This window comes from Pseudomonas sp. B19(2017), from assembly GCF_002113165.1.
GTDB lineage: Bacteria > Pseudomonadota > Gammaproteobacteria > Pseudomonadales > Pseudomonadaceae > Aquipseudomonas.
In genome coordinates this window covers 57272-113316 of sequence record NZ_NEJR01000017.1, presented here as the reverse complement: position 1 = coordinate 113316, position 56045 = coordinate 57272, and the positions used below count along the sequence as shown (strand labels likewise).

Annotated in this window: 52 protein-coding genes, 1 other RNA gene and 2 pseudogenes (2 of these 55 running past the window's edge); 31 read left to right on the top strand and 24 right to left on the bottom strand. The window is 63.1% G+C overall.

The window, feature by feature from the left end; all coding sequences use genetic code 11:
- The 3 genes from CAF70_RS20795 to CAF70_RS20785 all read left to right on the top strand — a co-directional run.
- A protein-coding gene (locus CAF70_RS20795; RefSeq protein WP_085625740.1) for an acyl-CoA dehydrogenase family protein crosses the window boundary here: on the top strand, positions 1 to 778 show its end. The gene continues 875 nt to the left of window position 1, outside the view; the window shows 778 of its 1653 coding nt (coding positions 876-1653); the start codon falls outside the window, past its left edge; the stop codon is at positions 776 to 778.
- A 177-nt stretch (positions 779 to 955) separates the two neighbouring features.
- Positions 956 to 2419, top strand: a complete 1464-nt coding sequence (gene amn / locus CAF70_RS20790; protein WP_085625739.1) for an AMP nucleosidase — start codon at positions 956 to 958, stop codon at positions 2417 to 2419.
- Positions 2420 to 2425: 6 nt separating this feature from the next.
- Positions 2426 to 3058 (top strand): pseudouridine synthase, encoded by a 633-nt coding sequence (locus CAF70_RS20785; RefSeq protein WP_085591636.1) that lies wholly within the window; start codon positions 2426 to 2428, stop codon positions 3056 to 3058.
- Between the two features lie 113 nt (positions 3059 to 3171).
- Here CAF70_RS20785 and CAF70_RS20780 read toward each other — a convergent pair whose 3' ends face one another.
- Positions 3172 to 3375, bottom strand: a complete 204-nt coding sequence (locus CAF70_RS20780) for a DUF2788 domain-containing protein (protein ID WP_003249787.1) — start codon at positions 3373 to 3375, stop codon at positions 3172 to 3174.
- A 54-nt stretch (positions 3376 to 3429) separates the two neighbouring features.
- Entirely contained in the window at positions 3430 to 3906 is a 477-nt protein-coding gene (locus CAF70_RS20775; protein WP_003249795.1) for an Lrp/AsnC family transcriptional regulator, read from the bottom strand.
- A 395-nt stretch (positions 3907 to 4301) separates the two neighbouring features.
- On the opposite strand from CAF70_RS20775, the gene CAF70_RS20770 reads away from it, so the two are divergent.
- Positions 4302 to 5087: a DUF6515 family protein gene (locus CAF70_RS20770; protein WP_085625738.1), complete on the top strand. Its 786-nt coding sequence runs from the start codon at positions 4302 to 4304 to the stop codon at positions 5085 to 5087.
- 124 nt (positions 5088 to 5211) lie between these two features.
- Here the strand turns inward: CAF70_RS20770 and CAF70_RS20765 are convergent, their stop codons facing one another.
- Positions 5212 to 6084, bottom strand: a complete 873-nt coding sequence (locus tag CAF70_RS20765) for a cation diffusion facilitator family transporter (RefSeq protein WP_085625737.1) — start codon at positions 6082 to 6084, stop codon at positions 5212 to 5214.
- Between the two features lie 22 nt (positions 6085 to 6106).
- Entirely contained in the window at positions 6107 to 6526 is a 420-nt protein-coding gene (locus tag CAF70_RS20760) for a polyribonucleotide nucleotidyltransferase (protein WP_085625736.1), read from the bottom strand.
- 115 nt (positions 6527 to 6641) lie between these two features.
- Between CAF70_RS20760 and hrpB the strand changes: the two genes are divergently transcribed.
- On the top strand, positions 6642 to 9170 hold the full coding sequence (hrpB, locus tag CAF70_RS20755; RefSeq protein WP_085625735.1) for an ATP-dependent helicase HrpB: 2529 nt from the start codon (positions 6642 to 6644) through the stop codon (positions 9168 to 9170).
- A gap of 14 nt (positions 9171 to 9184) precedes the next feature.
- On the opposite strand, the gene CAF70_RS20750 is transcribed toward hrpB, so the two are convergent.
- The 3 genes from CAF70_RS20750 to CAF70_RS20745 all read right to left on the bottom strand — a co-directional run bounded on the left by CAF70_RS20750 (position 9185) and on the right by CAF70_RS20745 (position 10750).
- On the bottom strand, positions 9185 to 9841 hold the full coding sequence (locus CAF70_RS20750) for a C39 family peptidase (RefSeq protein ID WP_256573298.1): 657 nt from the start codon (positions 9839 to 9841) through the stop codon (positions 9185 to 9187).
- A complete protein-coding gene (locus CAF70_RS27585; protein WP_158090320.1) occupies positions 9838 to 10014 on the bottom strand; it encodes a hypothetical protein in 177 nt (58 codons plus the stop codon). The genes CAF70_RS20750 and CAF70_RS27585 overlap by 4 nt, the downstream gene beginning before the upstream one ends.
- A gap of 166 nt (positions 10015 to 10180) precedes the next feature.
- Positions 10181 to 10750, bottom strand: a complete 570-nt coding sequence (locus CAF70_RS20745; protein WP_085625734.1) for a hypothetical protein — start codon at positions 10748 to 10750, stop codon at positions 10181 to 10183.
- A gap of 590 nt (positions 10751 to 11340) precedes the next feature.
- Between CAF70_RS20745 and CAF70_RS28225 the strand changes: the two are divergent.
- A pseudogene (locus tag CAF70_RS28225) lies at positions 11341 to 11463 on the top strand (hypothetical protein); the annotation flags it as partial.
- Positions 11464 to 11590: 127 nt separating this feature from the next.
- Here the strand turns inward: CAF70_RS28225 and CAF70_RS20740 are convergent.
- Together CAF70_RS20740 and CAF70_RS20735 are read right to left on the bottom strand one after the other, a co-directional pair.
- Entirely contained in the window at positions 11591 to 12082 is a 492-nt protein-coding gene (locus tag CAF70_RS20740) for a hypothetical protein (protein ID WP_085625733.1), read from the bottom strand.
- Positions 12083 to 12169: 87 nt separating this feature from the next.
- Positions 12170 to 12826, bottom strand: a complete 657-nt coding sequence (locus CAF70_RS20735) for a YciC family protein (protein WP_085625732.1) — start codon at positions 12824 to 12826, stop codon at positions 12170 to 12172.
- Positions 12827 to 12993: 167 nt separating this feature from the next.
- On the opposite strand from CAF70_RS20735, the gene CAF70_RS20730 reads away from it, so the two are divergent.
- The 3 genes from CAF70_RS20730 to CAF70_RS20715 all read left to right on the top strand — a co-directional run bounded on the left by CAF70_RS20730 (position 12994) and on the right by CAF70_RS20715 (position 15002).
- Positions 12994 to 13746: a DUF2076 domain-containing protein gene (locus CAF70_RS20730; RefSeq protein WP_085625731.1), complete on the top strand. Its 753-nt coding sequence runs from the start codon at positions 12994 to 12996 to the stop codon at positions 13744 to 13746.
- A gap of 162 nt (positions 13747 to 13908) precedes the next feature.
- Entirely contained in the window at positions 13909 to 14388 is a 480-nt protein-coding gene (locus tag CAF70_RS20720; RefSeq protein WP_085625729.1) for an NYN domain-containing protein, read from the top strand.
- Positions 14389 to 14396: 8 nt separating this feature from the next.
- Positions 14397 to 15002 (top strand): PolC-type DNA polymerase III, encoded by a 606-nt coding sequence (locus CAF70_RS20715; RefSeq protein ID WP_085625728.1) that lies wholly within the window; start codon positions 14397 to 14399, stop codon positions 15000 to 15002.
- Here the strand turns inward: CAF70_RS20715 and CAF70_RS20710 are convergent.
- A complete protein-coding gene (locus CAF70_RS20710) occupies positions 14999 to 15448 on the bottom strand; it encodes an Lrp/AsnC family transcriptional regulator (protein ID WP_085625727.1) in 450 nt (149 codons plus the stop codon). The two genes, CAF70_RS20715 and CAF70_RS20710, sit on opposite strands and share 4 nt — an antisense overlap.
- A gap of 154 nt (positions 15449 to 15602) precedes the next feature.
- On the opposite strand from CAF70_RS20710, the gene yedA reads away from it, so the two are divergent.
- Together yedA and CAF70_RS20700 are read left to right on the top strand one after the other, a co-directional pair.
- Complete coding sequence (gene yedA, locus CAF70_RS20705; RefSeq protein ID WP_085625726.1) at positions 15603 to 16523, top strand: drug/metabolite exporter YedA; 921 nt, start codon at positions 15603 to 15605, stop codon at positions 16521 to 16523.
- A gap of 55 nt (positions 16524 to 16578) precedes the next feature.
- On the top strand, positions 16579 to 17910 hold the full coding sequence (locus tag CAF70_RS20700) for a DEAD/DEAH box helicase (RefSeq protein ID WP_085625725.1): 1332 nt from the start codon (positions 16579 to 16581) through the stop codon (positions 17908 to 17910).
- Between the two features lie 120 nt (positions 17911 to 18030).
- Here CAF70_RS20700 and CAF70_RS20695 read toward each other — a convergent pair whose 3' ends face one another.
- From CAF70_RS20695 to CAF70_RS20685, 3 genes are all read right to left on the bottom strand, one after another.
- Positions 18031 to 19266, bottom strand: coding sequence for a TIGR03862 family flavoprotein (locus tag CAF70_RS20695; protein WP_085625724.1), 1236 nt, complete (start codon positions 19264 to 19266; stop codon positions 18031 to 18033).
- A gap of 148 nt (positions 19267 to 19414) precedes the next feature.
- Positions 19415 to 20329 (bottom strand): histone deacetylase, encoded by a 915-nt coding sequence (locus CAF70_RS20690; protein WP_085625723.1) that lies wholly within the window; start codon positions 20327 to 20329, stop codon positions 19415 to 19417.
- Between the two features lie 196 nt (positions 20330 to 20525).
- A complete protein-coding gene (locus CAF70_RS20685; protein WP_085625722.1) occupies positions 20526 to 21212 on the bottom strand; it encodes a histidine phosphatase family protein in 687 nt (228 codons plus the stop codon).
- Positions 21213 to 21391: 179 nt separating this feature from the next.
- Here CAF70_RS20685 and CAF70_RS20680 point away from each other — a divergent pair, with 179 nt between their 5' ends.
- From CAF70_RS20680 to CAF70_RS20665, 4 genes are all read left to right on the top strand, one after another.
- Positions 21392 to 21961 carry a GNAT family N-acetyltransferase gene (locus tag CAF70_RS20680; RefSeq protein WP_085625721.1) on the top strand — a complete coding sequence of 190 codons (570 nt, stop codon included), beginning with the start codon at positions 21392 to 21394 and terminating at the stop codon, positions 21959 to 21961.
- Between the two features lie 95 nt (positions 21962 to 22056).
- Positions 22057 to 22926 (top strand): acyl-CoA thioesterase II, encoded by an 870-nt coding sequence (gene tesB, locus CAF70_RS20675; RefSeq protein ID WP_085625720.1) that lies wholly within the window; start codon positions 22057 to 22059, stop codon positions 22924 to 22926.
- On the top strand, positions 22923 to 23513 hold the full coding sequence (locus CAF70_RS20670; protein WP_085625719.1) for an HAD family hydrolase: 591 nt from the start codon (positions 22923 to 22925) through the stop codon (positions 23511 to 23513). The genes tesB and CAF70_RS20670 overlap by 4 nt, the downstream gene beginning before the upstream one ends.
- A 164-nt stretch (positions 23514 to 23677) precedes the next feature.
- The gene (locus CAF70_RS20665) at positions 23678 to 24688 is read left to right on the top strand and encodes an NAD(P)-dependent alcohol dehydrogenase (RefSeq protein ID WP_085625718.1); all 1011 of its coding nucleotides are present in this window, start codon (positions 23678 to 23680) and stop codon (positions 24686 to 24688) included.
- A 26-nt stretch (positions 24689 to 24714) separates the two neighbouring features.
- Here CAF70_RS20665 and CAF70_RS20660 read toward each other — a convergent pair whose 3' ends face one another.
- The gene (locus tag CAF70_RS20660; protein WP_085625717.1) at positions 24715 to 25422 is read right to left on the bottom strand and encodes a FadR/GntR family transcriptional regulator; all 708 of its coding nucleotides are present in this window, start codon (positions 25420 to 25422) and stop codon (positions 24715 to 24717) included.
- 261 nt (positions 25423 to 25683) lie between these two features.
- Here CAF70_RS20660 and CAF70_RS20655 point away from each other — a divergent pair, with 261 nt between their 5' ends.
- The 3 genes from CAF70_RS20655 to gabP all read left to right on the top strand — a co-directional run bounded on the left by CAF70_RS20655 (position 25684) and on the right by gabP (position 30202).
- Positions 25684 to 27036, top strand: a complete 1353-nt coding sequence (locus CAF70_RS20655) for an MFS transporter (RefSeq protein ID WP_085625716.1) — start codon at positions 25684 to 25686, stop codon at positions 27034 to 27036.
- 25 nt (positions 27037 to 27061) lie between these two features.
- Positions 27062 to 28402: a glucarate dehydratase gene (gene gudD / locus CAF70_RS20650; RefSeq protein WP_143491621.1), complete on the top strand. Its 1341-nt coding sequence runs from the start codon at positions 27062 to 27064 to the stop codon at positions 28400 to 28402.
- A 408-nt stretch (positions 28403 to 28810) separates the two neighbouring features.
- Positions 28811 to 30202 carry a GABA permease gene (gene gabP / locus CAF70_RS20645; protein WP_085625715.1) on the top strand — a complete coding sequence of 464 codons (1392 nt, stop codon included), beginning with the start codon at positions 28811 to 28813 and terminating at the stop codon, positions 30200 to 30202.
- A 57-nt stretch (positions 30203 to 30259) separates the two neighbouring features.
- Here gabP and CAF70_RS20640 read toward each other — a convergent pair whose 3' ends face one another.
- Entirely contained in the window at positions 30260 to 31123 is an 864-nt protein-coding gene (locus CAF70_RS20640) for a LysR family transcriptional regulator (RefSeq protein ID WP_085625714.1), read from the bottom strand.
- A gap of 176 nt (positions 31124 to 31299) precedes the next feature.
- Between CAF70_RS20640 and CAF70_RS20635 the strand changes: the two genes are divergently transcribed.
- Positions 31300 to 32826, top strand: a complete 1527-nt coding sequence (locus CAF70_RS20635; protein WP_085625713.1) for an MFS transporter — start codon at positions 31300 to 31302, stop codon at positions 32824 to 32826.
- A gap of 163 nt (positions 32827 to 32989) precedes the next feature.
- The gene (locus CAF70_RS20630; protein ID WP_085625712.1) at positions 32990 to 33469 is read left to right on the top strand and encodes a hypothetical protein; all 480 of its coding nucleotides are present in this window, start codon (positions 32990 to 32992) and stop codon (positions 33467 to 33469) included.
- A 105-nt stretch (positions 33470 to 33574) separates the two neighbouring features.
- Here the strand turns inward: CAF70_RS20630 and CAF70_RS20625 are convergent, their stop codons facing one another.
- Positions 33575 to 33820 (bottom strand): hypothetical protein, encoded by a 246-nt coding sequence (locus CAF70_RS20625; RefSeq protein ID WP_085625711.1) that lies wholly within the window; start codon positions 33818 to 33820, stop codon positions 33575 to 33577.
- 349 nt (positions 33821 to 34169) lie between these two features.
- Between CAF70_RS20625 and CAF70_RS20620 the strand changes: the two genes are divergently transcribed.
- Positions 34170 to 35048 (top strand): YafY family protein, encoded by an 879-nt coding sequence (locus CAF70_RS20620; RefSeq protein WP_085625710.1) that lies wholly within the window; start codon positions 34170 to 34172, stop codon positions 35046 to 35048.
- A gap of 29 nt (positions 35049 to 35077) precedes the next feature.
- Positions 35078 to 35194 (top strand): annotated as a pseudogene (locus CAF70_RS27965) (integrase); the annotation flags it as partial.
- Positions 35195 to 35453: 259 nt separating this feature from the next.
- On the opposite strand, the gene ssrA reads toward CAF70_RS27965, so the two are convergent.
- The 5 genes from ssrA to CAF70_RS20590 form a co-directional block, all read right to left on the bottom strand.
- Positions 35454 to 35852, bottom strand: a transfer-messenger RNA (tmRNA) gene (gene ssrA, locus CAF70_RS20615).
- A 100-nt stretch (positions 35853 to 35952) separates the two neighbouring features.
- The gene (locus tag CAF70_RS20610; protein ID WP_085625709.1) at positions 35953 to 36249 is read right to left on the bottom strand and encodes a hypothetical protein; all 297 of its coding nucleotides are present in this window, start codon (positions 36247 to 36249) and stop codon (positions 35953 to 35955) included.
- Between the two features lie 269 nt (positions 36250 to 36518).
- On the bottom strand, positions 36519 to 39329 hold the full coding sequence (locus CAF70_RS20600) for an FAD-binding and (Fe-S)-binding domain-containing protein (protein ID WP_085625708.1): 2811 nt from the start codon (positions 39327 to 39329) through the stop codon (positions 36519 to 36521).
- 75 nt (positions 39330 to 39404) lie between these two features.
- Positions 39405 to 40550 carry an FMN-dependent L-lactate dehydrogenase LldD gene (lldD, locus tag CAF70_RS20595; RefSeq protein WP_085625707.1) on the bottom strand — a complete coding sequence of 382 codons (1146 nt, stop codon included), beginning with the start codon at positions 40548 to 40550 and terminating at the stop codon, positions 39405 to 39407.
- A 63-nt stretch (positions 40551 to 40613) separates the two neighbouring features.
- Positions 40614 to 42284, bottom strand: coding sequence for a lactate permease LctP family transporter (locus CAF70_RS20590; RefSeq protein ID WP_085625706.1), 1671 nt, complete (start codon positions 42282 to 42284; stop codon positions 40614 to 40616).
- A 255-nt stretch (positions 42285 to 42539) separates the two neighbouring features.
- On the opposite strand from CAF70_RS20590, the gene CAF70_RS20585 reads away from it, so the two are divergent.
- Positions 42540 to 43307, top strand: a complete 768-nt coding sequence (locus CAF70_RS20585; RefSeq protein WP_085625705.1) for an FCD domain-containing protein — start codon at positions 42540 to 42542, stop codon at positions 43305 to 43307.
- Between the two features lie 123 nt (positions 43308 to 43430).
- On the opposite strand, the gene smpB is transcribed toward CAF70_RS20585, so the two are convergent.
- Positions 43431 to 43913, bottom strand: coding sequence for an SsrA-binding protein SmpB (smpB, locus tag CAF70_RS20580; protein ID WP_013974300.1), 483 nt, complete (start codon positions 43911 to 43913; stop codon positions 43431 to 43433).
- Positions 43914 to 44076: 163 nt separating this feature from the next.
- On the opposite strand from smpB, the gene CAF70_RS20575 reads away from it, so the two are divergent.
- Positions 44077 to 44511 (top strand): type II toxin-antitoxin system RatA family toxin, encoded by a 435-nt coding sequence (locus CAF70_RS20575; protein ID WP_085625704.1) that lies wholly within the window; start codon positions 44077 to 44079, stop codon positions 44509 to 44511.
- A gap of 62 nt (positions 44512 to 44573) precedes the next feature.
- Here the strand turns inward: CAF70_RS20575 and CAF70_RS20570 are convergent, their stop codons facing one another.
- Positions 44574 to 45107 (bottom strand): outer membrane protein assembly factor BamE, encoded by a 534-nt coding sequence (locus CAF70_RS20570; RefSeq protein WP_085625703.1) that lies wholly within the window; start codon positions 45105 to 45107, stop codon positions 44574 to 44576.
- A gap of 97 nt (positions 45108 to 45204) precedes the next feature.
- Here CAF70_RS20570 and fur point away from each other — a divergent pair, with 97 nt between their 5' ends.
- Positions 45205 to 45609 (top strand): ferric iron uptake transcriptional regulator, encoded by a 405-nt coding sequence (fur, locus tag CAF70_RS20565; RefSeq protein ID WP_015271870.1) that lies wholly within the window; start codon positions 45205 to 45207, stop codon positions 45607 to 45609.
- Positions 45610 to 45800: 191 nt separating this feature from the next.
- Here the strand turns inward: fur and recN are convergent, their stop codons facing one another.
- A complete protein-coding gene (recN, locus tag CAF70_RS20560) occupies positions 45801 to 47474 on the bottom strand; it encodes a DNA repair protein RecN (RefSeq protein ID WP_085625702.1) in 1674 nt (557 codons plus the stop codon).
- Between the two features lie 192 nt (positions 47475 to 47666).
- Here recN and grpE point away from each other — a divergent pair, with 192 nt between their 5' ends.
- The 6 genes from grpE to carB all read left to right on the top strand — a co-directional run.
- Positions 47667 to 48224, top strand: a complete 558-nt coding sequence (grpE, locus tag CAF70_RS20555; RefSeq protein ID WP_085625701.1) for a nucleotide exchange factor GrpE — start codon at positions 47667 to 47669, stop codon at positions 48222 to 48224.
- A gap of 103 nt (positions 48225 to 48327) precedes the next feature.
- Positions 48328 to 50253: a molecular chaperone DnaK gene (gene dnaK / locus CAF70_RS20550; RefSeq protein ID WP_085625700.1), complete on the top strand. Its 1926-nt coding sequence runs from the start codon at positions 48328 to 48330 to the stop codon at positions 50251 to 50253.
- Between the two features lie 195 nt (positions 50254 to 50448).
- Complete coding sequence (dnaJ, locus tag CAF70_RS20545; RefSeq protein WP_085625699.1) at positions 50449 to 51573, top strand: molecular chaperone DnaJ; 1125 nt, start codon at positions 50449 to 50451, stop codon at positions 51571 to 51573.
- Between the two features lie 13 nt (positions 51574 to 51586).
- Positions 51587 to 52393: a 4-hydroxy-tetrahydrodipicolinate reductase gene (gene dapB, locus CAF70_RS20540; RefSeq protein ID WP_063911796.1), complete on the top strand. Its 807-nt coding sequence runs from the start codon at positions 51587 to 51589 to the stop codon at positions 52391 to 52393.
- 310 nt (positions 52394 to 52703) lie between these two features.
- Positions 52704 to 53840 carry a glutamine-hydrolyzing carbamoyl-phosphate synthase small subunit gene (gene carA / locus CAF70_RS20535; RefSeq protein WP_025340706.1) on the top strand — a complete coding sequence of 379 codons (1137 nt, stop codon included), beginning with the start codon at positions 52704 to 52706 and terminating at the stop codon, positions 53838 to 53840.
- A gap of 105 nt (positions 53841 to 53945) precedes the next feature.
- Positions 53946 to 56045 carry the 5' portion of a carbamoyl-phosphate synthase large subunit gene (gene carB, locus CAF70_RS20530; RefSeq protein ID WP_085625698.1) on the top strand. Its footprint extends 1122 nt past the window's final position, so 2100 of the gene's 3222 nt are visible here — the first part of the coding sequence; it begins with the start codon at positions 53946 to 53948; its stop codon lies beyond the right edge, outside the window.

The window sequence follows — 56045 nt, the reverse complement described above, 5'->3', positions numbered from 1 at the left end:
CGTGCCGACCATCATCGAAATGGTGGCCATGACCCGCTTCGACTGCATGGTCGGCTCCAGCGCCCTGATGCGCCAGGCGCTGACCCAGGCGACACACCACTGCGCGCACCGCAAGGTCGGTGGGCGGCTGCTGAACGAACAGCCGTTGATGCAGAACGTACTGGCCGACCTGGCACTGGAAAGCGAGGCAGCGCTGGCCCTGAGCCTGCGCATGGGGCAGGCGCTGGAACAGCTGGAAGACCCGCAACAGGCGCATTTCGCCCGGCTGATCACTGCGGTGGGCAAGTACTGGATCTGCAAGCGTGCGCCGGCCATGATCAACGAGGCCGCCGAGTGCCTGGGCGGGGCGGGTTACGTGGAAGACAGCATTCTGCCACGGCTTTATCGCGAAGCGCCGGTGAACTCGACCTGGGAAGGTTCGGGCAATGTGCAGTGCCTGGATGTGCTGCGCTCCCTGTCCAAGGAGCCGGGGGTGCTCGATGCGCTGTTCGCCGAGCTGGGCGATGGCCACGGCGACCCGCGCCTGGCGGCGCACATCGGTAATCTCAAAGGCGCGTTCGCCGACACCGGCGACATGCAGTACCGCGCGCGGCAGCTGACCGAGGATATTGCCTTGGCGCTGCAGGCCAAACTATTGCTGGAGGCGGGCAATGCGGTGGTCAGTGATGCGTTTATCGACAGCCGCTTGACGGGCGGCGGGCGTGTGTATGGGGCGTTGCCGCGGGGTGTGGATGTGGAGGCATTGGTTGCCAGGGCGACGCCAGCCTGGGCGGACTGAGCTGGCTTCTTCGCGGGCACGCCCGCTCCCACAGGTACTGCGTCGTACTTTAGGGCAGTGAAGATCCTGTGGGAGCGGGCGTGCCCGCGAATGAATCCAAGACCGATCAATGGGGATGTATTTAGCCAAGAAGGCAGGCAAGATGGTTCACATGCATGTCCAGACAGGAAGCACAGTGTGAGCCAAGCTTTTGTAGTCGTTGATACCCCCGAACAGGCCGTCGACCGTCTGGCGGCCCTGCATGAACAGGCCACCGGGGCCCTTAGCCAGGCCCTCAAGCGTTACCTGAAGGACCGTACCGAGCCGGGCGTCGAAGAGCGCGACCTGTTCCGCTACCCGGCGTTGCGCCTGACCTACTATAGCCACGGTGAAGTCGCCGCCACCACGCGGGCCTACGCCAAGGTCCAGGTGGCCGGTACCTACAGCGTCACCATCACCCAGCCGGCTGCTTTTCGTGGCTACCTGCTGGAGCAACTGCGCCCGCTGATGCATGACTACACCGTCACGGTAGAGGTTGGCGTCAGCGAACAGAACATCCCTTACCCCTACGTGGTTGACCAGGGTGACGAACTGGCCGGCAGCGGCATCACCGCCGCGCAACTGGCTCGGGTATTCCCAAGCACCGACCTGTCGGCTGCCACCGACAACATTGCCGACGGCCTGTACGACTGGGGTGGCGCCGAAACCTTGCCGCTGGCGCTGTTCGATGCCGCGCGGGTCGACTTCTCGCTGCGCCGCCTGGTGCACTACACCGGTAGCGACTGGCGCCATGTGCAGCCGTGGATCCTGCTGACCAACTACCACCGCTATGTCGACCAGTTCATCAGCCACGGCCTCGACCAGTTGCGGGACGACCCGCGCTTTGTGCGCATGGTGCTGCCTGGCAACGTGGTGATCGAAAAGGGTATGGACCACGGTGAAACCCAGGCCCTGGTGGCCAGCGTGGTCTGGCACCGCTACCAGATGCCGGCGTACCACCTGATCGCCGCCGACGGCGATGGCGTCACGCTGGTCAACATCGGCGTCGGCCCGTCCAATGCCAAGAACATCACCGACCACCTGGCCGTGCTGCGCCCTCACTGCTGGCTGATGATCGGCCACTGCGGTGGCCTGCGCCAGTCGCAGACCATTGGCGACTATGTGCTGGCACACGCTTACATGCGGCGTGACGGTATTCTCGACCGGGTGGTGCCGCCGAACATCCCGATTCCGGCCCTGGCCGAAGTGCAGCTGGCCTTGCAGGAAGCCGCCGCGCAGGTCACCGGCGAGCGTGGCGAGCAGCTGAAGAAGCGCTTGCGCACCGGTACCGTGCTGACCTACGACGACCGCAACTGGGAGCTGCGCTGGGCCCAGGAGCGGCCGCTGATCAACCTGTCGCGTGCCGTGGCGGTGGACATGGAAAGCGGAACCATTGCCGCCCAGGGTTACCGCTTGCGCGTGCCATACGGCACGTTGCTGTGTGTGTCCGACAAGCCGCTGCACAGCGAGATCAAGCTGCCGGGTTCGGCTAACGCCTTCTATAACCGGGCGGTCAGCCAGCATCTGAAGATCGGCATTGCCGCCCTCGACCTGCTGCGCACCGAGCTCAACTCGCTGCACTCGCGTAAACTGCGCAGTTTCGATGAGCCGCCGTTCCGCTGAGGATCCATGTCACTGCCACCCCGTTCCAAGCCGCGCCGCCCCCAGGCGCGGCCTGCCACCGGCCCGCGCCGCCAGCCCAAGGCGCCACCGGCCGAGCCGCGTCTGATCCTGTTCAACAAACCATTCGACGTGTTGACCCAGTTCAGCGACGGCGACGGGCGCGCGACGCTCAAGGACTACATCGACATCCCGGGCGTTTACCCGGCCGGGCGGCTGGACCGCGACAGTGAAGGCCTGTTGCTGCTGACCAACGATGGCGGCTTGCAGGCGCGCATTGCCGACCCGAAGCACAAGCTGGCCAAGACTTACTGGGTTCAGGTGGAGGGGGAGCCGAGCGAGGAGCAGTTGCAGCGCTTGCGCGACGGCGTGGAACTGAACGACGGGCCGACCTTGCCGGCCGAGGCGCGGCGCCTGGACGAGCCCGAACTGTGGCCGCGCAACCCGCCGGTACGTTTTCGCAAGAGCGTGCCGACCAGTTGGCTGGAGCTGGTGATTCGCGAAGGGCGTAACCGCCAGGTGCGGCGGATGACGGCGGCGGTGGGGTTGCCGACCTTGCGCCTGGTGCGGGTGCGGATTGGTGACTGGGCGCTGGATGGGTTGGAGCAGGGCTGCTGGCGCGAAGTGGCCGCCAAGCTTTAGTTCAGTTCAAGGGCCTGTTCGCGGGCACGCCCGCTCCCACAGGTAGGGTGCAGCCCTCAAGTGCAGCGCCGGCCCTGTGGGAGCGGGCGTGCCCGCGAATGGCCTGGAATTTTCTACACCCCTTCGAGAAACCCCACCACCACGCTCTTGATGATGAACGCCAGCACCCCCAGCCCCAGCACGAAGAACAGGATCAGCGTGCCGAACTTGCCCGCCTTTGACTTTTTCGCCAGGTCCCAGACGATGAAGCCCATGAAACCGATCAACACGGTGACCAGGATGATCATCATCCACTCTTCGAATACGGCGGGATCCATCGGTGTTCTCCTGGCGGGTTGAGCGGCTGATTATACGCCTGCTGGCGCAGGCAATTAACGCAGGTGGGTCAATGGCAGCTCGGTGCTGGCCAGCACCTGGTTCAGCACGAAGCTCGAACGCACGCTGGTGACGCCTTCAATACGGGTCAGGCTGCCTAGCAGCAGTTTCTGGTAGTGGTCCATGTCGGGCACCACTACTTTCAGCTGGTAGTCGGCATCCATGCCGGTGACCAGGCTGCATTCGAGCACCTGGGGCAGGTTGCGGATGGCCGCCTCGAAGGTTTCGAAACGCTCCGGGGTGTGGCGGTCCATGCCGATCAGCACGTAGGCCGTCAGGCTCAGGCCGAGCTTCTTGCGGTCGAGCAGGGCCACCTGGCGCGAGATATAGCCATCGTCCTCCAGTTGCTTGACCCGACGCGAGCATGGCGAAGGCGACAGGCCGATGCGTTCGGCCAGTTCCTGGTTGGAAATGCGCGCATCGCGCTGCAATTCGGCGAGGATGCTCAGGTCGTAGCGGTCAAGTTTGCTCATGGTGGATGCCTTTTCTGTTCCGATTGCGGTGAATTATCAATCCAGGGTGAAAAATTGCGCAAGTGCTATTTGTCTGAGCAATCTTCGCAATCCTCTGCTGCAACTGCTTCGGTATCTTTATCCACAGAATCACTGCCCGGACATCAGTCCACGGCGACGCGCCCTAGGCGGGCGGTCGCGGCCAGCCATCCAACAGGATCTGCAGGCCCCCGGGCTACACACTTTCCAGAAGACGGTGTGAGGTGAGCCGGCGCCACAAGTGCCGAGCACGGACGACAATTCCTGAAGGGAGGCCCTGCGGCCTCCCTTTTTTCATGTCCGGATTTTTAATTGGCCTGCGCGACGGGCGCGGTAGACTGGCGCTGGTTGCCGTATTTTCTACCGAGAGGAACAACATGAAGTCGCGCATCTGGCAGTTGGCAGGTGTTGGTGTGCTGGGGTTGAGCATCAGCCTCGGGACCATGGCCGAAGGGCAGGGTGAGGGGGCGCCGGGGCGCTCGCTCAACTCGCGTGACGAAGTACAGCAGACCCAGCCGCCACGCCAGGGTTACTACCAGGACATTCCCCGCCGTCATGGTGAGAATCGCCACTGGGAAGCCGGTGGCCAGGGGCAACGGCCTGGCGGTGACTGGCAAGGGCGTCCGGATGGTCATGGCGATGGCTGGGGGCCTGGGCCGCAGTATCGCCCGGGGCACACCATCGATCATTTCCCGGACCGCTACTGGAAAGTGCCCTACCGTGGCGACGACTACTTCTACTCCGGTGGTTACTGGTATCGCCCCCATGGTGGCCGTTATGTCGTGGTGACCCCGCCCCATGGCGTGCGGGTCGACTACTTGCCGCCCTATGCGCGGGAAGTCTGGCTGGGCGGGGCGCTGTTTTTCCTGGTGGCCGATACCTATTACCAGTACCTGGCCGACAGCCGCGAGTACGTGGTGGTCAACCCACCAGTGGCCGTGCCGGCACCCGTAGGCGGTGGGTATGACGTGGTGGCCTACCCGATGTATGGGCAAGGGCAGGAGCAGCAGGACCAGGATCGTTACCAGTGCCATCGCTGGGCGGTGGGCCAGTCAGGGTTCGACCCGGCAACGGCGACGTACGCGCCGCCGGCCAATGTGGCGGACAACTACCGACGGGCGCTGGGTGCCTGTTTCAGCGGCCGGGGTTACAGCATCAACTGAGCCAGATGTGCTGCCTGTTCTGGCCCTATCGCCGGCAAGCCAGCTCCCACAGGTATTGCGCATGCCTTCAGGCCGGTGCGGTTCCTGTGGGAGCTGGCTTGCCGGCGATAGCGCCCTTGCAGGTTCACACCGGATCCGCATGCACCATCACATCCGCCTGTGGATAACGCTGGCGGATCACCCTCGAGGCCTCCACGCACAAGGCGTGCGCTTCATGCAGCGGCAATTGCCCCGGCATATCCAGATGCAGCTGGACGAACCACTGGTTACCCGAGACCCGGGTACGAAGGTCGTGCACGCCTTCAACCCCGGGGATGGCCAGCACCAGCGCAGCCATGTCTTCGCCGACCTCGCCGGGCAGTTCCTGGTCCATCAGGATGGCCGTACTCTCCCGGGCGATCTGCAGCGCGCTCCAGAGGATGTAGACGGCGATACCCAGGCCGAACAGCGCATCCAGCTGCGGCCAGCCAAAGCGTGCCAGCAGCAGGGCCAGCAGGATGCTGCCGTTGAGCAGCAGGTCCGAGCGGTAGTGCAGGGAGTCGGCCCGCACCGCCGTGGAGCCGGTCAGGCGGATGACCTTGCGTTGCAGTGCCAGCAGGGCAAGTGTCAGCACCAGCGACAGCAGCATTACCGCGATACCGACGGCAGTATCGCCGAGCGGTTGCGGGGTATGCAGGCGTTCCACTGCCTGTACACCAATCAGCACTGCACTGACCCCGATGAACAGCGCCTGCGCCATGCCGGCCAGGGCTTCGGCCTTGCCATGACCGAAACGGTGGTCGTCGTCGGCCGGGCGCAAGGCATAGTGCACGGCGAGCAGGTTGAGGAACGAGGCAACGGCATCCAGTGCCGAATCGGTCAGCCCTGCCAGCAGGCTCACCGAGCCGCTCAGCCACCAGGCCAGCGCCTTGCTCAGGACCAGGATGCTGGCCACCGCCAGTGATGCGCGGGTGGCCAGGCGTAGCAGGCGCTGGTGTTCAGCCGGGGTGGTCGTCATCCGTGGTCAGAATCCTTGTGGTTCAGGCTGCCGGCACCAGGCCCAGGCTGGCCAACTGCTCGATGCTGCCGCGCTGCTGGATCAGCCGCGGGTCGTTCAGCGGCAGACGTTGGCCCAGCTCGCTCTCCAGAATGGCCTGCAACTTGGTGTTGTCGACCTTGCCATCTGGGCTGACGGCTTCGCGCAGTTTTACCGGGTCGACCTGAGCGGACCGCCCGCCTGAGTAATAGATGGCGCCGGTGGCGAAGTCGATACCGAAGGCGATCAGCCCCGGGATCACGTAGAACAGGATGCCGATGGCATCCATTGCGGCAACCACAGGGTCGATCTTGCCGCCAATCTGGCCGCGACGCTCCGGGTAGAGAATGGTGCCGCAGGCGGTCAGTTGGGTCAGCAAGGTGACGATGAGGGCGCCACCGATGACGCGGGTTGGGATGCGCATGTAAATCTCCGAAAGGTATTCAGCAGGGCAAGCGAAGCGCCTGCACCTGAAGCTAAGACCATGATAGAGCAGGCTGGGTTCGCCGTTATACTCGCGGGACTGTTCGAGGACCACCATGATTTCATTACCGATCGATGCTGTCTTGCCTGCCTTGCGCCAGGCGCTGGAAAACCGTGACGAAGCGGTGCTCGAAGCCCCTCCCGGTGCCGGCAAGACCACGCGCGTACCGCTGGCGCTGCTCAACGAGCCATGGCTGGCCGGGCAGCGCATTCTCATGCTCGAGCCCCGGCGCCTTGCGGCGCGGGCGGCGGCGGAACGGCTGGCCAGCGAGCTGGGCGAGCAGGTTGGCGAAACGGTGGGCTACCGCATTCGCCTGGACAGCAAGGTCGGGCCGAAAACCCGTATCGAGGTGGTGACAGAGGGTATCCTCACCCGCCGCCTGCAGGCCGACCCGGCGCTGGAGGGGGTGGGCTTGCTGATCTTCGACGAATTCCATGAGCGCAGCCTCGACGCCGATCTGGCCCTGGCCTTGAGCCTGAATGGCCGCGAATTGCTGCGTGATGACCCGCCACTGAAGATTCTGCTGATGTCCGCGACCCTGGAGGGCGAGCGCCTGTCGCGGTTGCTGGATGATGCTCCGGTAGTCAGCAGCGAAGGCCGCATGCACCCCGTCGACATCCGCTGGGGGCGCCCTTTCCAGCCGGGTGAGTTCATCGAGCCACGGGTGGTGGACAGCGTGTTGCAGGCGCTGGCCGACCAGGCCGGCAGTGTGCTGGTGTTCCTGCCGGGCCAGGCCGAGATCCGCCGGGTGCACCACAGCCTGCAGGAAGCGTTGGGTGAGCGGCCCGAAATCCTGCTGTGTCCGCTGCATGGCGAACTCGACCTCAATGCACAGCGTGCAGCCATCGACCCGGCGCCCAAGGGCCTGCGCAAGGTGGTGCTGGCCACCAACATCGCCGAGACCAGCCTGACCATCGACGGCGTGCGGGTGGTGATCGACGCCGGCCTGGCCCGGGTACCGCGCTTCGACCCCGGCAGCGGCATGACCCGCCTGGATACCCAGCGCATTTCCCGCGCCAGTGCTACCCAGCGCGCCGGCCGTGCCGGCCGCCTGGAGCCCGGCGTGTGCTACCGCTTATGGTCCGAAGCCCAGCATGACCAGCTGGCCGCCCACGGCAGCGCCGAAATCCTGCAGGCCGACCTGGCCGGCCTGGCCCTGCAACTGGCACGCTGGGGCGTTGCGCCCGAGCAGTTGCGCTGGCTTGACCAGCCGCCCACTGCCGCTTTCGCCCAGGCCCAGGACCTGTTGGCGCGGCTCGGTGCCTTCAAGCCTGGCAGCCGTGACAACCTTAGCGAACACGGCCAGGCCATGGCCGAACTGCCGGCCCATCCACGTATCGCGCATCTGCTGCTGCGCGGGCAGGACCTGGGCCTGGCACAGATGGCCTGCGATGTGGCGGCACTGCTGGGCGAGAGGGATATCCAGCGCGGCGGCGGTGCCGACCTGCATAGCCGGCTGGCGCTGGTCAGCGGCGAGAGCAAGGCTACGCGGGGCGGCCAGGGTGGTGTGCAACGTGCCCGGCAACTGTCTCGCCAGTACCGCGGCCTGCTGCGTGGCAAGGCCGGTGCACCGGTTGCCGACCCGGATCACCCACGCTGGCTGGGTGCACTGCTGGCGCTGGCCTACCCCGACCGCGTCGCCCAGCAGCGCCGCGAGGGTGGTGCGGAATATCGGCTGGCCAACGGCCGTGCGGCGCTGTTTGCCGAAGCCGATGCGCTGATGAAGTGCCCGTGGCTGGTGATTGCCGACCTGGGTAGTCGCCAGGGCCAGCGCGAAGAGCGCATCTATCTGGCCGCCGAGTTCGATCCGGCGCTGCTCGAGGGCGTGCTGGCTGAACAGGTCGAGCGGGTCGATATCCTCGATTGGGACGAGCGCGAGCAGGTGTTGCGCGCCGAACGCCAGGTCAAGGTCGGCGAGCTGGTGCTCAGCCGCGAACCGCTGCCCGGCCTGGATGACGAAGCGCGGGCTCACGCGCTGCTTGGCCTGGTCCGGCGCAAAGGCCTGAACCTTCTGACCTGGACCCCCGAGCTGCGGCAATGGCAGGCGCGCGTGGCCTTGCTGCGGCAGCTGGACCTGGCCAAGGACGGCCACAGCGAATGGCCCGACCTGGCTGACGAGGCCTTGCTCGCCAGCCTGGAAGACTGGTTGCAGCCCTACCTGGGCAAGGTGTCGCGCCTCAGCCATTTCGCTGCGCTGGACCTGCCGTCGATGCTGCGCAACCTGTTGCCCTGGCCGCTGCCGCAGCGCCTGGAAGAACAGGCCCCCGCGCATCTGGCGGTACCGTCCGGCTCGAACATCCGCCTGGACTACAGCGAAAACCCGCCGATTCTCGCTGTGCGTTTGCAAGAGCTGTTCGGCCTGGCCGATACCCCACGCATCGCCAACGGCCGCCAGCAGGTCAAGCTGCACCTGCTGTCCCCGGCACGCCGCCCGGTGCAGGTGACACAGGACCTGGCCAACTTCTGGCGTACGACCTATGCCGAGGTGAAGAAGGACCTGAAAGGGCGCTACCCGAAGCATTACTGGCCGGACGACCCGCTGGTGGCGGAGGCCACGGCGCGGGCCAAGCCCAGGGGGACCTGAAGGGGCGGCTGCGCTCAAGGCGCCGGCACTTGCTGCAAGGTACGGGTCACGTGCTGCTCAGGGGCCACCGCGTTGCCGTGGGGCGGGGTAAGTGCATGGTGCCGGGGAAGGCCGAAACCCTCTCGGCCAATTATCAGGGTTTCGCCGTGCCACTGCTCAGCCAGTTCGAAAAGTGGCATGCGCAAGTGACCTCGGGCTGGGTCCGCAAGGAAGGCGTGCCCCCCGGAAATTCCCTTGAGTACCACGAAGTGGTGAAGCTTCAGGTTGTTTGGCCGCAGCAGGATGATGACCGGCCCTTCCAACCGCGTAGCGGCCTCAATGGGCAGCATGATGCCGGCTGCGTGGTAGCCAAGGCGTTCCGCCGACTGTTTCAGGTCGAGCATGGAAAAACCTTCATGCATGCGTTCGGCTTCTTCCTCCTTGCTCAGGCGATACACGATATCCGCCAGAATCTGCGCCTCGTCCAGCGCCTCGCCAAAGTACCTGCCCAGCAGTATGGCAAGGGCTGCCGCACCACAGGAGTAGTCCAGCGTTTGCCGGTGGATGCCATTCATCTTCAGGGCTTTCAGGGAGGTCAGTTGACGTGGCTGGAACACCTCCGTCGCCAGCGCGGGGCAGGCCATGAGCAAGGGGATGGCCAGGTAGGCAATCCGCAAATGCCAGGCGCTCACAGAAAACGCCGTTTCAGATTCACCGAGAGGGCGGCGGGGCCTGCGTCGTCGTTCAAGCTGTAGCTGAGCCTGGGGCTGACCACCCAATTGGCGTCGAGGTTGTAGGAGGCGGAGAACGAGAGGTCCACTGGTTCGCTGTCCGAGCCGTAGATGGTCTGGCCCTCGGCTTTCATCCTGGCGTTGTAGGCATAGCCGAGGCGAGTGCCCAGGGACAGTTTTTCATTGAGCGCAAAGCCCAGGCCGGCATAGGTTTCGAGGCTCCAGCCCGGCTTTTTTGCTGCAGACCATTGATTAGGGTTGCCCGAGAGATCGGCTAGCCATGTATCAGTGGTGTGCTCCCTATGAAAGCGTTATGCCAATTTTTTGCATGAGTTCTACAGTGCGAGGGTCGGATAATAGGATTTCATTGAATTGTCGACGAAGCTCTTCGCTACGAACAGGGTCGGCGATCATCTGGTTGTAGTGTTGCTCTGGGGTTTCAATTCCATTTTTTTCTTGAAGCGTTCGATAGTGTTCAAGTATAAGTTGTGTGTATTCCGCTACCACGTCAGCGCCGGCGCTCGCTAGTTTCCCAGAGTTGCCGGTTCTGTTTCGCCATTCATCGGTCATGAGTGTGAAGTTCATATCAATGAAGTGCTCGCCCAGCCAGCTGGGTATCGCATGCTGCTTGGTACTTATGTCCGGGTCGGGGTTGTTGATGATGTCTTGATAGGCGCTCCGGCTTTTTTGTAGGGCAGCTTTCCCCTCGTCACTGATTGTGAGCTTTTCACCTTGCAAGGAACCAGTGGCATTGGCGACTGCATGTTGAAAGCTGGCAGTGGCGGTGGGCATCCCGGTGCTTGGAGGGCGTTGGGTGGTGGCTGTAACGGGAGCGTCCATATGCGCCCGCATTGAAGTAGGGTTTATCATTGCAGAACTTCCTTTACTAAGTAAAACTACCAACGGAAGGTGGTTATAGGGCGGTTCCAAGAGGTTTTGCGGAGTGCTTGATTGGTAGGCCGAAAACTTGCTTCGCCCAGGATTTGTAATTGATATTCAATGGCCACCGAGTTAACGAGTGACCACTGATTGGGGTTTTCGGATAGATCCGCCATCCAGATGTCTCCTGCTACCGTATATGTCGTTCCTCCATAGTTGATTTTCAGGTTTTCATGCGGTGAATAACTGCCGCCAACGTATCGAAATTGACGATAGTCTGTCTTGCTGCCAAACCCCTTCCATGAAACTAAGAATGGCATTCTTGGCTTGGAAAGAGGGAGGCAGAAAGCGTGCCAGCGCTGATTGAATCGGAGCTGTCACGGCTGCGGAGAAGTAGAAGTGCGGCTATTCGTCAAGAAACTATTAATTTGTATGTAACTTACGAAGTCTGTAAGTTTTGCCTGTAGGAGAAGTCGCGCTATAACGTCGACTAATTGTCGCGCGCGTCTGTGTTCTTTTCCCACGGAAAGGTTAGGGCGGCAATGGTTTGCCGATGTGGCAAGAGATTGCCGCCCTGGGAATTCTTGCGTACGACCTGTGCGGAGGTGAAGAAGGACCTGAAAGGGCACTAGCTGAAGCATTACTGGCTGGAAGACCCCTTGGGGGCCGAGGCGACCGCACGGGCGAAGCCGTGCGGTACCTGAAAGTGAGCGGTAATTCAGTTCTGCGGGCTACGTTCGATCACACTCGTGTAGTCGGTCCTTTGAAATTGTGCTCAGGCCAGGACGTGTAATGAAAGTGTCTTTCACCATATTGTCCCACCTGTGACGTTCAGTTTGCCTGTCTCAGCAGGAAGGTCACGATTTCACCCTCTTCGACGTTCAACAGGTACACCTTGTCTCCGCTATGGTGTGGTGTATCGGGGATGACACCCACCCTGTATCCGCGGTGGTCGCGCAGATGACAGACCAGCCCTTCATCGCTCGGATGCAGCGGTTCGATCTTCCAGTAATCGGTGACTTCGGCATACCGGTAGAAGCCCAGGTAGCCATTGCGACTGATGCCCAGTTTCATGACTGTCGGGTGCTCGGGAATGCTGATGTGGTGGTGCAGGCGATCTTCGGCGTGCGAGTGGTAATGAAAGTCCATCACCGGCGAGTCCTGTCGCCCACCCGCCTGCAACCAGTCATCCTCGGGGGGGAAGCCCCAGTTGAATTTGTCTGCGCTGCGGCTCAGGCGCAGGGGAATGTCGTAGTCGACGGCGCGCATGTACAGCTTGCCGCGAAACGACCTTGCGTATCGCGCCTGAATGTCTGCGTCCATGGTGCTCTCCCTGAATGGCATTGAAGGTTGTGCACCCTAATGCCAGGGCTCGGCAGCCAGGCAGATCGAAGACCTTCCCCGGCAACCTCAGGCGCTGGGCTCGCCTTCCAGCAACATGAACAGGCGGTACAGCACCACGGTGCTGAACAGTTGCAGGAAGCCGCTGAGGCTGTCCATGGCCAGCTCCATGCCTGGCGATGGCTCGGGGAAGGCCATCAGCAGCAGCCCGTCGATCAGCCAGATCGGTGCCAGCACGCCGACCACGCAGATCATGATGCGCATGAAGTGCCCGGTGGTCATGCTGGCGCTGTCACGCATCGCCTGCACCACCGGCCGGCCGCGCAGTACCAGCAGGTACTCGGCGAACACCAGGTTGATCATGATCCATACGCCCGGGAAGATGAACAGCGCAAGGCCCGCCATGATCAGCAGCGAGCTGATCAGGATCAGCAGGGCCAGTTGCGGCCACAGCTGCACGGCACGGGCGAACAGGTCGCGCTTGGCGATTTCCTGGCCGTTGCTGCGGGTGTCGAGGTACAGGATCAGCGCGGCGCTGTACAGCGGGTAGAACAGCAGGCTGACCAGCATGCCGTAGGCCGGCGATGCCTGGTCACCCATCTGCCGGTACAGCAGCTGGGTGAGCAAGGCTTCCAGCACCACCAGCGGCAGGCACAGCTGGAGGATGTTCGGCAGGTGGCGGCGGAAGAAGTACAAGGAGTCGCGCAGGACGCTCAGCGGATTCATCAGTCAAGATCGCATGGCAGTAAAAACAGGGGCCTAACTTTAGCCCAAAGCAAGCTTGAGGCTGTCATTTGCTGAAAAAAGTTTCACGCCGCCGGTGATTGAATCCCACGTCTGTACGCCCCATCTTTGACGCTGTCCGTTGTCCCGCTACCCCACGAGGTCGCCCCATGAATACTGAAGAACAAACCCTGATCGATGGCCTGTTCGGCCGCCTCAAGCAAGCCGAAGACCCGAGCCAGCCGCGTGATGCGCAGGCCCAGGCATGCATCGAGGAACACGTGCGTCAGCAGCCGGCGGCGCCTTATTACATGGCCCAGGCGATTCTGGTACAGGAGGCGGCCATCAAGCGCCTCGACGAGCAGAACAAGCAGCTGGAAGCCGAACTGAAGCAGGCCCGCGCCCAGGCCGAGGCCGCCCGTGTCGGCAGCGCGCCGAACAACGGCGGTGGTGGTTTCCTGTCCAGCATCTTTGGTTCGGGGCGCAGTGCTGCCCCGGCCGTGCAACCGCAGCGTCCCGCTGCCGCCCCGGTGGCAACCGGTGGTGGCTGGCGTGAGCCGTCGGCGCCGGGCTTTTCCCAGCCACAAGCGCAGCAGCCTGGCTTTGGCGCCGCACCGGCACGCAGTGGTGCCAGCAGCTTCCTCGGTGGTGCGATGCAGACCGCGGCCGGTGTGGCGGGTGGTGTGTTGCTGGCGCAGGGCATCAGCAGCCTGTTCAACCACAACTCGCAGCCGGAGGAGGTGGTCGAAGTGATCAAGGAAGAGCCGGCGCCGGCCAGTGACAACGGTGGCTGGAACGACTCGGGGGCGCAGCAGCAGGTGGCTGACAACGGTGGTTGGGGCAGTGACCAGGGTGGTTATGCCGACAGCGATTATGGCAGCGATGATGGCGGGTTCTTCTCCGACGACGATTCGTACGTCTGACAGGTCTGGCATACTGCTGGCAATTTTGGGGGCGCTTTGCGCCCCTTTCGCGACGCAAGGCCGCTCCCACAAGGGTACGCGAACCCCTGTAGGAGCGGCCTTGTGTCGCGAAAGGGCTGCAAGGCAGCCCCCAGCAATCCCGGCCTGACAAGAGATGCCCAGGTGAAAAAGATCGCGCTGTTCGCCGATGTGCAGAACCTCTACTACACCGTGCGCCAGGCCCACGGTTGCCATTTCAACTACGCCGCGCTGTGGGCCGATGTCAGCCGCGAAGGCCAGATCGTCGAGGCCGTGGCCTATGCCATCGACCGTGGCGACAGCAAGCAGCAGCAGTTCCAGCAGATCTTGCGCAACCTCGGTTTCGATGTGCGGCTCAAGCCCTTCATCCAACGCAGCGATGGCTCGGCCAAAGGTGACTGGGACGTGGGCATTACCCTGGATGTGATCGATGCCGCCAGCCGCGTCGACCAAGTGGTACTGGCCTCCGGCGATGGCGATTTCGACCTGCTGCTGGAGCGGGTGATCCAGCGCCATGGCACCGAGGCAGTGGTGTATGGTGTGCCCGGGCTTACTGCACTGTCGCTGATCCGTGCCGCCACCCGTTATGTACCCATCGAGGGTGCGCTGTTGCTCAAACACTGAGATTTTGCATGGAACGTATCGCTGTCATCGACTTTGAAACCACCGGCATCAGCCCCGGCGCCGGCTGCCGAGCCACCGAGGTGGCGGTGGTGATGCTGGAGGGGGGGCGCATCGTCGAGCGTTACCAGAGCCTGATGAACGCCGGCGTGCCGGTACCCGCCTTTGTCGCCGGGCTCACCGGCATCACCACTGCCATGCTGCGCAGTGCGCCGCCGGTGGACAAGGTGATGAACGAAGTGGCCGAATTCGTCGGTGGCACCCCGCTGCTGGCACATAATGCCGCTTTCGACCAGAAGTTCTGGGACTACGAATTGAGCCGCATCGGCCGTAGCCGCAGCCAGGCCTTCGCCTGTTCCTTGCTGTTGTCACGGCGCTTGCTGCCGGCAGCCCCGAACCACAAGCTGGGCACCCTGACCCGCTGGGCCGGGCTGCCGGATACCGGTACCGCGCACCGGGCCATGGCCGATGCCGAAATGGCCGCCAACCTGCTGCAACACCTGGCTGGTGTGTTGCGCCAGAGCCACGGTGTCCAGCAACTTTCGCACGACTTGCTCTGTCGCCTGCAGAAAACCCCTGCCGCAAAGGTTCGTGAAACCCTGGCCAGGTACTGTTAGGGCTTCCTCTCCAGTTGCGCCAGTGGCACCCGCCGTTCCACCGCGCTGGAGAGAATGATCGAGGTCTTGCTGAAGCCGAACTGGGCTACCCGGTTGATCAGTTCCTCCAGCTCGGGCATCGAACCCACTGCTGCCTGCATGATGACGCAGGGGTCGCCGGTAACCCGGTGGCATTCGGTCAACTGGGGAATCTGGGTCAACGCTTCGTAGGCCTGCTGATTGCCGTGACTGGCCAGGCGCAGTTCGATCACGCACTGTATTGGCAGGCCGATCTTGCTCATGTCGACCTTGGCCTGGTAGCCGGTGATGACCCCGCTGGCCTCGAGCTTGGCCACCCGCTCGGCCACCGCAGGCGCCGACAGGTTCACCTGCCGCGCCAGTTGCGCGAAGGTGGCGCGGCCGTTGTCGAGCAGTGCGGCGAGCAGCATGCGGTCGTACTTGTCCATGGAATTTTCCTGCCTGGTTTCGATTCGATTGAAAAGCCTCCGAATAACCATGCAATGCAAAGTGTTCGGGTCATTTAAAGCTGTTTTGTAACTTAAGTTTACACGTTGGCCTTTCTAAACTAAGCCACCCGTAAACGGATTTCGAGTGTTTCCCATGCCTGCCTCACGTCGCTTCCCTTTGTTGCTCGTTGGCGCTTTCCTGGCCTTGTACCTGGTCTGGGGCTCCACCTACCTGTTCATTCGCATTGGCGTCGAGAGCTGGCCACCGATGCTCATGGCTGGGGTGCGCTTCCTGATTGCCGGTGGGCTGCTGTATGGGTTCCTGCGCTGGCGCGGTGTGCCGGCGCCGACCTGGCCGCAGTGGCGCGCGGCGGGAGCGATCGGTTTTCTGCTGCTCAGTTGCGGCAACGGTGGCGTGACCGTGGCCGAGCATGCTGGCGTAGCCTCGGGCGTGGCAGCACTGGCGGTGGCGACGGTGCCGCTGTTCACCTTGCTGTTCGGCCTGTTGTTCGGGCACCGCAATTCGAAGCTGGAGTGGGCGGGGATCGCCCTTGGGCTGGTGGGCATCGGCCTGCTGAACCTGGGCTCCAACCTGCAGGCAAGCCCGATTGGCGCGGCGCTGATCATTTTTGCGGCGGCCTCCTGGGCATTCGGCTCGGTGTGGAGCAAGACCTTGCCGCTGCCCCAGGGGCCCATGGCCAGCGCTGCCGAAATGCTGGTCGGTGGTGGCGTGTTGTTGCTTGGCAGCGTGCTGTCTGGCGAGCGCATGACGCACATGCCGACGGCTGCCGGCTGGGGCGCGCTGGCCTACCTGGTGTTCTTCGGTTCGATCCTGGCGTTCAGCGCCTACATGTACTTGCTCAAGCACGTGCGCCCGGCAGCTGCCACCAGCTACGCATACGTCAACCCGGCCGTGGCTGTGCTGCTGGGCATCATCTTTGCCGGTGAGCAGATTGGTGCCGAAGAGTGTGTGGCCATGGCGGTGATCATCGGCGCTGTGGTGCTGATAGGCCTGCCGCAGTGGCGCAAGGCACCTGAGCCGGCGCAGCCGTTGAAAGGCGAAATCTGCAAGTAGACAGGGGCGATGCGGTAAACTTGCCGCCTTCGCTGAACCCCCTGACGGTATTGCCATGAATTTCGCCAAACTCGGCCTGATCGAACCGCTGCTGCGCACCCTGCAGCAGCTGGACTACACCACCCCGACCCCGGTGCAGGCCAAGGCCATCCCCGCCGTGCTGGCCGGCCGCGACCTGATGGCCGCGGCCCAGACCGGCACCGGCAAGACCGCAGGTTTTGCCCTGCCAGTGTTGCAGCGCCTGGCGCTGGAAGGCGAGAAGGTAGCCAGCAACTCGATCCGCGCGCTGGTGCTGGTGCCCACCCGTGAGCTGGCCGAGCAGGTGCACAACAACGTGCGCGAGTATGCCGAGAACCTGCCGCTGAGCACCTACGCGGTGTATGGCGGGGTCAGCATCAACCCGCAGATGATGCGCCTGCGTCGTGGTGTCGACCTGCTGGTAGCCACCCCGGGGCGCTTGCTCGACCTGTTCCGGCAGAACGCCGTGAAGTTCAACCAGGTGCAGACCCTGGTGCTGGACGAAGCCGACCGCATGCTCGACCTGGGCTTTGCCGAAGAGCTGCAGTCGGTGTACGCCGCGCTGCCACGCAAGCGCCAGACCTTGCTGTTCTCAGCCACTTTCTCCGACCAGATTCGCATGCTGGCGGGGCTGGCCCTGAATGACCCGTTGAGCATTGAAGTCAGCCCGCGCAATGCCACGGCCAGCAGCGTCAAACAGTGGCTGGTGCCTGTGGATAAAAAGCGCAAGGTCGACCTGTTCTGCTACCTGCTGCGCAAGCAGCGCTGGAAGCAGGTGCTGGTGTTCGCCAAGACCCGAAATGGTGTGGACCAACTGGTGGAGCGCTTGCTGGCCGAGGGTGTGAATGCCGACGGTATCCACGGTGACCGCCCGCAAGCCACCCGCCAGCGTGCGCTGGACAGCTTCAAGGCCCGCGAAATCCAGGTGCTGGTGGCGACCGATGTGGCCGCCCGCGGCCTGGATATCGATGACTTGCCGCTGGTCGTCAATCTTGACCTGCCGATCGTTGCCGAGGATTACGTGCACCGCATCGGGCGTACCGGGCGGGCGGGCAACAAGGGCGAGGCGATCTCGCTGGTGTGTGCCGATGAAGTGCAACTGCTGGCGGCGATCGAAGTGCTGACCCGGCAGACCCTGCCGCGTCATGAAGAGCCTGATTTCATCCCTGACCACCGAGTGCCGATGACCGACGCCAGTGGCCAGGTGATCAAGAAGCCGAAGAAGCCCAAGAAGCCGAAGGAAAACAGCGCCAAGCGCGGGTTGGGGCGCTGGATGGACAGTGCTGAAGCAGGCAGTGCGGAGCCGGCGGTGAAGGCGGTGCGCAAGGTGCCTAGTTTCAATGGTGGGCCCCGCAAGCGTAAGCCGTAGCCTGGGGAAACTTGGCCCCTATGGGAGCGGGCATGCCCGCGAAGCAGGCACCGCGATGCATGGCACGGGCTTCGCCCGTGTTCGCGGGCACGCCCGCTCCCACAGTGGATCGAGTATGTGTCAGGATTTGAGCCAATCCACCGCCGCCCGCCCCGCGCGCAAGCCGCTGGCAAAGCACGCCGTCAGCAGATACCCCCCGGTCGGCGCCTCCCAGTCCAGCATCTCGCCGGCACAGAACACCCCCGGCATGCCCTTGACCATCAAGCCCTCATCCAGCGCCTCGAAACGCACCCCACCCGCGCTGCTGATCGCTTCATCCAGCGGTCGTGTGCGCACCAGCGTGATCGGCAAGGCCTTGATCGACCTCGCCAAAGCATCAGGGTCGGCAAAGGTCGCCTGATCGGTCAGCTCGCGCAACAGCGCCGCCTTTACCCCATCGATACCCAGCTGGCTGTGCAGGTGCTTGGCCATGGAGCGCGAACCCCGTGGCTTGGCCAGCGCCTGGGCAATCTTGTCCACAGACTTGTCCGGCAAAAGGTCGAGCAGCAACATCCCGTGGCCGTCACGGTTGATGGCCTCGCGCACCGGCGCCGACCAGGCATATACCAGGCTTCCTTCCACACCCTGCGCGGTGAGGATGAACTCGCCCTTGCGCGGCGCGCCGCCGGGAATGCTGAGGGCAATGTTCTTCAACGGCGCTCCGGCGAACTTGTCCTTGAGCAGCGCGCTCCAGCCTGCCACTTCAAAACCGCAGTTGCTGGGCTGCAAGGGTGAAATATCCACAGCTCGTTCGGCCAGCAACGGTTGCCAGCTACCGTCCGAACCCAGTCGCGCCCAACTGCCGCCACCCAGCGCCAGCACCACTACGGTGGCCTTTACCAGCCGCTCGCCCTGTGGATAAGCAATCCGCAAGGCACCCTCGGCATTCCAGCCCAACCAGCGGTGACGGGTGTGGATAACTACCCCGCTGTCACGCAGGCGCTTGAGCCAGGCGCGCAGCAGTGGCGCGGCTTTCATGTCGGCGGGGAACACCCGGCCCGAGGTGCCGACGAAGGTTTCGATGCCCAGGCCGTGAATCCACTGGCGCAAGGCGTCGGCATCGAAATCGCGCAGCAGCGCAGCAATTTCGCCCTGGCGTTCGGCATACCGGCTGACGAACGCCGGGTAGGGCTCGGAGTGGGTGATGTTCATGCCCCCGACACCCGCCAGCAAAAACTTGCGGCCCACCGAAGGCATGGCGTCGAACACCTCGACCGCCAGGCCCGCCTGGGCCATTGCTTCGGCGGCCATCAGGCCGGCTGGGCCGCCGCCGATGACGACAGCGAGGGGAGGGGAGGCGGGGCTCAGATCGGGCATGGTAGGCAGCAGGCTGTGGAAAAGAGGCGCATTCTAGCGCAGCGCGGCCTGTGGAAACACTGCTCAAAAAACGATCAGTGCTCTGCAAGCCTCGCCAGTAAAGGGCTGCAGCGGCTTTCCCGCAGGTTATCCACAAGCGGTTCCACAGTCATTGTGAACAACCGATGACGCGTGCTGCGCTGTGATGAAGGATGCCGTGGCGCCTGGCCAGGGCTGCTCGGTCCTTGCTGTAGCCACCGCCAATCACCCCCACCACCGGGATGTCGCGGCCCAGGCAGTGGCGCAGCACTGCCTCGTCACGGGCGGCAACGCCTGCATCGGTCAGTTGCAGATAGCCCAGGGCGTCGTCCTTGTGCACATCGACCCCGGCGTCATACAGCACCAGGTCGGGTCGATAGAGCGGCAGCAGGTAGTTGAGGGCGTCGTCCACCACCTTCAGGTAGGCCGTGTCGCCCATGCCGCGGGGCAGGGGGATGTCCCAATCGCTTTGCGCCTTGCGCGCCGGGAAGTTCTGTTCACAGTGCAGCGACACGGTGATGGCGTCTGGTGTGTCGTGCAGGATGCGTGCAGTGCCGTCACCCTGATGCACATCGCAGTCGAAGATCAGCACCCGGTGCACCCGGCCAGCCGCCAGCAGGTAGTGGCTGATCACGGCCAGGTCGTTGAAGATGCAGAAGCCGGCAGGGTGGTCGTAATGGGCGTGGTGGGTGCCGCCGGCAAGGTGGCAGGCGATGCCGTGCTGCAGCGCCATCTCGGCGCTCAGCAGCGAGCCGCCTACGGCGCGCACGGTACGCCGGGCCAGGGCCTCGCTCCAGGGCAGGCCGAGGCGGCGCTGGTCCTCGCGCGACAGCTCGCCGTTCATGTAGCGCTCGATGTAGCTGCGGTCGTGTGCCAAGGCGAGGATGTCGTTGGGGCAGATGTCCGGGCGCAGCAGGGCCTGGTCGGTGGTCAGCCCGCTGTCGATCAGGTGGTCGTGCAGAAGGCGGAACTTGTCCATGGGGAAGCGGTGTTCGGCAGGGAACTCCGGGCTGTAGTCTTCGTGGTAGATCAGCGGCAACGGCATGGGTGGGGTCGCAATCAGGGCCAGTGCTGATCTTGCCATGGCGGGTGACTGATGTGGGAACACTTGATTTTGGCGCTGTCACTGGCCCCTGTGGGAGCGGGCGCGCCCGCGAAGCAGCCACCGCGGTGCTTGGCACGGGCTGCGCCCGTGTTCGCGGGCATGCCCGCTCCCACAGGGATCGCGTCAGGGGCCAGAGCTATTTCGCGGTGCTGGCCAATACCCGCTGCCAGTCCGGCTCGTTCAAGCGGCCGAGGATGCGCGCCTTGCCATTACTGTCCACCGAAACGAACAGCGCACTGGCATAGCCGCTTTCCCGCTCGCCACCCACTACGTTCTGCTGGCGGGCGAAATGGTCGATGCAACCGTTGTGGGTCACCAGCACCAGGTTGTGCCCCGGTCGCTTGTGCGCCAGTGCTTCGCTGGCGAACTGCTTGTCGCACCCTTCCAGCCAGTCCTCGCTGGCCGCCGCCTGGCCGAGGATGAAATGCGCGGTTTGCCGGGTGCGCAGCTTCGGGCTGCTAAGCATGTCGGCGTTGTTCAGACCCAGCTGGTGCAGCCCTTGGCCCACTCGCCCGGCGGCCTGGCTACCGGCCACGGTGATACCGGTTGGGTCGTCCAGGCATGGGCCGGGGGCACTGTCGCAGCGCTCGGCGTGGCGGATCATCACGATCACCGCACCGCCGGCCCAGTCCTGCAGCAGGCCGCTGTCACTCAGTTGTTGTTCGTTGCCAAGGTCCACGATGTGCGTCCTCGTCGCCAGCCAGGTGCTCAACGCCGCCACCACCATGCACAGGCCAAGGGCGGCACCGACGGCTTTGCGGGTCAGGCGTCGCTTGCGCCGGGCGTGAATGGCTGGGTGCCCCAGGGTGTTGCTCGATAGCATGCGTTGCTCCGTTGGCAGGGTCGCGGCTGGCGCGGCGGTGATGGCGGGCATCCTGCCAAGTGGCCTGTCGGGGGGTGGTGAAGGGCATGTGAAAATTGCATTCGGGTGCGCCGGCTGGGTTAAACCCGCCCCCGCGCCTACGCTGTAAACTGCAAGGCGGTAAAACCGGAGCACGCCCCATGACCCCTATCCTGCAACTGGAAAGCGCACGCCTGGTGCTGCGCCAATGGCACGACGACGACCTGCGCGAGTTTGCCGCGCTGTGTGCCGATCCGCAGGTGATGCGCTACTTTCCGGCGCCGCTGACGCGCCTGGAGGCGGCTGCGCTGATCGGCCGTGTACGCGGGCATTTCAATGAGTACGGCTTTGGCCTGTGGGCCCTGGAGCGCAAGGACAGCGGTGCCTTTATCGGCATGACCGGGTTGTTGCACGTGGGGTTCGATGCTGACTTCACGCCGGCGGTGGAGATCGGTTGGCGCCTGGCACGCCGCCACTGGGGCCTGGGTTTCGCCAGCGAGGCGGCATGGACCTGCCTGCGCTGTGCTTTCGCCCAATTGCGCCTGGAAGAGGTGGTGTCGTTCACTAGCGAGAACAACCTGCCGTCGCAGAAGGTCATGCAGGCCATCGGTATGCAGCAGGACCTGAATGGCAGTTTCGAACACCCCCGCCTGCCTGTGGGCCACCCGCTGCGCCCGCATGTGCTGTACCGCATCGACCGCGCACACTGGGAGCGTACCCTGCGCGCCTGAATGCATGGCCATGCCCGACGCCTATGACAAACCCTGTATCATTTGCCTTCACAAGCGTGCTGTAGAGACGTGTTGCCTTGCTAGGAGAACCCCCGATGAGTCATGTGTTGGATGACCTGGTCGACCTGTTGAGCCTCGAGGCCATCGAGGAGAACCTGTTCCGTGGACGCAGCCAGGACCTGGGCTTCCGCCAGCTGTACGGCGGGCAGGTTCTGGGCCAATCGTTGTCGGCCGCCAGCCAGACGGTCGAGGATGCACGCCATGTGCATTCATTGCACGGCTACTTCCTGCGCCCTGGCGATGCCAGCCTGCCGGTGGTGTATTCGGTGGACCGCGTACGCGATGGCGGCAGCTTCAGCACCCGGCGAGTGACGGCGATTCAGAAAGGCCAGCCGATCTTCACCTGCAGCGCCTCGTTCCAGTACGACGAAGAAGGTTTCGAGCACCAGGCACAGATGCCCGAAGTGGTCGGCCCGGAAAACCTGCCCAGTGAAGTGGAGCTGGCCCGGGCCATGGCCGACCAGTTGCCCGAGCGCATCCGTGACAAAGTGCTGTGCGCCAAGCCGATCGAGATCCGCCCGGTCACCGAGCGCGACCCGTTCAACCCCAAGCCTGGCGACCCGGTGAAGTACGCCTGGTTCCGCGCCGACGGCAACCTGCCCGATATCCCCGCCCTGCACAAATATCTGCTGGCCTACGCCTCGGACTTCGGCTTGCTGACCACTTCGTTGCTGCCCCATGGCAAATCGGTGTGGCAGCGCGACATGCAGATTGCCAGCCTCGACCATTCGCTGTGGTTCCATGGCAACCTGCGTTCCGACGAGTGGCTGCTGTACGCCACCGACAGCCCTTGGGCAGGCAATGCCCGTGGCTTCTGCCGCGGCAACATCTTCAACCAGGCCGGGCAACTGGTGGCGTCGTCGTGCCAGGAAGGCCTGATTCGCCATCGCAAGGATTGGGCATGAGCCTGGGCGAGGTGCGCAACTGGGTGTTCGACATGGACGGCACCCTGACCGTGGCGGTGCACGATTTTGCCGCTATCCGCGTGGCGCTGGATATCCCGGCCGAGCACGACATCCTCACCCACCTGGCGGCCTTGCCGGCGGACGAAGCTGCCGCCAAGCATGCCTGGCTGCTGGAGCATGAGCGTGACCTGGCGATTGCCTCCACGGCAGCCACCGGTGCGGTGGAACTGGTGCGCGAACTGGCCGGGCGTGGTTGCCGGCTAGGCATTCTGACCCGCAATGCCCGCGCGTTGGCGCATGTGACGCTGGAGGCCATCGGCCTGGCGGACTGCTTCCCTGTGGAGCACATTCTCGGGCGTGACGAAGCGGCGCCCAAGCCGAGCCCGGATGGGCTGCTGAAGATTGCCAATGCGTGGGGCGTGGCGCCGGCGGAGCTGGTGATGGTGGGGGATTACCGCTTTGACCTGGACTGTGGGCGGGCCGCAGGGGCGCGCACGGTGCTGGTGAACCTGCCGGACAATCCGTGGCCGGAGCTGGCGGATTGGCATGCAGCCGATTGCCGGGCATTGAAGGTGATGCTGGGCTGAATTCTTGTATTGGCAATGCGGGTCCTATCGCAGGCAAGCCAGCTCCCCCAGGGACCGCGCCGAGCTCAAATGCAGCACTCAACCTGGGGAGCGGGTTCACCCGCGAAGAGGCCGGACCTGTCTATGCTGAACCCCAATCTATTCCCTGAACGGAGACCCCACCCATGACCAGCAAGGCCATCTACGTACAACCCGGCGGCGGCTACGACAAGGTCGAGGTCGGCACCTGCGAGGCCTCTTCACCCGAGGCCGGCGAGATCACCGTGCGCCTGCACGCCAGCTCCCTCAACTACCACGATTTCGCTGTGGTCAGCGGCATGTGGGGCCCGAGCGAACGGCGCATCCCCATGGCCGATGGCGCTGGCGAAGTGGTCGCGGTGGGGAGTGGCGTCACCGAGTTCCAGGTTGGCGACAATGTGGTCAGCACCTTCTTCCCCGACTGGCTCGACGGCCAGGCCAATGTCGAGGGCTTCGCCAGGGTGCCCGGGGATGGTATCGATGGTTACGCCCGTGAACAGGTTACCGCTCGCGCCAGCGCGTTCACCCTGGCGCCCAAGGGCTACAGCCACGCTGAAGCTGCCACGCTGACCACCGCCGGTCTCACGGCCTGGCGTGCGTTGATGAGCGATGACCACCTCAAGCCCGGCGATACGGTGCTGGTGCAGGGCACCGGTGGTGTGTCGATCTTCGCCCTGCAGTTTGCCAAGCTGGCGGGTGCGACGGTGATCGCTACATCGTCCAGCGACGCCAAGCTGGAGCGCCTGAAGGCCCTGGGTGCCGACCACCTGATCAACTACAAGAGCACCCCCGCCTGGGGTGAGAAAGTGCGCGAGCTGACCGGCAACCGCGGCGTCGACCATGTGATCGAAGTGGGCGGCCCGGCGACGCTGGAGCAATCGATGATTGCCACGCGCATTGGTGGGCATGTGTCGTTGATCGGCATCCTCACCGGCGTGGCCGGGCAGCTGCCGCTGGTGCAGGCGCTGGTGCGGCAAATTCGCCTGCAAGGCGTGCTGGTCGGCAGCCGCGCCCAGCAGCAGGCGATGGTGCGGGCGATCGATGCCAACGGCCTGCGGCCGGTGGTGGACAAGCATTTCGAGCTGGAGCAGATCGTCGAGGCGTTCCGTTATCAGGAGAGCAACCGGCATTTCGGCAAGATCTGCCTGACCTGGTAAGCAGGCCTGATGCGGTTCTCTTTGTGTCAGGCCTGTTCGGGCAGTAGTCGGTCGCGGCTGTTGGACAGGTGCAGGCACACCGCCGCCCGCGCCGCGTCCGGGTCCTGCCGGCGGATGGCATTGAGGATCGCCTCATGCTCAAGGTTCGCCAGGTACGCTTGCCGCGCCAGCTTGGCCCCGCTGCGTTCGGCCAGGGCCATGCGGTTGCGCGGGATCAGGCCGCTGCCCAGTTGCAACAGCATTTCAGTGAAGTACAGGTTGCCGGTAGCCTCGGCGATCAGCAGGTGAAAGCGCCGGTCGGCCTCGATGCAGCTGTCGCCGGCGGCGGCCAGGTCCTGGTAGTCGTCCAGCGCCTGGCGCATGCGCGTCAGGTGCCCCTCGTCACGGCGTAGCGCGGCCAGGGCTGCGGCCTGGCCTTCCAGGCCGATGCGCAGTTCCAGCAGGTCGCGCACATTCGCCGCGCTTTCCGCAGCGATGCGCAGGCCGGCCTGGGCCTGGCGCTCCATCACGAACGTACCGATACCGTGGCGTGGCTCCACCAGCCCCGAGGCCTGCAATTTCGACAGGGCCTCGCGGACCACCGTGCGGCTGACCCCGTGCTCGCGCACCAAGGCGTTCTCCGAGGGCAGCTTGTCACCTGGCTTGAAGGTGCCCAGCAAAATCTGCTGGGTAAGGCTGGAGACCAGGTCATGGGCGCGGCTGTGGCCGCGTTGGTGGGCGTGTCCGGTGGACATGGTAGGGTCCGATTGTTGTTGTACTTGTACGACAAGTTAATCGATAAAAATATTTTTTGCCGATTTTTTCTGTGCTCAAGTCAGCGCGTAGTTTGTTTTTTCTCGCATTATCGATGCGTTTATACATCTTCTAAGCTTGTATTTTGCGATTTTGCCGCTTTTGTTGATCTTGTCGTACAACTGCGCTGCGCATAAGCTCCTGCCCACTGCCATGTCAGACAACCCCGACCCGCACAAAAACAATTAGTGGGAGATCCGCAAGTGAACGATACCCTCGCTCCGTCTGCCCGTAATGACGGCGAAGCCCTGGCCAGCGCCGTGGCCAAGGTCAAGCGCCACGTCCTGCCGTTGTTCGTCATCATGTTCATCGTCAACTACCTGGACCGCGTCAACATCGGCTTCGTCCGCCCGCACCTGGAAAGCGACCTGGGCATCAGCGCCGCGGCCTATGGCTTTGGCGCCGGCCTGTTCTTCATCGGCTACGCGCTGTTCGAGGTGCCCTCGAACATGCTGCTGCAAAAGGTTGGTGCACGGCTGTGGCTGACCCGCATCATGTTCACCTGGGGGCTGGTGGCCACGGCGATGGCCTTCGTGCAGAACGAAACCCAGTTCTACGTGCTGCGCTTTCTGCTCGGCGTTGCCGAAGCGGGCTTCTTCCCCGGGGTGATCTACTACTTCACCCGCTGGCTACCGGCCGCCGAGCGCGGCAAGGCGATTGCCATCTTCCTCAGCGGTTCGGCATTGGCGTCGCTGATTTCCGGGCCGCTGGCCGGTGCGCTGATGCAGATCCAGGGCCTGGGCATGCATGGCTGGCAATGGATGCTGTTCATCGAAGGCATGGCCTCGGTAACGCTGTGTTTCTTCGTGTTCTTCTGGCTCGACTCCAGGCCGCAGGACGCCAAGTGGCTGAGCCAGGCCGAGCAGGGCGCACTGGTAGCCGCCATCGATCGCGAGCAGCTTGAGCGCGAAGCGGTCGGCGCAGTCAGGCCATCGGCCTGGCGCCTGCTCAAGGACCGCCAGATCCTGCTGTTCTGCCTGATCTACTTCTGCATCCAGCTGACCATCTACGCTGCCACCTTCTGGCTGCCGAGCATCATCAAGCGCATGGGCGACCTCAGCGACCTGCAGGTCGGCTTCTTCAACTCGATCCCTTGGCTGATCTCGATCCTGGCCATGTATGCCTTCGCCGCCGGCTCGGCGCGCTGGAAGTTCCAGCAGGCCTGGGTGGCAGGTGCGCTGGTGATCGCTGCCATCGGCATGTTCATGTCCACCACGGGTGGGCCGGTGTTCGCCTTTGTCGCAGTGTGCTTTGCGGCCATCGGTTTCAAGTCGGCGTCGTCACTGTTCTGGCCGATCCCGCAGGGCTACCTGGATGCTCGCATCGCCGCTGCGGTGATCGCCCTGATCAACTCGATCGGCAACCTCGGCGGCTTCGTCGCCCCTACCACCTTCGGCCTGCTGGAGCAGCAGACCGGCTCGATCCAGGGCGGCCTGTACGGCCTGGCGGTGACCTCGGTGCTGGCGGCCATTGCCGTCTTCTTCGTACGCACTCGCCCAAAGGGCGTCCCTTCCGATGACCTCAAGGCCCCTTCGGCCCTGGGTCAGAGCCATTGATGACTGCGAGACAACAACCATTAACATGCACACCCTTCACACCAGCACCCCCGTGGTCACTGACTTGCGCGTGATCCCCGTCGCTGGCCACGACAGCATGCTGCTCAACCTCAGTGGCGCCCATGGCCCGTTCTTCACCCGCAACGTCGTGGTGCTGCGTGACAGCGCCGGCAATACCGGGCTGGGTGAGGTGCCCGGCGGCGAGAAGATCCGCCAGACCCTGGAGGACGCCCGCAGCCTGGTGGTCGGCCAGCCGATCGGCCATTACCAGCGCGTGCTCAATGCCATGCGCCAGACCTTCGCCAGCCGTGATTCGGCTGGTCGCGGCCTGCAGACCTTCGACCTGCGCATTACCGTGCATGCGGTGACGGCCATCGAGTCGGCGCTGCTCGACCTGCTTGGCCAGCACCTGAATGTACCGATGGCGGCACTGCTGGGCGAAGGCCAGCAGCGCGAGGCCGTGAAGATGCTCGGTTACCTGTTCTACATCGGCGACCGTCGGCAGACCGACCTGGCCTACCGCAGCGAAGCCGATGCCGAGGACGACTGGTTCCACCTGCGCCACGAAAAGGCCCTTACCCCGGACGCGGTGGTGCGCCTGGCCGAGGCCGCCAAGGCGCGCTATGGCTTCAGCGACTTCAAGCTCAAGGGTGGGGTGTTGCGCGGCGAGGAGGAGATGGAAGCGGTAACGGCCCTGGCCGAACGTTTCCCCGAAGCTCGCATTACCCTCGACCCGAACGGTGCCTGGTCATTGCAGGAGGCCATTGCGTTGTGCCGCGACAAGCATGATGTGCTGGCTTATGCGGAAGACCCGTGCGGTGCCGAGAACGGCTACTCGGGCCGGGAGGTGATGGCCGAGTTCCGTCGCGCCACTGGCCTGCCCACCGCCACCAACATGATCGCTACCGACTGGCGGCAGATGGGCCATGCGATCCAGTTGCAGTCGGTGGACATCCCGCTGGCCGACCCGCACTTCTGGACCTTGCAGGGTTCGGTGCGGGTAGCGCAGATGTGCAACGACTGGGGGCTGACCTGGGGCTCGCATTCCAACAACCACTTCGATATCTCGCTGGCGATGTTCACCCAGGTGGCAGCTGCGGCACCGGGTGAAATCACCGCGATCGACACCCACTGGATCTGGCAGGACGGCCAGCGCCTGACTCGCGAGCCGCTGCGCATCGTCGACGGGCATGTGCACGTGCCGGCACGGCCGGGGCTGGGGGTGGAGCTGGATGAAGACCAGTTGGCCAAGGCGCATGAGTGCTACCGCAACATGGGCTTGGGCGCGCGGGATGACAGCGTGGCGATGCAGTTCCTGATCCCGGGCTGGCGCTTCGATAACAAGCGGCCTTGCCTGGTGCGTTGAGGCTGCTGGCCTCTTCGCGGGCTTGCCCGCTCCCACAGGTTCTGGGGTTGTGGAGTACCTGCGGGAGCGGGCGAGCCCGCGAAAGGGCCGGTACAGCCACGACACACCCAAATGAAAAATAAAAGCTCCAGGCGGCCTGGTGACGCGATCGGGCATGCCATCGGCAACATCTGGCGTTAATGGAAACACCCTGTCGTGATCGAACAGTTCCGGGGCGTTCTCGTGTAATTTCCCGCAGCCCTGGGGGGCTTAAATGAAGCCCGACCTGCACTGACACATTGCTCTGTGACGCGCTCCAAATATCAACAACAGAACGCGAGCAACGTGTCGACTTATTGATTTCAAAGGAGATATTTTCGCCTACGCCTGCCCGTCCATCCTTGTGTCAGCAAAAAGAGAACAACATCAATGAACACCGTGGGATCTGATGGCAACCTTGCACAAGGTTTCAAGCCACGTCATGTAACGATGCTGTCCATCGCCGGCATCATCGGCGCCGGACTATTCGTTGGCTCTGGCCATGCCATTGCGGCAGCCGGGCCAGCTACCATAATCTCCTATTTCGTGGCCGGGACCCTGGTGGTACTGGTCATGCGCATGCTCGGCGAAATGGCCGTGGCACACCCCGATACCGGATCGTTTTCCACCTACGCCGAGCAGGCCATCGGCCGCTGGGCCGGCTACACCATCGGCTGGTTGTACTGGTGGTTCTGGGTACTGGTAATTCCGATCGAAGCCTTGGCAGCAGGGCATGTGCTGAACGCCTGGTTCCCGCAGGTGGACAGCTGGATCTTCGCTCTGGCCTCGGTGCTGCTGCTGGCCGGTACCAACCTGTTCAGCGTGGCCAAGTACGGTGAGTTCGAGTTCTGGTTCGCCATTCTCAAGGTCACGGCCATTCTCGGCTTCATCGGCCTGGGCTTCGCCGCGCTGATGGGTTGGCTGCCCAACCGCGAGGTCAGTGGCCTGAGCGGCTTGATGGCCGAGCACGGCGGCTTCGCGCCGAAGGGCTGGTCGGCGGTGGTCGGTGCATTCATCACCGTGATGTTCAGCTTCATCGGCACCGAAGCGGTGACCATCGCCGCGTCCGAATCCAGCGACCCGTCGCGCAATATCGCCAAGGCCACCCGCTCGGTGATCTGGCGTATCAGCACCTTCTACATCCTGTCGATCTTCGTGATCATATCGGTGGTGCCGTGGAATGACCCGCAGCTGGCGGTGGTGGGTTCCTACCAGCGTGCGCTGGAGATCATGAACATCCCCAACGCGGCCTTCATGGTCGACCTGGTGGTGCTGGTGGCAGTGACCAGCTGCATGAACTCTTCGATCTACATTGCCTCGCGGATGATGTTCTCGCTGGCCAAGCGCGGTGACGCGCCAGCCATGCTCAACAAGACCTCCAAGGTCGGTGTTCCGCGTGCGGCGGTGTTCGGCAGCACGCTGATCGGTGCGGCCATCGCCGTCCTCAACTACTTCGCGCCAAAGGGCGTGTTCGAGTTCCTGTTGGCCAGCTCCGGCGCCATCGCCTTGCTGGTGTACATGGTCATCGCCATTTCGCAGCTGCGCATGCGCCGCCGCCTGGAGCGGGAAAACACCGAGCTGAAGTTCCGCATGTGGCTGTTCCCGTACCTGACCTGGGCGGTGATTCTGTTCATCGGCGGGGCGCTGGCAGTAATGATGTTCACGCCTGAACACCGGGCGGAAGTGACCTCGACGTTGGGCCTGGCGATCGTGATTTCCTTCCTGGGGATCGTGACCACGAGGGGCCATGCGCAACCGGTGGGGGCGCGTTCGATGGGGTGATTGAGTTCACCTGGCGGCAGGGCAACGGGCACCAGTGGAGGGTGCCCTTTGTTTTTTTTAGCCCTTGATCATCTCGATGTACTTCATTGCCGTTGGCGCTTTGTCGAAACGTCGATGAATCAGGCTGAGCCAAGAGCTGGCATGGCAGTCGACAATTCGCCGGTAGTTCACCTGCGGCAGGCTGATGCGCTGCACTACCGATTCCGGCACCACTGCGATGCCTTGGCCGAGTGACACCAGGGTGAGCACCGCCACCAGGCTACCGGGCTGTGGGCCAAGCCTGGGGACGAAACTACCTTGCGCCGCCACCTCCAGCGTGCCGGAGATCTGCTCAGGCAGGATGAAGGTTTCATTGGCCAGGCGCGAGGCTGGGATCTGCGGCACTTCATTGATCCGCGAGCTGGCCGGTAGGGCGAGGACGAAACCTTCCTGGTGCAAGGCGATAGCTTCGAGTTCCTCGGGGAGCTCCATCGGCGATCGCACGTAGGCAAGGTCAAGCAGGCCGTCGCCGACCATGCCGGGCAGTTCGGCCATGGGCAGTTCGCGAATGTTCAGGCGTACGCCGGGGCAGGTTTCGCTGTAGCGGCTGACTTGCTGTTGGAGCATGCCCGAGTACGCGGCCGAAGCCACATAGCCCAGTTCGATGCGCCCGCTTTCGCCACGAGCTGCCCGTTGCGCACCCAGTTGCGCAGCGTCGAACTGGCGCACGGCATGTTCGGCCTCGACCAACAGCGCCTGGCCCGCAGCGGTTAGATTGACCTCGCGCTGGTTGCGTTCGAAGAGGCGCACGCCCAGTTCGCGCTCCATGTCCTGGATCTGCCGGCTGAGGGTGGGCGGGGCAATGCCCAGCTGTTCGGCGGCACGGGTGAAGTGGCCGTGACGGGCGACGCAGAGGAAGTAGCGGAAATGGCGGATTTCCATGGGTGTTACCTGCAGGGTAATGACACGGGCCGCCGGGGCTAACAAGCCTTGGGGCTGGCGGCGTTATGTTGGGGCCAACACTACAAGGCTGGTGGCTTGGCGGCAAAGCCTGCCCGGCGATCTTGCAGGCCAATAACACCGCCAGAACCAACCCGCTATGCATCCGGAGCCTCACCATGCCCTCTGCGCGTTTCACCTTGCTCACCGCCTCCCTGGTCTGCGCCCTGATCATTCTCGACACCAACATCGTCGCGGTCAGCCTGCCCAGCATCGCGCGCGAACTGTCCGGCTCGTTCGCCGATATTGAATGGGTGGTCAGCGCCTACCTGCTGGCCTTCGCCGCCTGCCTGCTGCCCGCTGGCAGCCTTGCCGACCGTTTTGGCCGCCGGCGCATGCTGCTGCTCGGCCTGGCCCTGTTCGGCATCGCCTCGCTAGCCTGCGGCGCGGCGCCCAATCTGCTGTTCCTCGACCTGGCCAGGGCAGCCAAGGGCGTTGGCGCGGCGCTTTTGCTGACCTCGGCCCTGGCCGCGATCGGCAACCGCTTCCATCAACCCCAGGAACGCATGCGCGCCTGGGCCTTCTGGGGCGCCTGCATGGGCGCCACCATCACTTTTGCGCCGCTACTGGGCGGGGTGATCGCCAGTACTCTTGGCTGGCGCTGGATCTTCTACATCAACTTGCCGTTGGTGGCAGTGTTGGCAGTGATGGTGTTGCGCAGTGTCGAAGAGTCCCGTGACAGCGCTGCGGCACGGCTCGACCCATGGGGCAGCCTGACTTTCGCCGGCAGCCTGGGTTACCTGATCTGGGCGATGATCGATGCCAACCAGGTAGGCTGGGGCAGTGCGCAAACCCTGGGGCGGCTGGTGATCAGCGCCTTCCTGTTCGGCCTGTTCGTCATGGTCGAGCGCAGCCAGGAACGGCCGATGATCGACCTGCGGCTGATGCGCAGCGGGCGTTTCGTTGGCGCCTTGCTGGGGATGTTTGCCTATGCTGCCTGCGCCCAGGTGATGATGACCCTGCTGCCGCTGTACCTGCAGAACGGCCTGCAATTGTCGGCCTTGGCTGCTGGCGCAGGCATGCTGCCGTTTGCCGTGGCCATGCTGCTGGCGCCACGCCTGGGCATGCGTCTGGCTGCACGCTTGAGCCCGGCGCAGGTGTTTGCGCTGGGCCTGGTGCTGGTAGGGGCGGGCAACCTGCTGTGCGCCTGGGCTGCAGGGTACGGCGGCTATAGCGCATTCGCCCTCGCCAGCGTGGTGCTGGGCGCTGGCGCCGGGCTGCTCAATGGCGATACGCAGAAGAACATCATGGCTTGCGTACCGCGTGAACGTACCGGCATGGCTTCGGGCCTGAGCACCACCACGCGGTTCGGCGCGATCGTGCTTGCCATCGGTGTTCTCGGGGGTGTGCTAGCTGCCCGCAGCGGGCAATTGTTGCATGAGGCCATGGCCACCGTGGCGCCCGCTCAATCGGGCCAGGTTGCCGCAATGGCTACCCGGGTTGCCGCAGGTGACCTGCAAGCGGCATTGGCCATGCTCGACCCAGGCCTGCGTCAAGCAGTAGCTCCCTTGGCCCGGCAGGCGTTCATGGGTGGTTTCGAAGCTGTATTGCAAGTTGCGGGCGTAGCGGCACTGCTGTTTGCCGTATCGGTTGGCACGTTGCTGAGCCGGCCACTGCCAACCCTCCAGGGAGCACAGCAATCGTGAGCCGGGTGGCCTGAAACGACGTTCGGCTTTGGAGGCAGGTCGCGTTGCATTACATGCTCCTTGCGCGCAACCAATTCAAATGATTGCTCTCATTGAGGACGCGTAGACAACGGCGCCAAGGGATCTGGCAATCGCCAGATTATGCTGAGACAAGGACCTTCTCGTGCACGATTACTCCAACGAAACTTCAATCCCACAGTCCGAACTGCCGCCAGGCGTGTTTCCGCCGATGCCCGGCTTTACCATCGGCGACTTGCTTTATGTTGCCTGGCAGCCCGTTGAAGTGCTGCTTGAGCAGCGTGATATCGACCCCGGCCTGGTTCGCGAAACCAGTATTGCGATGGCCAGCCATCTGTACAACGTGCTGGAGAGAGAAGATGCCCAGTACCAGATCGCGACCTGGTACCAGAAGCCTTGTGACAAGCCCGAAATGCGTGAGCGCAGCGTCGAGATCATCTCTGAACAGTTCGGGAGCATTACCTTGGATGCCGTCGCTGACTCCTTGGAGGGGTCACCTTTGCTACAGCTGGGCAAGGATTTTTATATGCAGTTCATCGAGCTGACAGGGAATGCCATCAGGGATCACATTCTGAAGTTGAATGACCCTGCCTTCGATCCGTTTGCAAACCGCGAAGACAGGTGATAGCCAGGCATTAGGCAACACGCCACTTTGCGCAGCGATTCATGTAGGCAGTACCCCACCCGTGAACCAGGCTTGCGCTGGCTCACGTTCACATCCCGGGATACTTCAGCTCTCGGGCGCCACTCCCAGCAGCATCTGAACCTGACGCCGGAGCTGCCCCACCAGCTCACGTTCAGCGCGCAACTCGGAGCGCAGCTCATTGTTCTCGTGCTCGTGAATCCGAGCGATTCGCTGCACGTCCCGATCGTTTCTGACCACATCCCAGACCTCTCCAATCCGAGAGTGCACCAGCACGAGAACGAGCAGAGTGATGCCGCTTAGGCTCAGCAGTGCGAGCTGCAGGGTTTCCATTTATCGCTTCCTTGAGTAGTGGCTGTTCGCCGTTAAGTAAAACGATATGTCTAGTAAAGCTACACGTCTATATTGGCTACTTGTACAGGTAAAGGATTGGTGCAGATCCCGCCTGCGCTTGGCTGGCGCGTGGATAGGAGGGTGAAGGCAATGTGCTATCGTGCAGGGCGCGGATGGCGTGGCCTCAAGAGGAAAGCACTCTCGCAATGGAGATTTTCGACCGCCTGCTTGATACGTATAAATACTTTACATGTCTAGCGCGTGTTGAACGTAATTGAGCAGACACGTAGGATTTCACGACACATCATTCGTCTGGTCGCTACTCGCTGCCAATCATTCAGGGCCCACGATGAAACATAAGCAAAGCATGGATCAAATCCGCTGGGACCTTGCCCTGCGCTACCGCCTGATCGAAACGGTAGTCTGGTGGGAGGGGCGCCTGACCACCAACCACTTGATGCAGTGCTTCGGCATCAGCCGGCAGCAGGCATCGAAGGACATCAACACCTACATCACCGACTATGCCTCGAAGAATCTGGTCTACGACAAGCAGATCAAAGGCTATGTGCCAACCCGGCAGTTCAAACCGTTGTTCATCGACGACAGCGCCAGTGCCTACCTGGACCTGCTCAACCACAACGATGAGCGTGCGCCGCATATCGAAGGGTTGAACCTGGCTTACGCGCACACTGAAGTGTTGAAGGTACCCGATCGCTCTGTGAGGCCCGAGGTGCTGCGGCCACTGCTCAAGGCGTGTCGTGAAAAGCGGCGTCTGGACATCGAGTACGTGTCGTTCAAAACCCCGGAAGTGGAAGGGCGCACCATTGCGCCGCACACGTTGGTGTACACCGGGATGCGCTGGCACGTGCGGGCTTACTGTGAGAAGAACCGGGAGTATCGGGACTTTGTGTTGAGCCGTTTTCGAGGGGAGCCGGAGCTGCTCGACGATCAGACGGAAAATGGTGTCGAGCACGACGTGGAGTGGAACACCAAGATCGATGTGATCTTCAAGCCGGACGAGCGCCTGACGCCAGCGCAACGGTCGATCATTGAAGTGGACTACGCGATGACTGATGGGCAGCTTGTGGTCAAAAGCTCACAAGCATTGGCGAAGTACGTAGTGAAACGATTTCACGTAAATCCCAACCTGCATGACGCCCGCCCTGAAGCCCAGCAGTTGGTGTTGGCGAACCGGGCTGAGTTGAAACTCTGGCTGAGCCTGGACTAAAGACGTCCTTTGTCGACCTGACGGTTTTGCACATCGAGCGAAGACGGCCGGTGATGATCTGGTGGAGTGAGCATATCCAGGAAGCAGCGACGGGTAATCTGTCAGTGTCAGCTATCCAGAAAAATCGGCACAGGGAGGTCGTTTAGATCCGCTGACACAGCCTCGAAGCCTTCTCTTGAGGCTTGGCGGCTTTGACTTTGAGGTCAGAGAGGCGGGTGGCTTGAGCGCGCATGGGGTATTCCAAGAGCGGTTTCGGTATTGCAAAAAATTGCCAGTAGATGGCTTGGAATACCGAATCTCGTGGATCCTGCTGGACGCTTTCGGACCCTGATGGCGCTGAAAGCCGCGTATTTACTGGGTTTCAGGCACAAAAAAGACGTCCGTGGACGTCTTTGTTTGATAATTTGGTGGAGCCGGGGGGATTTGAACCCCCGTCCGCCAGTACTCCGCTGTCGGTACTACATGCTTAGCCGTGTCTACTGATTTAATCCGCAGCCGCCCGACGGGCAGGGTGCTTTGGATGAGTTGTGTAAGTTTTAGTCACTTCGCCCACAACGTGCTACGCGACGATCCTGTTCTGTATGACAATCAGTTCGGGTTTACAGGCATCCCCTAGTGATTGCTGGAGCCGAAGCTACCAGAAGCAACGGGTCAAGAGACCGCATTAAGCGGCCAGCTTGTACTCCGCGCCGTAGTTTTCGTCATTGGCAACTATAAAAGTTGCAACAGTGGATTTACGAGTTCTGTTACCAACTCGGCATGCACCTAGAGTTTCGCTACCGGCGTCGAATCCTAATCGGCCCCACACTAGCTCTTGGCTAACGCACCTTACGGTACGTGAGGCGGAGTATACGCCATTGCGCGGGCGACGTCGACTGCCGGCCCGGTCGCCCGCTTTCTGGCCTCACGCGCCGCTGCCACCGCCGCTGGTGCCGCTGCCTTTCTCGGTTTTTTCCAGGCGCTCCAGCACTTTGCTGGTGATGGCGATGCATTCCTTGGTGTCGCCCGCGGCCTGGGCAGCCTTGGCTTTGTCGACGTGCTCGGTGATGGCCTTGTCCAGGCCTTCGGAGGTGGCGCCGGCGGTGGCCATGCTGTCGTCGATCTTTTGCAGGTTGGCCGTGCACAGGTCTTCGGCGGCGAACACCGGTGAAGCCAGCAGGGTGGCGGCCGCGAACAGGGCCGAAAGCGCGGTACCTTTCATGGGAGTCTCCTTCTGGGCCTCTGGAAGGTGGGCCTGTAAGGGTGGACTGCGGGGGATTGGCGCGGGTTCAATCGAGATGATGGCGGGGTGAGATGATGGTGGGGATGGCACCGGCTATGCCGGTGTTCGCGGTGAACCCGCTCCCACATGGAATTGGGTTGGCTCGGGCATGTGCAGTACCGGTGGGAGCGGGCGTGCCCGCGAAACAGGCAGCGCGGTGTATGGCACCGGCAGCGCCGGTGTTCGCGGGCATGCCCGCTCCCACAGGGTCAGATACTGCGGGGGCGGGTGACGCGATCTACAAGGTAGACCAGGCCGTGGTAGTCGATGCCGCTGTGGCTCGATAGGCCAATCTCGCAGGTGCGGCTGGTGGAGATGCCTTCGCTGCAATACTGCACCGCATCCTTCAGGCTACGCAGCGAGTGGGCGTTGAGCTCGGGGGTAGTGAAGCCTTTGTCACCGGCAAAGCCGCAGCAATGTATGCCCTCCGGGATTACCACCTGTTTGCTGCAACGCCGCGCCAGGTCGATCAGCGCCTGGCTTTCGCCAAGGTGCTGGGTGCTGCAGGTCACATGCACGGCCACGGGTTCGTCCTGGGGGGTGAACTCAAGGCGCTCGAGCAGGTGGGTGCGGATGAAGCGCACCGGGTCGTACAGGTCCAGCCGGGTGTCGCTCAGGTCCTGCACCAGGCGCAGGGTGCACGGGCTGGTGTCGCAGTAGATCGGGTCGAGGCCGCCGCGGCTGGCGTGCAGCAGGGCGGCGATCAGTTCCTGGCGTTTGTGTTCGGCCTGCTCGGGGTAACCCTTGGAGGCGAACGGTTGGCCGCAGCACAGGCTGTCGGCGTTGTCGGGGAACACCACCTGATAGCCGGCCTTTTCCAGCAGGGCGCGGGTCTTGTCCAGCAGCGAACTCTGCTCGCGGTCGGCATAGGCCGGGCCCATCACTCGCGAGACGCAGGCAGCCAGGTACACCACCCGAGGGCGGGCGTCGTTGCTGGCCGGGCCGAAGTCCAGCGGGCGCAGGGGTTGTGGCATGGCCGGGGACCACTGTGGCAGGCGGCCTTTGCTGGCTTTGCTCAGCGAGGTGCTCAGGCGGCCCAGGCGTGGAGCGCCGAGCAGCTTGCGGGCGGTGTTGGCGGCGGTCAGGGTCAGGCGCGCGCCAGCCAGGGCGGTGTGGAAGTGTTCGGCCAGCCAGTCGGCGGTTTTTTCGTGCCCGGCGGCCAGGCTGCGCAGTTTTTTCACCAGTTCGCCGGTATTGATACCGACCGGGCAGCGCTGGGCGCACAAGCCGGTGGCGGCGCAGGTGTCGATACCCTGGTACTGGTAGGTCTGCATCAGTTCGCGGGTGTCGAAGCCGGCGCGCTGCCTGGCCTGGATATCACGCCACATGACGATGCGCTGGCGCGGGCTGAGGGTCAGCCCCTTGGACGGGCACACCGGTTCGCAGAAGCCGCATTCGATGCACTTGTCGACGATTTCGTCAGCAGCGGGCAGCGGCTTGAGGTTTTTCAGGTGGATGTCCGGGTCTTCGCTCAGCACCACGTCGGGGTTGAGGATGCCGTTGGGGTCGAGCAGGCGCTTGAGCTTCCACATCAGTTGGTAGGCGTCGTGGCCCCACTCCAGCTCCACGAACGGCGCCATGTTGCGCCCGGTGCCGTGTTCGGCCTTGAGCGAGCCGCCGAACTCCACGGCCACCAGTTGCGCGACGTCGTCCATGAAGGCCTGATAGCGGGCGACTTCCTCGGCACTGTTGAAGCCTTGGGTGAAGACGAAGTGCAGGTTGCCTTCCAGGGCGTGCCCGAAAATGATCGCTTCGTCGTAGCGGTGCTTGTCGAACAGCTGGATCAGGCGGTTGACGCCCTCGGCCAGTTGTTCGACGGGGAAGGTGACGTCTTCGATAATCACCGTGGTGCCGGTCTGGCGTACGGCGCCGACGGCGGGGAAGGTGTCCTTGCGGATCTTCCACAGCTGGTTGTACACGGCCGGGTCCTCGCTGAAGTCCACCTGCTGCTCCAGCGGGAAGTCGGCGATCGAGGCCATCACCTGTTGCAGCTGTTCATGCAGCAGGCTCTGGCTGGCGGCGCGGGACTCGATCAGCAGTGCGCAGGCATTGTTCGACAGGCCTTTTACCCACAGCGGCATGCCGGGCATGTCCTGCACCGAGCGCAGGCTGCGGCGGTCGAGCAGTTCTACCGCAGAAACCGGCTGGCGCTTGAGCACGGTCACCGCGCGGCAGCAGCTTTCCACGCTGGGGAACACCAGCAGGGCGCTGGCCTTGTGCGGGTGGTCGGGCACGGTGTCGTAGGTGACGGCGCTGATGAAGCCCAGGGTGCCTTCGGAGCCGACCAGCAGGTGCTGCAGGATGTCCAGCGGCTGGTCGTAGTCCACCAGAGCGTTCAGTGACAGGCCAGTGGTGTTCTTCAGACGGTATTTGTGCCGGATGCGCTCGGCGAGTGCAGTGTTGGCCCGGGTCTCGCGGCCCAGGCGGGCCAGTGCTTCCAGCAGGTCGGCATGGCTGGTCTCGAACGCAGCGACGCTGGCCGGGTCTTCGCTGTCCAGGCGCGTGCCGTCGGCCAGCACCAGGCGCAGGCCGGCCAGGGTGTGGTAGGTGTTCTGCGCCGTGCCGCAGCACATGCCACTGGCGTTGTTGGCGACGATGCCGCCGATCTTGCAAGCGTTGATCGAGGCCGGGTCGGGGCCGATCTTGCGCCCGAAGGGGGCCAGCCAGGCGTTGGCCTGGGCGCCGATGACGCCAGGCTGCAGGCGGATCTGCTCGCCTTGGCCGCGGATTTCGCGGCCGTTCCAGTTATCGCCCAGCACGATCAGCACCGAGTCGCTGATGGCCTGGCCGGACAGGCTGGTGCCGGCGGCGCGGAAGGTGACCGGCACCCGCTCGCGCTGGGCCAGCTTGATCAGGCCGACCACTTCGTCTTCGGACTCGACGCGCAGCACCAGCTTTGGGATCAGCCGGTAGAAGCTGGCGTCGGTGCCGAAGGCCAGGGTGGAGGTGGGGTCGTCGAAGCGGCGTTCGGCGGGGATCAGGCGCTCGGCATCACGCAGGAACGCGGCGGGCAGGCTCATGCAGTCTCCTCGCGGGGCCGTGGCGTCTGTGCGCCACATGCCCCGGGTCAATCAGGCGGTCGTTCTTGCGGGCGGTCAGGCGCCCAGTTCGCGTACCAGCGAGTCGCGGGTGATTTCGCTGATCGACTTGGCGCCGGTCAGCACCATCGCTACGCGCATTTCCTTCTCGAACAGCTCCAGCAGGTTCTTCACCCCCGCCTGGCCATGCACGGCAAGGGCGTAGAGGAAGGCGCGGCCGATCAGTACGGTATCGGCGCCCAGCGCAATCATGCGCACCACGTCGAGGCCGCTGCGGATGCCGGAGTCGGCGAGGATCTTCAGCTCACCTTTGACCGCATCGGCAATTGCCGGCAGGGCTCGGGCGCTGGACAGCACACCGTCGAGCTGGCGACCGCCGTGGTTGGACACGACGATGCCGTCGGCGCCGAAGCGGACCGCATCGCGGGCATCATCGGCATCAAGGATGCCCTTGATGATCATCGGGCCGTCCCAGAACTCGCGGATCCACTCCAGGTCTTTCCAGGAAATGGACGGGTCGAAGTTGTTGGCCAGCCAGCCGATGTAGTCGGCAAGGCCGGTGGGGTTGCCGCGGTAGGTAGAAATGTTGCCCAGGTCGTGTGGGCGCCCCATCACGCCGACATCCCACGCCCACTCGGGGTGGGTCATGGCTTGCAGCACGCGGCGCAGCGGGCCGTTCTTGCCGCTCATGCCCGAGTGGGCATCGCGGTAGCGGGCGCCGGGTGTGGGCATGTCGACGGTGAACACCAGGGTCCTGACCCCGGCGGCCTTGGCCCGCTCCAGGGCGTTGCGCATGAAGCCGCGGTCCTTGAGCACGTACAGCTGGAACCACATCGGTCGGTCGATGGCCGGGGCCACTTCTTCGATCGGGCACACCGACACTGTGGACATGGTGAACGGAATGCCGTGGGCCGCCGCCGCGCGTGCCGCCTGCACTTCGCCACGGCGGGCGTACATGCCGGTGAGACCGACCGGGGCCAGGGCCACCGGCATGCTCAGGGTTTCGTCGAACAGCTTGGTCTGCAGGCTGAGCTCGGACATGTTCTTAAGCACGCGCTGGCGCAGGGCAATGCTGGCCAGGTCCGAGACGTTGTGGCGCAGGGTGTGCTCGGCGTAGGCGCCGCCGTCGGCATAGTGGAACAGGAAGGGAGGCAGCTTGCGTTGGGCCGCGGCGCGATAGTCGGTAGAGGCAGAAATGATCATGGATTCTCGCAGCGTTGCTTGTGGGGATTGCCGGGCGCGCCATGGCGCCCGGCCCCTTTCACTTTAGTGATGAACCAGCATGCCGGTCAGCCAGTAGGCTTGGATCAGGGTGATCAGGCCGACGATGGTGGCGAAGAACAGGCTGTGCTTGACGGTGAAGCGGAACAGGTCGGATTCCTTGCCGACCAGGCCGGTGGCGGCGCAGGCCACGGCGATCGACTGCGGTGAAATCATCTTGCCGGTCACGCCGCCACTGGTGTTGGCCGCTACCAGCAGGGTGTCGTTGACCCCGATCTGGTGCGCGGTGGTGGCCTGCAGCGAGCTGAACAGGGCGTTGGACGAGGTGTCGGAACCGGTCAGGAACACACCCAGCCAACCAAGGAACGGCGAGAAGAACGGGAACGCGGCACCGGTACCGGCCAGCACCAGGGCCATGGTCGAGGACATGCCCGAGTAGTTGGTGACGAAGGCGAAGGCCAGCACCATGCCGATCGACAGGATCGGCCAGCGCAGCTCCCAGAAGGTTTCCTTGAAAGTGGTCAGACCAGTTTTGAAGTTGATCTTCAGCACGGCCATGGAGATCAGCGCCGAGAGGAAAATTGCGGTGCCGGTGGCAGAGATCGGGTCGAGCTTGAACACCGCTGGCATGGCGGTAGGCGCGGCGACGATCGGTGCAGTCTTGATCACCAGCTGGTCCAGGTGCGGGATAGCGAAGTTGAAGACGAAGTTGTACATCGCGCCGCCGGGGGCGAAGGCCGCCTTGAACGGTTTCAGGGTCCAGATGGTGACCAGCACGGTGAGGATCAGGAACGGCGACCAGGCCTTGAAGATTTCGCCAAAGCTGTAAGGGCTTGGCTGGCTGCCGCTTGGTTGCACCACGGCGGCGCCAACGCTGCCCTTGGCTTCGGCGAATGAACGCTTGGGCTGCCAGACTTTCAGGAACAGGGTGAGGGCGATCAGGCTGGCCAGGGCCGAGGTGATGTCCGGCAGCTCCGGGCCGATGAAGTTCGAGGTGAAGTACTGGGTAACGGCGAAGCTCAGGCCGGCAACCAGGGCGGCAGGCCAGGTTTCCTTCACGCCACGCAGGCCGTCCATCATGAACACCAGCCAGAACGGCACGAACAGCGACAGCAGTGGCAGCTGGCGACCGGTCATGGCGCCGATGTGGAAGGCGTCGATGCCGGTGACCTGGCCGGCCACGATGATCGGGATGCCCAGGGCGCCGAAGGCCACTGGCGCGGTGTTGGCGATAAGGCACAGGCCGGCGGCGTACAGCGGGTTGAAGCCCAGGCCTACCAGCAGCGCGGCAGTGATTGCCACCGGTGCACCAAAGCCCGCCGCACCTTCCAGGAAGGCACCGAAGCAGAAGCCGATCAGCAGTACTTGCAGGCGCTGGTCATCGGTAATCGACAGCACCGAGCTGCGGATCACTTCGAACTGGCCGCTCTTGACCGTGAGTTTGTACAGGAACACCGCGGCAACGATGATCCAGGCAATCGGCCAGAGGCCGTAGAGGAAGCCATAACCCGCGGCGGCGAATGCCATGTCGACAGGCATCTGGAAGGCAAAGATTGCCACCAGGATCGACAGCGCGAGGGTGATGCTGCCGGCCACGTGGCCTTTGAGGCGGAACACGGCGAGGGCAAGGAAGAAGAAGACGATGGGAATGACCGCCGCCAGTGCGGACAGGCCAAGACTACCAAGTGGGCTATAGAGTTGTTGCCAGGTTTGCATATGGGTGGCCCCTAATTGTTGTTGGTCAGGCACTGGCATTGGATAATTGGTAAGACCAATTTACAATGGCTGGGCGCTAGGTTAAAAGCGTCGTCGTGGGTGTGTCAATTTGTCCCGTGCAAAACTTTGGTCGAGTGCCGATGAGCGGGCGCCTGGTGGGCTTGGAAAATCATTGCCTGATGGGTGTTTGCGCGGCCTGGATCGGCGAGAATAGACGCCCCCTGAAATCTGCCGGGGGTTTGTGGAGAGCATGTGATGGTTTTTGATCAGGTCCGCCAACGGCGCCTGTCCGACGACATCGTCGATCGGCTGGAAGGGATGATTCTGGAAGGTACGCTGACCTCGGGGCAGCGGCTGCCGGCCGAGCGCGTCCTCGCCGAGCAGTTCGGCGTGTCCCGCCCGTCACTGCGTGAGGCGATCCAGAAGCTGGTGGCCAAGGGGCTGCTGGTCAGTCGCCAGGGTGGGGGCAATTTTGTCGCCGAGTCCCTGGGGTCCACTTTCAGCGACCCGTTGCTGCAGCTGCTCGAGCACAGTGCCGAGGCGCAGCGTGACCTGCTCGAATTCCGCCATACCCTGGAGGCATCCTGCGCCTACTACGCGGCCCAGCGCGCCACCCAGCCGGACCGCGCGCGGCTCAAGGCGGCCTTCGATGCGCTACAGGACTGCTATGCCAGGGCTGACGAAGTGACCCGGGCGGAGGAGGGGGCGGCCGATGCGCGCTTCCACCTGGCGATTGCCGAGGCCAGTCATAATGCCGTGCTGCTGCACACCATCCGGGGCTTGTTCGACTTGCTCAAGCGCAACGTGGTAACCAACATCGGTGGCATGTACCAGCAACGGACCGAGACTCGGGACATGCTGATAAGCCAGCACCGGGAGCTGTACCTGGCGATAGTCGAGGGCAGGGCGGAGGAAGCGCGGGAAGTGTCCAGCCGGCACATTCTGTATGTGCAGGAGGTGCTGGAAGAGGCGCATGAAGAGGCGCAGCGGGTGGCGCGGGCGGAGCGGCGTAGCGGGCGCTGAGATTGGTGTTGGATTCTTCGCAGGCTTGCCTGCTCCCACAGGATATGCGCCGAGCCTGAAGGTGGCGCGATAACTGTGGGAGCGGGCGAGCCCGCGAAGAGGCCGGAACAGGCTAAGGAGTTATTACTCTTCTTTGCCCTTGTTCCGCACAGCCCGCTGCAGCTCGCGGTTGGAATCACGCTCGCGCATGGTGTCGCGCTTGTCGAATTCCTTCTTGCCCTTGCCCAGTGCAATTTCGCACTTGATCAGGTGCTTGCTCCAGTACAGCGCCAGGGCCACGCAGGTGTAACCCTTTTGCGCCACGGCCGCTTCCAGGCGCTCGAGCTCGCGCTTGTTCAGCAGCAGCTTGCGGGTGCGAATGGGGTCGGCGATGACGTGGGTGCTGGCCGTGGTCAGCGGGGTGATGTGGCTGCCGAACAGCCAGGCCTCACCGTCCTTCAGCAGCACGTAGCTGTCAGTCAGGTGCGCCTTGCCGGCTCGCAGGCTTTTTACTTCCCAGCCGGACAGGACCAGCCCGGCCTCGAACTTGTGTTCGATGAAGTAATCGTGTCGCGCTTTCTTGTTTTGCGCGATGGTCCCGGTCGGATGTTTTTTTTGCTTAGCCATAGGGGCGGCATTATAGGCAAGTCGGTGCGTCGTCCGCTATGGGATTTCGGTGTGCTTGAGCCACTGCAATGAATACCGGACAATACCGGCGCTGTCATAGCTACAGAAAATGTTTTCGGCGCGCTGCGAAGCAACGCCACCCAGCCCTGGAAGTGACGCCTGGATGACTACCCATATTCAACGCTCCGCCCTGCTGCCATACCCCGCCCAGGCGCTGTATGACCTGGTCAATGATGTCGCCAGCTACCCGGAATTTCTGCCTTGGTGCTCCGATTCCACGGTACTGGAAGCCAACGACACGCACATGCGCGCCAAGCTCGAAGTGGCCAAGGGTGGCATGAGCCAGCACTTCGTCACGCGCAACGTGCTGGTGCCGGGGCAGTCCATCGAGATGAACCTGGAAGAGGGGCCGTTCACCCAACTGCATGGCTTGTGGGTGTTCAAACCGTTGGGTGACAAAGCCTGCAAGATCAGCCTCGACCTGTCGTTCGACTACGCGGGGCCGCTGGTGCGCGCAACCCTGGGGCCGCTGTTCAACCAGGCGGCCAATACGCTGGTGGATGCGTTCTGCCAGCGCGCCAAGCAGCTGAATGCCTGATTGAAAAAACGGCAACAAAAAAGCCCGGACCAGGTCCGGGCTTTTTTGTGTCTGCTCGCCGCTTATTGAGGCGAGGTTTCCAGCGGGGCCGGCGTCGGGACCGGGGTGGTCTCGATAGTGTCGATCTCACGCTGGATGGATTCTTCCACCGAGCCTGGCTTGGCCGGTTTTTCTTCAGGCTGCACGGTTGGCTGCTCAGGCTGGTTGGCCGGGCTGACCGTGGTGTCGCCGCTGCCACCGAGGATTTCCTGGTCGCGGCTGACGCCTGGCATGAAGTCGCCAGACAGGCTGACCAACTGGTCGCTTTCGTTGAAGAACACGCTCATGCGTTCTTGCTGACGTTTACCGCCGCCTGGCTGCAGGCTGTACAGGTAATCCCAACGGTTGGTGTTGAAGGTGTCCTGGATCAGCGGATTGCCCATGATAAACCTTACTTGCCGGCGGGTCATTCCGGGGCGCAATTGGTCTATCATGTCTTGCGTAACGACATTGCCCTGCTGGATGTCGATTTTGTAAACCCCGGGAAACGAGCAACCGGCGAGTGCGAGCAGTCCCACTAGGGTGAGGCTGGTTAGCAAGAGCTTGGTGTTTTGCATCGGTGGGCGACTTCCACTATCTTGGCTGGACAACGTAAACCCCGATCATACCCGTATTAAGAGAAGCTGCGAAGCAGCATCGGCGAGAAAGCTGACCATGGTTGAAAATAGCGAATTGCGCAAAGCCGGTCTCAAGGTGACCCTGCCTCGAGTCAAGATCCTTCAGATGCTCGACTCCACAGAGCAGCGTCACATGAGCGCCGAGGATGTTTACAAGGCGCTGATGGAGGCTGGCGAGGATGTGGGCCTGGCCACCGTCTATCGCGTACTGACCCAGTTCGAAGCGGCGGGTCTGGTGGTTCGCCACAACTTCGACGGCGGTCATGCGGTGTTCGAACTGGCCGATGGCGGTCACCACGACCATATGGTCAACGTGGAGACCAGTGAAGTCATCGAGTTCATGGATGCCGAGATCGAGAAGCGCCAGCGTGAGATCGTGGCCGAGCATGGCTACGAGCTGGTGGACCACAATCTGGTCCTGTACGTACGTAAAAAGAAGTAACGATTTTTATCGCTATGGATGGCAAAGGCGACCTTCGGGTCGCCTTTGTGCTTTCTGGGGCTGGAAGATGTGTTGTCGGCGCTGGCCCCTTCGCGGGCGCGCCCGCTCCCACAGGTACGCTACAGATTTCAGATCCGGTGAATATCCTGTGGGAGCGGGCGTGCCCGCGAATTGTCCTGAAAAATGAGGGCTCAGGCCTTGCCGCTAACCACCATCTTGCGCGCATGGGCCAGGGACTCCTTGGTCAGGTCGATGCCGCCGAGCATCCGCGCCACTTCCTCCACTCGCTCGCGTTTACCCAGGCTGGCCACGGCAGTGTGGGTGGTGTCGCTGTTGCGCACCTTGTGCACGAACAGGTGGTGATGCCCCTGTGCCGCCACCTGCGGCAGGTGGGTCACGGTCAGCACCTGGCCACGTTCGCCCAGGCGGCGTAGCAATTGGCCGACGATTTCGGCAGTAGGCCCGCCGATACCGACGTCGACTTCGTCGAACACCAGGGTGGGAATGCGCGAGGTCTGCGCGGTAATCACCTGGATTGCCAGGCTGATGCGCGACAGTTCGCCACCTGAAGCCACCTTGGCCAGGCCCTTGAGCGGTTGGCCGGGGTTGGCGCTGACCAGTAGCTCGATCTGCTCCAGGCCATGAGGGGAAAGGTCTGCTCCCTCATTGGGGGTAAGGGCGATGCAGAAGCGCCCCCCGGGCATGCCCAGGCGCTGGATCTCCTGCTCGACGGCCACCGCCAGTTGCTGGGCGGCCTGCTGGCGCAGTGCGCTGAGTTCGCGAGCCTTTTCTTTATAGTGCTGAGCGAAAGCGGCCAGCTCCTCACCCAGGCGCTCGATCGACTCGTCACTGGCGTTCAGGCCCTCCAGCTCTTCCATCAACTGCTGCTGCAGATGGGGCAGCTCGGTAGGGTGCACCCGGTGTTTGCGCGCCAGCGTGTAGATAGTGTCGAGGCGTTCTTCCAATGCCTGCAGGCGCATGGGGTCGGCATCGAAGTTGTCGAGGAAACGGTTGAGTTCGCCCACGGCTTCCTCGACCTGGATCTGCGCACTGGCGATCAGGTTGGCCGCTTCGCCCAGTGCCTTTGGCGAATTGGTGGCGGCACCCAGGCGGTTGAGGCTGGAGGTGAGGGCGCTGAGCACATTGCCAGAATCGCTTTCGCTGCACTGGTCGATGACCTGGCGGCAGATGCCGAACAGGGCTTCGGCGCTGGTCAGGTTCTTGTGTTCCTGCTCCAGCTGCTCCAGCTCGTGTTCGCCCAGGCCAAGATTGTCCAGTTCCTCCAGCTGGTAGCTCAGCAGCTGATGGCGGGCGCGCTGCTCATCGCCGGAGTTGGCCAGGCGCTCCAGCTCCAGGCGGGTCTGGTTCCAGCGCTTGGCCGCCAACTGTACCTGGCGGGCCAGGTCGACGGCGCCGGCATACTCGTCGAGCAGGCGACGGTGGGTGTCGGTCTTGAGTAGCGACTGGTGCTCGTGCTGGCTATGGATATCGATCAGCAGCTCGCCCAGCGCCTTGAGGTCGCCGAGCGGGCATGGCGTGCCATTGATATAGCCGCGGCTGCGGCCTTCGGCGGTGATCACCCGGCGCAGGATGCACAGGCCGTCGTTGTCCAGGTCGCGCTCGGCCAGCCAGGCATGCGCCTCGGGAATGTCCACCAGATCGAAGGTGGCGAGGATGTCTGCCTTGTCCGTGCCGGGGCGCACCACGCCGCTGTCGGCCCGGTCGCCCAATGCCAGGCCGAGGGCGTCGAGCATGATCGACTTGCCGGCACCGGTCTCGCCGGTGATGACGGACATGCCGCGGGCGATTTCGAGGTCGAGGTGCTCGACGATGGCGTAGTTGTGAATGGACAGGTGCACCAGCATGGGGGCGGCTCCCGAAAGTCAGGTCTGGTTATTTATACAGTACTTTTTTCAGGCCTGCCAATGCCCCCTGGCAGATTCTGTTGCAGCCGGGAAAACCACCTTGCCCCTTGAAGCTGGTTTTTCCGGCCCCATATAGCCGACATCCAAGGCGAGCCTGGCTCGCAGTCCACAAAATTGCGCAGGAGAGACCCCATGGCTGACGAACAGCTGAACGAAAAAGACCTTAACGTTGAAGAAACCGGTGCAGAACCCGCTGCTGATGCCCGTGTTCTGGAACTCGAGGAACAGCTGGCCGCTGCCAAGGACCAGTCGCTGCGCGCCGTAGCCGACTTGCAGAACGTGCGTCGTCGCGCCGAACAGGATGTCGAGAAAGCCCACAAGTTTGCCCTGGAGAAATTCTCCAGCGACCTGCTGCCGGTGATCGACAGCCTGGAGCTGGCCCTGGCTCACTCCAGCGCGGAAGACGAGCACGTCAAGCAGATCCGTGAAGGTGTCGAGCTGACCCTGAAGATGTTCCAGGACACCCTCAAGCGCTACAACCTCGAAGCGGTCGACCCGCATGGCCAGCCGTTCAACCCTGAGCACCACCAGGCGATGGCCATGCAGGAAAACGCCGAGGTAGAGCCGAACAGCGTGCTGAACGTGTTCCAGAAAGGCTACCTGCTCAATGGCCGCCTGCTGCGCCCCGCCATGGTGGTGGTCAGCAAGGCGCCGAGCGCGCCACAACCCTCGATCAATGAGAAGGCTTGAAATCCTCCGGGGCATCCCCATCTAGGTGTCAAGCGTTCAAGTATTACCGCAGTTGGCCAAAGTAGTCGCTGCTACCAAATTCAAAGTTTCGGGAGAGTCAAACATGGGCAAAATCATCGGTATCGACCTGGGGACCACCAACTCGTGCGTCTCCGTTCTGGAAAACGGTAACGTCAAGGTCATTGAAAACGCCGAAGGCGCGCGTACTACCCCTTCGATCGTGGCCTACGCCAACGACGGCGAAATCCTGGTCGGTCAGTCGGCCAAGCGCCAGGCTGTCACCAACCCGCACAACACCCTGTTCGCAGTGAAGCGCCTGATCGGCCGCCGCTTCGAAGAAGATGTCGTGCAGAAAGACATCAAGCTGGTGCCTTACAAGATCGTCAAGGCCGGCAACGGCGACGCCTGGGTACAGGCCAGTGGCAAAGACATGGCGCCGCCGCAAATCAGCGCCGAAGTCCTGAAGAAAATGAAGAAGACCGCCGAAGACTACCTCGGCGAGCCAGTGACCGAAGCGGTCATCACCGTTCCGGCGTACTTCAACGACAGCCAGCGCCAGGCTACCAAGGATGCCGGTCGCATCGCTGGCCTGGACGTGAAACGCATCATCAACGAGCCGACTGCCGCTGCACTGGCTTACGGCATGGACAAAGCCAAGGGCGACCACACTGTCATCGTTTATGACCTGGGTGGCGGTACCTTCGACGTTTCGGTCATCGAAATCGCCGAAGTCGACGGTGAGCACCAGTTCGAAGTACTGGCTACCAACGGCGACACCTTCCTGGGTGGCGAAGACTTCGACATGCGCCTGATCGACTACCTCGTCGACGAGTTCAAGAAAGAGTCCGGCATGGACCTGAAGAACGATCCGCTGGCACTGCAGCGTCTGAAAGAAGCCGCTGAAAAGGCCAAGATCGAACTGTCCTCCGCTCAGTCGACCGACGTGAACCTGCCGTACATCACTGCAGACGCTACCGGTCCGAAGCACCTGAACGTGAAGATTTCCCGTGCCAAGCTGGAATCGCTGGTCGAAGACCTGGTTGCCCGTACCATCGAGCCTTGCCGCATCGCGCTGAAGGACGCCGGCATCGATGCCAGCAAGATCGACGACGTGATTCTGGTTGGTGGCCAGACCCGTATGCCGCTGGTACAGAAAGCCGTTGCCGACTTCTTCGGTAAAGAAGCCCGCAAGGACGTCAACCCGGACGAAGCCGTGGCCATGGGTGCTGCCATCCAGGGCGCCGTGCTGGCCGGTGACGTGAAAGACGTACTGCTGCTGGACGTCAGCCCGCTGACCCTGGGTATCGAAACCATGGGTGGCGTGATGACTTCGCTGATCGAGAAGAACACCACCATCCCGACCAAGAAGTCGCAGGTGTTCTCGACTGCCGACGACAACCAGGGCGCTGTGACCATTCACGTGTTGCAGGGTGAGCGCAAGCAGGCTGCCCAGAACAAGTCGCTGGGCAAGTTCGACCTGGCTGACATTCCGCCAGCACCACGTGGTGTGCCGCAGATCGAAGTAACCTTCGACATCGACGCCAACGGCATCCTGCACGTCAGCGCCAAGGACAAAGCCACCGGCAAGTCGCAGTCGATCGTGATCAAGGCCAACTCCGGCCTGTCGGACGAAGAAATCGAGCGCATGGTGCGTGACGCCGAGGCCAACGCCGAGGAAGACCGCAAGTTCGAAGAGCTGGCCGCTGCCCGTAACCAGGGTGACGCGCTGGTTCACTCGACTCGCAAGATGGTCGCTGACGCCGGTGACAAGGTTACCGCGGAAGAGAAAACCGCCATCGAGGCTGCCGTTGTTGCCCTGGAAGCTGCTGTCAAAGGCGACGACAAGGCTGCCATCGACGCCAAGGTCGAAGAGCTGTCCAAGGTTTCGGCACCGGTTGCCCAGAAGATGTACGCCGAGCAGTCGGCCGAACAGCCTCAGGGTGGCGCCCAGCAGGCCGAGCCGGAAGCCAAGCACGATGACGTGGTTGACGCCGAGTTCGAAGAAGTGAAAGACAACAACAAGCAGTAATCCCTGCATGTTGTCGGCCGGTTCACCGCCGTTTGGCGGTGAGCTGGTAGGATGTCACCGCGCGGGGGCTTGCTCCCGCGTTGGCGTATCTGGAATTCGAGAATTTTTACAGCATCTGTCAGTGGCCCTGTGGGCAAAGGCAGGTGCTGATGGCGCGGCGTAGATGCCAGACGCCCAACAAGGTGCAAATGACCTATGTCCAAGCGTGATTATTATGAGGTACTGGGTGTCGAGCGCGGCGCCAGCGAATCAGACCTCAAGAAGGCTTACCGTCGCCTGGCGATGAAGTACCACCCGGACCGCAACCCGGGCGACAAAGAGTCGGAAGACAAGTTCAAGGAGGCCAACGAGGCCTACGAAGTGCTGTCTGACGCCAGCAAGCGTGCGGCGTTCGACCAGTACGGTCATGCGGGTGTGGACCCGAGCATGGGTGGCGGTGGTGCCGGTTTCGGCGGTGCCAACTTCTCCGACATCTTCGGCGATGTGTTCAGCGACTTCTTCGGTGGCGGTCGCGGTGGTTCGCGTGGCGGCGCCCAGCGTGGCAGCGACCTGCGCTACACCCTGGAACTCAACCTGGAAGAAGCAGTGCGTGGCACCACGGTCAGCATTCGCGTGCCCACGCTGGTCAACTGCCAGCCGTGCGACGGCTCCGGTGCCAAGAAGGGCTCGACCCCGTCCACCTGCCCGACTTGCGGTGGTATTGGCCAAGTGCGCATGCAGCAGGGTTTCTTCTCGGTGCAGCAAACCTGCCCGCGCTGCCATGGCCAGGGCAAGATCATTACCGACCCCTGCACCTCGTGCCATGGCGAAGGCCGTGTCGAGGAATACAAGACGCTGTCGGTCAAGGTGCCGGCCGGTGTCGATACCGGCGACCGCATCCGTTTGTCGGGCGAGGGCGAGGCCGGTACCCATGGTGGCCCGACTGGCGACCTGTATGTGGTGATCAACGTGCGCGAGCACGAGATCTTCCAGCGTGATGGCAAGCACCTGTACTGCGAAGTGCCGATCAGCTACACCGATGCCGCCCTGGGCGGCGAGCTGGAAGTGCCGACCCTCGATGGCCGGGTGAAGCTGAAGATCCCGGAAGGCACCCAGACCGGCAAGCAGTTCCGTCTGCGTGGCAAGGGTGTTGCCCCGGTGCGTGGTGGTGGTGCCGGTGACCTGCTGTGCCGTGTGGCGGTGGAAACCCCGGTCAACCTCAGCCGCCGCCAGCGCGAGCTGCTCGAAGAGCTGCGTGATTCGCTGGAAGGCGACAGCTCCCACTCGCCCAAGGCTAATGGCTGGTTCGATGGCGTGAAGCGCTTCTTCGGCGATCTCTGACAAGGAAATGGCTATGCGACGTATTGCAGTGATGGGCGCGGCAGGGCGAATGGGCAAGACCCTCGTCGAAGCCGTGCAGCAACAGGCCCCGCAGGCGGGCCTGACGGCGGCGATCGACCGCCCGGACAGCTCGCTGGTGGGGGCTGATGCCGGTGAGCTGGCGGCCCTGGGCCGTATCGGTGTGCCGATTTCCGACGACCTGGCCAAGGTGGTCGACGAGTTCGACGTGCTGATCGACTTCACTCACCCTTCGGTGACCCTGAAGAACCTGGCGTTCTGCCGCAAGGCAGGCAAGGCCATGGTCATCGGTACCACGGGCTTCACTCCGGAAGAGAAGCAGCAACTGGCCGAAGCAGGCAAGGAAATCCCGATCGTCTTCGCCGCCAACTTCAGCGTCGGCGTCAACCTGTGCCTGAAGCTGCTGGATACCGCGGCGCGCGTGCTGGGTGACGATGTGGATATCGAAATTCTCGAAGCGCACCACCGGCACAAGGTCGATGCGCCGTCCGGCACTGCGCTGCGCATGGGGGAGGTGGTTGCCCAGGCGCTGGGTCGCAACCTGCAGGAAGTGGCCGTGTATGGCCGCGAAGGGCAGACCGGTGCGCGTGAGCGTCAGACTATCGGCTTCGCCACCGTGCGTGCCGGTGATGTGGTGGGTGACCATACCGTGTTGTTCGCCGCCGAAGGCGAGCGCGTCGAGATTACCCACAAGGCCTCCAGTCGCATGACCTTTGCCAAGGGGGCCGTGCGTGCGGCGCTGTGGCTGGACGGGCGCGAGCCTGGGCTGTATGACATGCAGGATGTGCTCGAGCTGCGTTAAGCAGTTCGAGCGGTGCTGACTTCTTCGCGGGCTTGCCCGCTCCCACAGGAGCTTCACAATCCGTGTGGGAGCGGGCAAGCCCGCGAAGAAGCCAGCACCGATGTCAGCCTGTCGCATTGATATGTTTTTAGAGACACATCTGCGGTAGACCGAAAACGCACTTTTCTGTAAGCTACAGCTTTAGTGTGTCCACTAAAAGCGCGCAGCGAATTGAATTCAGCACATGAAAGCGGGGTGACGTGTCCATACGTCACTCCGCTTTTTTGCAACCTGCGATCGCCCTTTCATGCTTGATTTACGGGAGGTCTTCTTGACAAAGCCAGCCATACTCGCCCTTGCCGACGGCAGTATTTTCCGCGGTGAAGCTATCGGTGCCGACGGTCAGACCGTTGGTGAGGTGGTATTCAACACCGCTATGACCGGCTACCAGGAAATCCTTACAGACCCTTCCTACGCGCAGCAAATCGTTACCCTGACCTACCCGCACATCGGCAACACCGGTACTACCCCGGAAGACGCCGAGTCGAACCGTGTCTGGTCCGCTGGCCTGGTCATCCGTGACCTGCCGCTGCTGGCCAGCAACTGGCGCAACACCCAGTCGCTGCCTGAGTACCTCAAGGCCAACAACGTCGTCGCCATTGCCGGCATCGACACCCGTCGCCTGACCCGAATCCTGCGTGAAAAGGGCGCTCAGAACGGTTGCATCCTCGCCGGTGACAACATCAGCGAAGAAGCCGCCATCGCCGCTGCACGCGCCTTCCCGGGCCTGAAGGGCATGGACCTGGCCAAGGTCGTTTCCACCAAGGAACGCTACGAGTGGCGCTCCAGCGTGTGGGAACTGAAGACCGACAGCCACCCGACCATCGAAGCCGCTGATCTGCCATACCACGTAGTGGCCTTCGACTACGGCGTCAAGCTGAACATCCTGCGCATGCTGGTTGCCCGTGGCTGCCGCGTGACCGTGGTGCCGGCCCAGACCCCGGCCAGCGAAGTGCTGGCACTCAACCCGGACGGCGTGTTCCTGTCCAACGGCCCTGGTGACCCCGAGCCGTGCGACTATGCCATCCAGGCGATCAAGGACATCCTCGAGACCGAGATCCCGGTATTCGGCATCTGCCTCGGCCACCAGCTGCTGGCCCTGGCTTCCGGCGCCAAGACCGTGAAAATGGGCCACGGCCACCACGGTGCCAACCACCCGGTCCAGGACCTGGACACCGGTGTGGTCATGATCACCAGCCAGAACCACGGCTTTGCCGTTGACGAGGCCACCCTGCCGGGCAACGTCCGCGCCATCCACAAGTCGCTGTTCGACGGCACCCTGCAGGGTATCGAGCGTACCGACAAGAGCGCGTTCAGCTTCCAGGGCCACCCTGAAGCGAGCCCAGGCCCGACCGACGTCGCGCCACTGTTCGATCGTTTCATCGATGCCATGGCCAAGCGCCGCTGAGCATCCTGCTTCAAGGCCCCGGGCCGGCTTGCGCCGCGCCCGGAAGCGCCTGACCCAGATTGTTCAAAGCGGCTTGCCGACTGACCCCGGATTTGAGTGACAACCATGCCAAAACGTACAGACATCAAAAGCATCCTGATTCTCGGCGCTGGCCCGATCGTGATCGGCCAGGCCTGCGAATTCGACTACTCCGGCGCTCAGGCCTGTAAAGCCCTGCGCGAGGAAGGTTTCCGCGTCATCCTGGTGAACTCCAACCCGGCCACCATCATGACCGACCCGGCCATGGCCGACGCCACCTACATCGAGCCGATCAAGTGGCAGTCGGTGGCCAAGATCATCGAGAAAGAGCGCCCGGACGCACTGCTGCCGACCATGGGTGGCCAGACTGCACTGAACTGCGCCCTGGACCTGGAGCGCCACGGCGTCCTGGAAAAGTTCGGCGTGGAAATGATCGGTGCCAACGCCGATACCATCGACAAGGCCGAAGACCGTTCGCGCTTCGACAAGGCGATGAAGGACATCGGCCTGGAGTGCCCGCGCTCCGGTATCGCCCATAGCATGGAGGAGGCCAACGCCGTCCTCGAGCGCCTGGGTTTCCCGTGCATCATCCGTCCGTCGTTCACCATGGGCGGCACCGGCGGTGGTATCGCCTACAACCGTGAAGAATTCGAAGAAATCTGCGCCCGTGGTCTGGACCTGTCGCCGACCAAGGAACTGCTGATCGACGAATCGCTGATCGGCTGGAAGGAATACGAGATGGAGGTGGTCCGCGACAAGAAGGACAACTGCATCATCGTCTGCTCGATCGAGAACTTCGACCCGATGGGCGTGCACACCGGTGACTCGATCACCGTTGCCCCGGCGCAGACCCTGACCGACAAGGAATACCAGATCATGCGCAACGCCTCGCTGGCGGTGCTGCGTGAAATCGGTGTTGAAACCGGCGGTTCCAACGTGCAGTTCGGTATCTGCCCGAACACTGGCCGCATGGTCGTGATCGAGATGAACCCGCGCGTTTCGCGTTCCTCGGCGCTGGCCTCCAAGGCCACCGGCTTCCCGATCGCCAAGATTGCTGCCAAGCTGGCTGTCGGCTACACCCTCGACGAGCTGCAGAACGACATCACCGGCGGCCGTACCCCGGCGTCCTTCGAGCCGTCTATCGACTACGTCGTCACCAAGCTGCCGCGTTTCGCCTTCGAAAAATTCCCGAAAGCCGACGCCCGCCTGACCACCCAGATGAAATCCGTGGGTGAAGTCATGGCCATCGGCCGTACCTTCCAGGAGTCCCTGCAGAAAGCCCTGCGCGGCCTGGAAGTCGGTGCCTGCGGCCTCGACCCGAAAGTCGACCTGGCCAACCCTGAGGCCAGCAGCATTCTCAAGCGCGAGCTGACCGTACCGGGCGCCGAGCGCATCTGGTACGTGGCCGACGCCATGCGTGCCGGCATGACCTGCGAACAGATCTTCGACCTGACCGGCATCGACATGTGGTTCCTGGTGCAGATGGAAGACCTGATCAAGGAAGAAGAGAAGGTCAAGACCCTGGCCCTGTCATCGATCGACAAGGACTACATGCTGCGTCTCAAGCGCAAGGGCTTCTCTGACCAGCGTCTGGCCAAGCTGCTGGGCATCACCGACAAGAACCTGCGCCGTCACCGCCACAAGCTGGAGGTGTTCCCGGTGTACAAGCGTGTCGACACCTGTGCTGCCGAGTTCGCCACCGACACCGCCTACCTGTACTCCACCTACGAGGAAGAGTGCGAGGCCAACCCGTCGACCCGCGACAAGATCATGATCCTGGGTGGCGGCCCTAACCGTATCGGCCAGGGTATCGAGTTCGACTACTGCTGCGTACACGCTGCACTGGCGCTGCGTGAAGACGGTTACGAGACCATCATGGTCAACTGCAACCCGGAAACCGTCTCCACCGACTACGATACCTCCGACCGCCTGTACTTCGAGCCGCTGACCCTGGAAGACGTGCTGGAAGTGTGCCGCGTCGAGAAGCCGAAGGGCGTGATCGTTCACTACGGCGGCCAGACCCCGCTGAAACTGGCGCGTGCCCTGGAAGAAGCCGGCGTACCGATCATCGGTACCAGCCCGGACGCCATTGACCGCGCCGAAGACCGCGAGCGCTTCCAGCAGATGGTTCAGCGCCTGAACCTGCTGCAGCCGCCAAACGCTACCGTGCGCAGCGAAGAAGAAGCC

Excerpts from the sequence above, each read along its gene's own strand:
- CAF70_RS20785 (WP_085591636.1), top strand. The coding sequence starts at position 2,426 with ATGTCACTGCCACCCCGTTCCAAGCCGCGCCGCCCCCAGGCGCGGCCT.
- CAF70_RS20780 (WP_003249787.1), bottom strand. The coding sequence starts at position 3,375 with ATGGATCCCGCCGTATTCGAAGAGTGGATGATGATCATCCTGGTCACC.
- CAF70_RS20775 (WP_003249795.1), bottom strand. The coding sequence starts at position 3,906 with ATGAGCAAACTTGACCGCTACGACCTGAGCATCCTCGCCGAATTGCAG.
- CAF70_RS20770 (WP_085625738.1), top strand. The coding sequence starts at position 4,302 with ATGAAGTCGCGCATCTGGCAGTTGGCAGGTGTTGGTGTGCTGGGGTTG.
- CAF70_RS20765 (WP_085625737.1), bottom strand. The coding sequence starts at position 6,084 with ATGACGACCACCCCGGCTGAACACCAGCGCCTGCTACGCCTGGCCACC.
- CAF70_RS20760 (WP_085625736.1), bottom strand. The coding sequence starts at position 6,526 with ATGCGCATCCCAACCCGCGTCATCGGTGGCGCCCTCATCGTCACCTTG.
- hrpB (WP_085625735.1), top strand. The coding sequence starts at position 6,642 with ATGATTTCATTACCGATCGATGCTGTCTTGCCTGCCTTGCGCCAGGCG.
- CAF70_RS27585 (WP_158090320.1), bottom strand. The coding sequence starts at position 10,014 with ATGAAAGCCGAGGGCCAGACCATCTACGGCTCGGACAGCGAACCAGTG.
- CAF70_RS20745 (WP_085625734.1), bottom strand. The coding sequence starts at position 10,750 with ATGATAAACCCTACTTCAATGCGGGCGCATATGGACGCTCCCGTTACA.
- CAF70_RS20740 (WP_085625733.1), bottom strand. The coding sequence starts at position 12,082 with ATGGACGCAGACATTCAGGCGCGATACGCAAGGTCGTTTCGCGGCAAG.
- CAF70_RS20735 (WP_085625732.1), bottom strand. The coding sequence starts at position 12,826 with ATGAATCCGCTGAGCGTCCTGCGCGACTCCTTGTACTTCTTCCGCCGC.
- CAF70_RS20730 (WP_085625731.1), top strand. The coding sequence starts at position 12,994 with ATGAATACTGAAGAACAAACCCTGATCGATGGCCTGTTCGGCCGCCTC.
- CAF70_RS20715 (WP_085625728.1), top strand. The coding sequence starts at position 14,397 with ATGGAACGTATCGCTGTCATCGACTTTGAAACCACCGGCATCAGCCCC.
- CAF70_RS20710 (WP_085625727.1), bottom strand. The coding sequence starts at position 15,448 with ATGGACAAGTACGACCGCATGCTGCTCGCCGCACTGCTCGACAACGGC.
- yedA (WP_085625726.1), top strand. The coding sequence starts at position 15,603 with ATGCCTGCCTCACGTCGCTTCCCTTTGTTGCTCGTTGGCGCTTTCCTG.
- CAF70_RS20700 (WP_085625725.1), top strand. The coding sequence starts at position 16,579 with ATGAATTTCGCCAAACTCGGCCTGATCGAACCGCTGCTGCGCACCCTG.
- CAF70_RS20695 (WP_085625724.1), bottom strand. The coding sequence starts at position 19,266 with ATGCCCGATCTGAGCCCCGCCTCCCCTCCCCTCGCTGTCGTCATCGGC.
- CAF70_RS20690 (WP_085625723.1), bottom strand. The coding sequence starts at position 20,329 with ATGCCGTTGCCGCTGATCTACCACGAAGACTACAGCCCGGAGTTCCCT.
- CAF70_RS20685 (WP_085625722.1), bottom strand. The coding sequence starts at position 21,212 with ATGCTATCGAGCAACACCCTGGGGCACCCAGCCATTCACGCCCGGCGC.
- CAF70_RS20680 (WP_085625721.1), top strand. The coding sequence starts at position 21,392 with ATGACCCCTATCCTGCAACTGGAAAGCGCACGCCTGGTGCTGCGCCAA.
- tesB (WP_085625720.1), top strand. The coding sequence starts at position 22,057 with ATGAGTCATGTGTTGGATGACCTGGTCGACCTGTTGAGCCTCGAGGCC.
- CAF70_RS20670 (WP_085625719.1), top strand. The coding sequence starts at position 22,923 with ATGAGCCTGGGCGAGGTGCGCAACTGGGTGTTCGACATGGACGGCACC.
- CAF70_RS20665 (WP_085625718.1), top strand. The coding sequence starts at position 23,678 with ATGACCAGCAAGGCCATCTACGTACAACCCGGCGGCGGCTACGACAAG.
- CAF70_RS20660 (WP_085625717.1), bottom strand. The coding sequence starts at position 25,422 with ATGTCCACCGGACACGCCCACCAACGCGGCCACAGCCGCGCCCATGAC.
- gudD (WP_143491621.1), top strand. The coding sequence starts at position 27,062 with ATGCACACCCTTCACACCAGCACCCCCGTGGTCACTGACTTGCGCGTG.
- gabP (WP_085625715.1), top strand. The coding sequence starts at position 28,811 with ATGAACACCGTGGGATCTGATGGCAACCTTGCACAAGGTTTCAAGCCA.
- CAF70_RS20640 (WP_085625714.1), bottom strand. The coding sequence starts at position 31,123 with ATGGAAATCCGCCATTTCCGCTACTTCCTCTGCGTCGCCCGTCACGGC.
- CAF70_RS20635 (WP_085625713.1), top strand. The coding sequence starts at position 31,300 with ATGCCCTCTGCGCGTTTCACCTTGCTCACCGCCTCCCTGGTCTGCGCC.
- CAF70_RS20625 (WP_085625711.1), bottom strand. The coding sequence starts at position 33,820 with ATGGAAACCCTGCAGCTCGCACTGCTGAGCCTAAGCGGCATCACTCTG.
- CAF70_RS20620 (WP_085625710.1), top strand. The coding sequence starts at position 34,170 with ATGAAACATAAGCAAAGCATGGATCAAATCCGCTGGGACCTTGCCCTG.
- CAF70_RS20610 (WP_085625709.1), bottom strand. The coding sequence starts at position 36,249 with ATGAAAGGTACCGCGCTTTCGGCCCTGTTCGCGGCCGCCACCCTGCTG.
- CAF70_RS20600 (WP_085625708.1), bottom strand. The coding sequence starts at position 39,329 with ATGAGCCTGCCCGCCGCGTTCCTGCGTGATGCCGAGCGCCTGATCCCC.
- lldD (WP_085625707.1), bottom strand. The coding sequence starts at position 40,550 with ATGATCATTTCTGCCTCTACCGACTATCGCGCCGCGGCCCAACGCAAG.
- CAF70_RS20590 (WP_085625706.1), bottom strand. The coding sequence starts at position 42,284 with ATGCAAACCTGGCAACAACTCTATAGCCCACTTGGTAGTCTTGGCCTG.
- CAF70_RS20585 (WP_085625705.1), top strand. The coding sequence starts at position 42,540 with ATGGTTTTTGATCAGGTCCGCCAACGGCGCCTGTCCGACGACATCGTC.
- smpB (WP_013974300.1), bottom strand. The coding sequence starts at position 43,913 with ATGGCTAAGCAAAAAAAACATCCGACCGGGACCATCGCGCAAAACAAG.
- CAF70_RS20575 (WP_085625704.1), top strand. The coding sequence starts at position 44,077 with ATGACTACCCATATTCAACGCTCCGCCCTGCTGCCATACCCCGCCCAG.
- CAF70_RS20570 (WP_085625703.1), bottom strand. The coding sequence starts at position 45,107 with ATGCAAAACACCAAGCTCTTGCTAACCAGCCTCACCCTAGTGGGACTG.
- fur (WP_015271870.1), top strand. The coding sequence starts at position 45,205 with ATGGTTGAAAATAGCGAATTGCGCAAAGCCGGTCTCAAGGTGACCCTG.
- recN (WP_085625702.1), bottom strand. The coding sequence starts at position 47,474 with ATGCTGGTGCACCTGTCCATTCACAACTACGCCATCGTCGAGCACCTC.
- grpE (WP_085625701.1), top strand. The coding sequence starts at position 47,667 with ATGGCTGACGAACAGCTGAACGAAAAAGACCTTAACGTTGAAGAAACC.
- dnaK (WP_085625700.1), top strand. The coding sequence starts at position 48,328 with ATGGGCAAAATCATCGGTATCGACCTGGGGACCACCAACTCGTGCGTC.
- dnaJ (WP_085625699.1), top strand. The coding sequence starts at position 50,449 with ATGTCCAAGCGTGATTATTATGAGGTACTGGGTGTCGAGCGCGGCGCC.
- dapB (WP_063911796.1), top strand. The coding sequence starts at position 51,587 with ATGCGACGTATTGCAGTGATGGGCGCGGCAGGGCGAATGGGCAAGACC.